Consider the following 57,671-nt stretch of genomic DNA (forward strand, 5'->3'; position numbering starts at 1 on the left):
GACTTTCCCGACGATACGTTGCGCAGCTGGATGACCGGATCCGGTGTGCGCCTGGTGATTACCGAGTCCGAGCAGCAGAAACGACTTTCCGGGCTCGCCGGGGTCGAGGCTGTGGTTGTCGAGGGGGCGGAGCCGGAACCGCCCCGCACGGGCGCGGCGCGGTTGCAGGGCCCCGTTCATGCTCGGAGCCTGGCGTACGTGATGTTCACGTCGGGTTCCACAGGGACGCCGAAAGGTGTTGCCGTGGAACATCGAAGCCTTGCCGCCTACCACGCCGCGCTACCGTCGTACGTCTCGCTCGCAGCGGGTGACGCGGTGCTGCAGGTGGCGGCGTTCACCTTCGATCCCTGGCTGCGCGATGCCCTGATGCCACTCGCCGCGGGGGCGAGGGTGGTCCTCACCTCGAAGTCCGTGCGCCGCAACCCGGAGCAACTGCTGGCCGCTGCGCGGGCGCACGGTGTGACCCATTTGCTCAGTGCCACACCGGCTTTGCTCACGAGCCTGATCACATCCCCGATATTCCCCGCCGAACCACCTCGGCTGGAGACCACACTGGTCAGCGGTGAGAGTTTCCTGCCGCTGCGTGCGCACGCGGCGGCCTTGGCCCGATTCGGACGGGTAGTCAATCATTTCGGGCTCACCGAGACCACACTCATCGCCACCCGGCACGCGAACACTTCGGTGGCGGTCGGCGCTGCCGATGTGATCGGCACCCCACTGCCAGGAGTCTCGGTGCACCTGCTCGACAGTGCGTTGCAGCCGGTCGGCCAGGGGGAAATCGGCGAAATCCATATCGGCGGAACAGGAGTGAGCAGAGGATATCTGGGAGCGGCCGGCCGCACGGCAGCGCGGTTCATCGCGGATCCGTTCACGTCGGCATCCGAGGGCGGCGGAGCGCGGCTCTATCGCACCGGCGATCTGGGACGCCTGCTCGTGGACGGGACGCTGGAGTACCTCGGTCGGCGCGACCGGCAGGTCAACCTGCGGGGCCACCGCGTCGAGCCCGCGGAGGTCGAGTTGGCGCTGACCCGGCACCCGGCCGTCCGTGCCGCGGTAGTCGTCGGTCATCGCCGCCCGACGCACGGGATTGTCCTGGTCGGCTATATCGTCGGTGAAAAGGACACGGCGGGTGTGGTTCTCGACAGCGACGGGCTGCGGGCACACCTGGCCACGCTGCTTCCGGCCCACATGATTCCGGCGGCGTACGTATTCCTGGAAAGGCTGCCACTGGGAGCCACCGGGAAAGTGGACCGATCCGCGCTACCGGAGCCCACGTTCGGCGGGCGCCGGTCCAACGCGGAGGACGAGGATCTCGCCCCGGCCACAGCGGTGCAACGAGCCATTGCCGCGGTCTGGTCGGACGTGCTCGATGTGCCGGGGATCGGCCGCGACGACAACTTCTTCGATCTCGGCGGGCATTCACTGCTCGCGGCGCGAATCGCGAACCGCCTGGCCGCCGATCTGGGCCGTGATGTCACCACCGAGCGCGTCCTGGCCAACCCCACGGTCGCTCTGCTCGCCGCGAATATGCCGGAGCGGGCGGTCGCCGCACGGCCGATGGATGGGTTGGTACGCCGGACCGGAACCCGGTATCCGCTGTCCGCGGTGCAGCGGGGTCTGTGGAAGCTGGCGTCACCCGAAGCGCCACCGGTGGTGGCGCGCGCATTCCGGCTGAACACCCGGCCGGACCGAGATCGGCTCGCCGGTGCGGTGGCGGCGATACTGCGCACACATGCGGTGCTGCGCTGCGCATTCGATGCGCCGTCGGGACCGCCGGGTCAGACCGTGCGGCACCGGGCCGGCATCGCGGTGCGGACCGTGACGGCACCCGCCGACACGATGGCCGCGGAGCTGGCGCTGGCGTGTGCCAGCGGCATGGACGTAACGCGTGGGCAGGTCATCGATGTGACCCTGTACGAACACCCGACGCAAGCGGCGTGCACATTGCTGGTGCGCTGTCACCGTCTCGTCGCCGATGAGCCTTCGCTCGATATCCTGGTCCGTGAGGTCGGTGAGCTGTACTCGGGAGTGCGCAGCACAGCGAGCCGCGTGGAGCCCGCGGCCGACTATCCGGAGTACGCCCGTACGCAGGACCCGATAGGGGACGCTGGTAAAGCGTTGCGGTACTGGCAGTCCCGGCTGGGTGCGGTGGATCCGCCCGCGGATGCGGCGGGCGCGGTGTCCTCGGCAGGGCTGTCGCTGCCACCGGCCGTGGTTCGCCCGTTGCGGGCCGAGGCCCGGTCACTCGGCATCGACCTGCCCGCTGTATTGCGCACCGCCTTCGCCGTCGCGCTCGCGGCCGAAGAACCCGATCGGGACCGAATTGCGTTGTGTACCACGGTATTGCGTCGCCCTGCGCCGGAGTGGGAACCGGTGATCGGACCCTTCGCCCGATCCGAGCCCGCGGTGGTCGATATCGGCGCCGGGCATTCGCTGCGGCAGCTGCTGGCGATGGCGGCCGACCAACTCGGCGAGGCCGCCGCGTTCGCGGAGATTCCGGTCGAGCTTCTGTGCGGAGAGCTGGGTTTGTCCGCGTCGATGTTGGCCAGTCGCGTCCTCGTGCATCCGGCCGCCGCGGAACCGCTGCTGCTCGACGGGGTCGAGGCGACTCCGGTCGAACTGCCGATCCTCGAGCGTCACACCATGCGGCTGCTGGAGGTGACCGAAGAGGCGGGTGGTGTGACCGGCCGGGTGCAGATGCGCGGCGACGATCCGGATGCGGCTGATCGCATTGCGGCGCGTGTGCGAGAGCAACTGACCGAACTCGTCGAGGGCAGGAACGTGTGATGACCGACAAGCGCAACGGTGTGCGAACCTTCGCGACGATCGGCATGGTCGGGGCGGGAAATATGGCACGTGCCTTGGCAACCGGGTGGAGCGCGCCGATCCTGTGCACCGACAACGGCTCTGGACGCGCGACCGAACTGGCCGCGGAGACGGGCGGCGTCGCCGTGGCGAGCAATGCCGAACTCGGCGCCCGCGCGGACGTGATCGTGTTGTGCCACAAGCCGGGACAGCTGGCCGAGGTGGGCCGGGAACTCGACGGGACGCGGGCCGTGGTGGTCTCGGTGCTGTCCGGCGTGACATCCACGCAGCTGAACGCGGTGTACCGCCGCTCGCGCGTGGTACGGGTAACGGTCAATCTCCCGGTCCGGGTCCGCGCGGGGGTCGTGTCGCTGCCGATCGGCCAGCGCGTTGACGCGGAGGTGGAGTCCGCCGTGGCGGAACTGTTCGGCAGGGTGGGTGCGGTCGTCCGAATCCCGGAACATCAAGTCGACGCGCTGATTCCATTGGCCGGTGTGGGGCCCGCACTGGTCGCGATGTTCGCGCAAGCGCAAGCGGATGCGGCCGTCCAGGCCGGACTTCCGGCCGATCTGGCGCTGTCGCTGGCTACCGAAACACTGCGCGGTACGGCCGCCCTCTTGGCCGACTTCGAACACGACACACTCGCCCTGCGTCGAGCGGTCGCCTCGCCCGGCGGGCCGACCGAACGAGCTCTGGCGGCGGCGCGAGCTCAGGGACTACCGCGTGCGGTGCTCGCCGCTGCTCAGGCAGCATTGCCCGCACGGTGACCAACTGGATTGCGGCGCAATACCTTTTGAGTTTTCCACTGTCGGGAATTCCCCCGGCGCCGTGGCGGTTCGCGTCGATATCCTTTCCGGGAGGCTGCATTACAGCGTTGTCGCCCGCATTGGAGAACCGATGGTGATCGAACAGACCGCACTTCCGGTGGATATCGACGGCGACAGTGTGCTGGTCCGCTATTACGCGGACCTACGCACCGCGGCCCGGCTCTACCGGTCCGAGAACGGAACTCCGAATACACCGGGGCTGCCCATCGATCCGGAGCTTCCCGAGCTGACCGAGCCGCTGGCGCGGTTACTGGGGACCGCTCGCATGCGGATGGTCGGGCTGGGTTCACACGCCGGCCGGGAGCTGCGGCTGCTGGATTTGCGCTGCACCGCGTCCACGCGGACCACGAAAACATTCGCCTCGGTGCTCATCGTGGCCAGGGCGGTGGCCCATATCCAGCGAACCGGCGAACGGGTGATGATCGTGACGCCGACATCGGCGAACAAGGGCACCGCATTGCGCGATGCGGTGCTGCGGGCGATCCGCCTCGGTCTGGTATCGGCCGCGCAGTTGAGCATCGCCGTGGTCGTGCCCGCGGGGTCGCTACCCAAGTTGTGGGCCTCTGAACTATCCGATGATTCGGAGTTGTTGCGGCGCAACCCGATTCTGCTCTACGACGGTGAACGGTCGGACGGAGTCAAGGCGTTGGCCGCCGACTTCGTGCGCGCGGCTGCGGACTCCTTCGAGCGGGATCGGGGCGTCCGACTCTGGTACACAATGGATTTGGCCAATTACATTGTCGCCGACACCGCGCGGGCCTTCTTCGAAGCGGACGTGTCGGGCGCGGCACCAGCGCAGGGGCGACTGCACGCGCATGCCGTATCGAGTGCGTTCGGGCTGCTCGGATACCACCTCGGCAGGCGGGTGCGTCACCCCGAGACCGATCCGGACCATCCGCAATTCCTACTCGTGCAACATTTGCGCACGCCCGATATGGTGACGAGCCTGCTTCGGGCGCGGTCCGACGGCGATATCCCGCCACGCTATGTTCGGGACGAATCCGCGAAAGCGTATGTGCAGCACGATGATCCGCACTTCCCGGCGGTAACCGACAGTCCCACCGAGGATTTGGACAGCACCTTCTACACGCGACGGCCGGCGACGTCGCCGACCATGAACGCGATCATCGAACGGCACGGTGGGGACGGCATCGTGGTGTCGCGGCGGGAATGCCTGGCCCGGTACGACGAGTTGCGGGCCCGCTTGGCCGCAGTGGATATCGCGCTGCCCGCCGCCACCGCCGCACTGCGGGAATGGTCGCTGGTGATGGCCTTGACCGGTGTCATGAACGCCGTCGATCGCGATTTGGTGCCCGCGGGGGCGGAGGTGGTCGTGCACGGCTCGGGCAGCTATTCCACCGACGACTATGTGCCGCTGTCGCAGGCGTGCACCACGCGGGTGCGCACGGCCGCCGATCTCGAGGTGCCGCTCACCAAGGCAGCACTGTGACAACGGAATCCGCGGCGTCGGAGCCGGACGCTCCGCTGGCGGACGAGGCCAGGTACCGCCCGGTGTACGCCGCGGGGGACTGGAGCCCGACGCTCACCGCGATCTGGCAGGAGTGCTACGGCGCGGACCTCCCGGACGGGCTGGAACCGCTGGGCTTCAGTTCCGCGGGGGAACTGGGGTCGTTGAGGCGCTGGCTGGACGTGGGTCCGGGCGATCGCATCGTCGATGTGGGGTGTGGACGCGGCGGACCGGGCCTGTGGATCGCCCGGCACGCCGGGGTCGATCTGGTTGGCGTGGATTTGCTCCCGGAAGCGGTCGCCGCGGCCCAAAAGCGCGCTCCGACACTCTATCCGGGCGGGACCGCGAGTTTCGTCGTCGGGGATTTCCTCGACACCGGGCTGCCGGCGGGCTCGTTCCAGGGCGCCGTGAGCATTGATTCGCTGTGGATGGTCCTCGACAAAGCCGCCGCCATGCGGGAGGTAGCGCGATTGCTCGAGCCGGGGGCGCGCTGGGTGATGTCGACGTGGGAGCCGAGCTATCTGTCCTATACGACGCTGCTGACGGCGGCGGGGTGGGAGGTGCTCACCTGCCGGGAACCCGCGGGCTGGTGTGAGCGCCAGAGCGCGGTGTACGACCGGATTATCGACGCCGAACCGGATTTGGTCGCGGAACTGGGGGCCCAGGCCGCGCAAGTATTGGTTTCGGAGGCACAGACCATGACGCCGACCTTGCGCGACTACCGCAGATTGCTTATCGCGGCACGGCGATAGCTCCGAAGTCCGGAATACCACCCCGCGATCGCGGCACCCGCCACCAGCATTCCCGCACCGAGAAATACGAACCGAGGATCGCCGCCGAGCGCGAGCGTGAGACTACCCGCGACCAACACACCGATCGGATCAACCGCCAGGAACAGCAGTTTCACGGTGCTGGTCACCCGCCCGAGCATATCGTCACGCACCATCAGCTGCCGCTGGGTGCGATTCACCAGGCTCGCGGTGACCAATGCCCAGAGGTAGACTGCGTTCGCCGCCGCCAGCACCGGCCACGTATGCGCCAGACTCATAGCGGCCGTGGCGATTCCGGCGAGCAGAACACCACCGGCGAACACCCGCAGATGTCCGAGCCGATATCCGAACCATGGCGCCGTCAGCGCGCCGACAAGTCCGCCGACACCACCGGCGGCCACCACCACACTCACCAGCGAGGTGGCCAGTCCGAGTGTGTCCTTGGCGTAGAAGAAGAGCAGCTTCTCCACGGCCAGGCCGAAATTCACGACCATCTGCATGGCGGTCAACACCACGAGAATCCGGATCGACAGCAGGTACCGCAATCCGGCACGGAATTCGCGCCGGATATCACCGATTCGCAACGGGGACACCGGTAGCCGCACCGGAGACCGCAGCGACCACACGGCGAGCAGGCTCGCCAGCGAGACCAGGAAGGTAATGGCATCGGCGAGCAACGCCGCATCCAGACCGACCGTGGCCGCCAGCGCACCGACGGTGACCGGCCCGAGTACCAGGGCCAGCTGGCTGCTCACCTCGAGCACCGAGTTGGCCCGGAGCAGATCGCGATCGGCGTAGAGGTCCTTCACCGCCACCGTGATCGCGGTTTCGAAGAACACGTGGCTCGCACCGGCCAGCAGACCCAGCGTGAGCAGCACAGGCACCGTCAGCAGATCGGTTACGGCCAGTGCGTAGAGCGCGGTGAACAGTACGGCACGCAGCGCGTCCATCGCGACGAGCACCCGCCACGGACCGAACCGGTCGACGACGACGCCCGCGGGCACGCCGACACAGAGGTAGCCGATGGTCACCGAGGCCGCCGATATACCGGAAACCACCGGACTGCTGCTCAGCTCGAGCGCCAGCAGCGGCACCACCAACAGGGCGAGCCCGTCGCCCAGCAGTGACACCGCCTGACCACCGAGAAAGAGCCGCAGGTGGCCGGTCGATGCGCGCGCGGGTGGGCGCGTCGTCATACCCGGGGCACGGTCCGCAGCGCCATCGTTTCGGCGATGCGTTCCACACCGGCGACTATGGTGCCACGGTCGAGGCCGAAGTCCACCAGGCAGGCGATCTCGTCGACGCCCATATCCGCCAGTCGTTGTGCCCTGGCCCGGAAGGTATCCGCACCGCCGAGCAGCGCGCTCGATCCCCAGTACCGCGCGAAAGCGAAGTCCATCAGGGTGTCGCGGTCGGCGGCCGTGAGCTGATCCAGATCGAGGTCGCCGAGCACCGCCTTGGCCGCGGATTTGATGATTTCCGAATTCGCCCAGAGGTAGTCGCGGAAGGGTCGCTCCACCACCGCGCGTACCGCGTCGTCGTCACCGGCGCCCAGGTAGGCGTGCACCATGACGGTGACAATGCCCGCGGCCGGGTCGAGGCCGCTCTCCGCGCGTCCGGCGCGATAGGCGACGATCCGCTCTTCCAGTTCGGTCACGTCCAGGTTGATCAGCGCGGTGAGTACGTTGTAGCCCGACCGTCCTGCCGCGGCGAAGGTCGCCGGGTTGGTGGCCGCGGTAAGCCACACCGGTAGTTCCGGCTGGACCGGCCGGGGGAAGGTGCGCAGACGCACCCGCTCACCCAAACCGTCGACGTCATCGATCGATTCGCCGCGCCACAGCTTGCGCACCTTTTCGACACGGTCCAGCAGGATCTGCTGCCTGCGCTCGTAGGCGGCCTGGCTGAAGACGAAGTCCAGCGGCAGGAAGCCCGGCGCGAATCCGAGTCCGACCCGGCCGCCCGAGAGGTTGTCCACGATCGCCCACTCCTCGGCGACCCGTGCCGGATGATGCAGTGGCGCAACAACACTGCCCGCACGTAGGTGAATCCTGTTGGTGCGGGTCGCGATTCCCGCCGCCAGCACCGAGGGGTTCGGAAACAAGTCGCCGAATTGGTGGAAGTGGCGTTCCGGTGTCCAGATCGCGGTGTAGCCGAGTTCGTCGGCGCGCTGCGCGCAGTCGAGGATCAGCCCATAGCGGTCGCCCTCGACGGAGTCGGCGGAGAAGAAGAAGACGCTGAACTGCGGGCCCGACCGCGGTCCGGGCGCGGCGCAGGCCCCCTCGCGCACCGATACCGTCGGTGTCACCGCACATGTCTGGGCCGAAAGTTCGGTGGCAGGTGTCCTCACGGCTGGCCGAGAGGTGGAGACGGCGGTTGCGCGGTCGGCCAGCAGGGTTGTCAGCTGCTCGATACTGGGGTTGTCGACGAATTCGCGCAATGACAGCTCCCGGCCCAGTTCGGCGCGCAACGCCAGTACTGCCTGCACTGCCACCAGCGAATCTCCGCCCGCGTCGAAGAAGTTCGCGGTGTCGTCGAGCGGACGTCCGATCGTATCCGCGTAGGTGGAGCGAACCGCCGCGAGCAGTTCTGCGGTGTCCGAGCGGGACGGTTGGGGGTCGGTCTGTGGTTCTGTAGACACCGGAGTCGCTGCGGCGCGGGATTGCGCGGGTGCTTCGGAGGGCCAATGACGGGTGCGCTGGAACGGGTAGGCAGGCAGGTCGACCGCGACCGACGGCACGTCACTTTCCCACAGCGCCGACCAGTCGACCGGCGCGCCCGCGGTCCATGCCGTTGCCAATGCCGTTGACAGGCAATGGGATTCGGATTCCTGGTCAAGGGGTGCGGGCAGGGCCGCGAGGACCTGCACGCCTTCCGGCCGCGCCGGATCGCGCTGTGCCAGTTTGCTCAACGCCCGGCCGGGCCCTAATTCCACCACCATATTCGGACCCGAGGCGAATACGGTGGCCAAACCTTCGGCGAACCGGACAGTGCGCCGTGTCTGTTCGACCCAGTAGTCCGGACTCGTCGCCTGCTCGTCGGTGATCCAGGTGCCGGTGACATTGGACGCGAAGGGAATGTCGGGTGGCCGCAAGGAGATTCGGGCGAACTGCGCACGCAGGCCGTCGAGGCAGCTGTCGGTCATCCGGCTGTGGAAGGCCCGCGACACCGCCAGGCGTCGGAAGGGGATGCCCGCGTCGGTCAGATCCTCGGCGATCGTGTCGACGACCTCGGCGGACCCGGAAAGCACACAGGATTTCGCGGCGTTGACGGCCGCCAGATCCGCCCCCGCGGCAACGAACCGGGCGGCGTCTTCGGCACTGATGGCGGCGGCGAGCATGGCCCCCGGCGCGAGTTCCTGCATCAGCTCGGCACGGGCGAGCACCAGCCGCGCCGCATCCTCGACGGTCAGCACGCCCGCGATCACCGCCGCGACATATTCGCCGAGGCTGTGGCCGATCATGCTCGCCGGACGCACACCGAGGTGCAGCCAGGTGCGGGCGAGCGCGTATTCGACCGCGAACAGTGCGGGCTGGGCGACCAGCGTGTCGTGCACACGATCCGCTTCGGACAGTTCTGTTTTCAGTGGTCGATCGGAGGCGGCGGCGAGCAGGTCGAGACAATCCCGGTGCGCATCGCGGAAGAATTCGAAGTCGGGCCACAGCCCAGCGCCGAGGCCGGGGTACTGGCCGCCATGACCGGGAAACAGGAACGCCACCTTCGCCTTCGACGCCGCGCGCGTGCCGACGGCCGGGGTGTCGGCGAGTGCCGCCACCAATTCGGAGCGGTTGTGTGCGATCACGAAACGACGGTGCGGCAGTGCACTGCGGCCCACCTGGGTGGTGCGGGCGATATCGCCCGGATCGGTGTCGGGGTTGGTCTCGAGATATGTGCGCAGGTCCTTGGTCCGGGCCGTCAGGGCGGCAGCGGAGTGCGCCGAGAACGTCACGACATGAGACGAACGTTCGGTGCGCGGGCGTGCGGTTTCGGCCCAACCCGCCAGCACCACATGGGCATTGGTGCCGCCGATACCGAGACTGCTTACCCCGCAACGACGCTGCGCGCGCGATCGCGGCCACTCCACCACCGATGCGTTGACCGCGAACGGGGAGCGATCCCATTCGAAGTTCGGGTTGGGCTCCCGGAAATGTACTGTGCCCGGGATGATTCCGTGTTCCAGCGCGTGTACCGCTTTGATGAGGCCGGTCACGCCCGCGGTGGCGTCCAGATGCCCGATATTCGACTTGACCGAACCGAGCAGACAGTCACCGGGTGTCGCCGCACCGTCGCGGTGCCGCCCGAACGCTTCGGCCAACGCCGATACCTCGAGCGGATCACCGATCGGGGTGCCGGTGCCGTGGGCTTCCACGTATCCGATATCGGTACTCGCGACACCCGCACGCTCGAGCGCGCGGGATACGGTCCGCACCTGGCCTTCCCAGCCGGGTGCGGCGTAGCCGACCTTGCGCCGCCCGTCGTTCTCGACCGCGGAACCGAGGATCACCGCGCGAATCGGATTGCCATCGCGGACGGCGTCGGCGACGCGGCGCAGTACCACCGCGGCCACCCCGTTGCCGCCGACCGCACCGGTGGCCGCGGCGTCGAACGGACGGCAGTGCCCATCGGCGGAGATAATGGCGCCGTCCACATGCTCCTGCAGGGTCACCTGCGGAAGGAATACGGTGGCCCCGCCCACCACCGCGACCCCGCAGTCGCCCGCGGCCAGCGCGCGGGCCGCGAGATGCACCGCGACCAGCGACGACGAGCATGCCGTCTGCACGCCGATGCTCGGCCCCTGCAGGTCGAGCTTGTAGGAGGTACGGGTGGCGAGGTAGTCCTTGTCGGTGGCCAACAGGATGCGGTGCTGCTCGGTGGGACTCGCGTGCTGGAATCGGGTGAGCAGGGTCCGCAGCAGATATGTGCTCGGGCTGGCGGAGGCGAAGACTCCGGTCTGCGCGCCATAGCGGTCCGGCGGGCAGCCCGCGTGCTCCAAGGCATGCCATGCGCATTCGAGGAACAGCCGGTGCTGCGGATCGAGGAGTTCGGCCTCGGCCGGTGCGAACTTGAAGAACTCGGCATCGAACAGGTCGATGTCGGCCAGGACACCGTAAGCGTCTGCTGGCGTGCCCGCTGTCGCGGGGACCAGAGACTCCTTGCCCGCCACCAGGTTCTGCCAGAACTCGGCCACGTCGGCGGCACCGGGAAAACGGCCCGCCATACCCACCACCGCGATCGCGTCGTCCACCGTCATCGTGTCCTCCCGTAGAGGTAGTCGGCGAGCTCCGCCACCGTGGGATGACGGAAGAAGCTCATCAGCTCGGTGGTGATGCCCAACTCGGTATCGAGGCGGTCTTTCACCATGAGCAGTTGGAACGACGTTCCGCCCAGGTCGAAGAAGTTGTCATCCGGGCCGACCGCATCGAGATCGAGGATCGCGCACCACATCCGGGTGAGATATGCGGTGATGCCCGCGCAGGTCATATCGGTCAGCGGTTCCACTCGGCGAGCTCCTCCAGCAGGCGGTCGATGAACGAGGCGACGGTCACCGGGTCGAACAGGTCGGTGCTGAACTCCACCACGCCGTCCAAAGCCGGTGTGGTGTCGTGGATCTCCACCGTGAGATCGGTGCGGGCGGTGTGCTGCAGCACCGGATGCGATTCGATATGCGTTGTGCCGAGACGCAATTCGGCGCAGGGGTCGGTCGCGAAAGTCAGTACGGCTTGGAAGAGCGGAGTGCGGCCGAGGTCGCGGGGTGGGCGTACGGCCGCGACGATGCGCTCCAGGGGAAGATCCTGATTCGCGTAGGCGCGCAGCAGGTTTCGCCGGACCCGGTCGAAAAGCTCGGGCCGGTCGGGGGCGCCCGAACAGTCCGCCTTGACCGGAATGGTGTTGACGAAGAATCCGACGACATTGTCGACTGCGGCGGCGCCACGTCCGGATACCGCGGTGCCGACCACGAAACGATCCTGTCCGCCGAGTTCGGCGAGCACCGCCTGGAACGCGGCCATCAGCACCATGTGCACTGTGCCGCCGTACCGCTGGGCCGCCGCACGTATACCCGCTGCGGTGGCCGCGGGGATCACGAAATACTGGGATTGTCCGTGTGCGGTGCGGACGGCCGGTCGCGGTCGATCGGTTGGCAGGTCCAGTGTCAGCGGCCAGTCGGCCAGTTCGGTGCGCCAGAACGACGACTGCCCATCCCACCTTCGCGCCTCGATCATGGCGCGCTGCCATTCCGCGAAATCGCCGTAGCGGATCGCAACCTCCGGCAGTGTGGGCGTCGTATTCGCCTGAAAAGCGTTGTAACAGAGCGACAATTCGCGCAACAGCAGGTCGATGGACCAGCCGTCGGTGATGGCATGGTGCATCGTGACAACCAGTAGATGATCGGTGTCGCCGAATCTCGCGACGGCGATGCGCAGCAACGGGAGCGTTGTCAGGTCGAATGGGGTGGCGGCGACCTGGTCGACGAAATCCGCGGCGGCCGCCTCGGTTATATCGTCGACCCGGATCGATATCCCGAAGTCGGCTTCGATGATCTGTTCCGGAATGCTCCCGGTGTCGGCGAAGCGCGTGCGAAGGACATCGTGCCTTGCCACGATCACCTCGACGGCCCGTTGCAGCGCCGCGAGATCCAATGCACCCCGCACTCTGGCGGCCACCGGCACGGTGTAGGTGGTGCTTTCGGGTTCCAGTCGCTGCATGAACCAGAGACGGTGCTGGCCGTATGAAACGCGGGCGGGAATGCGTGCGGATGGGCCGATCGGTACTGAATCTGGTGCGGCCGCAGTAGGATTCGTGGCCAGCAGCGCGGCGAGTCCGGCGACGGTCGGCGTGCGGAGGAAATCGGCCAGTCCGATACTGCGCCCGGTCCCGGATTCGACCCGGCTCAGCAGCCGAATGGCCTGCAGCGAGTCACCACCGCAGGCGAAAAGGTCGTCGTGCACGCCGACGTAGTCCAGCCCGAGCAACCGCGCCCAGATGTCGGCGACATACCGCTGCAGGTCGGTTCGCGGACCGTCGGCGGCCACCGCGTCGGCGGGAGCGGTTTGCGGTGCTGGGATCGTCGGCGTCGGACGGGCGTTCGTGCAGAGCGCACGATTCAGGCCGGCCCCGATATCGGCCAGCAGTTCGAGCAGTTCGGCCACCCATTGGCAAGCACGTTCATGGTCGATGATGGTGGCGGGTCGAATCAGATAGCCCTGCAAGTGCTTTCCATCGTCGTAGACGATGAGGTCGAGGTCGGAATGGCAGCCGCCGGATGGGGCGATGGCGACGTACTCCAGCTCGACGTCGGGCAGGCGGAGTTCGGCGAGTGGGTGCGGGCCGTAGGTGAGGATGGTCTGGAACAGCGGAGTGCGCGCCGGATCCCGCGGTGGGCGCACGGCGTCCACGATGCGCTCCAGTGGGAGCTCTTGATTGGCGTAGGCGCGCAGCAGCCGTTCCCGGACCCGGCCGAACAGCTCCGAAAATGTCGGCCGACCCGAACAATCCGCCGTGACGGGAACGGTGTTGACGAAGAATCCGATCAGGTTCTCCACCGCCGCCGGGCTGCGGCCGGACACCGCCGTGCCGACGACGAACCGGTCCTGACTGGCGATGTCGGCGAGCAGCGCCTGGAACGCGGCCATCAGGGCCATATGCACTGTGCCGCCGAGTCGGCGCGCCGCCTCCCGAATGCCCGCGGCGGTCGGCGCGGGCACCAGGAACGGAATCGCTTCGCCCGCCGATGACCGCACCGATGGCCGTGGCTGGTCGGTCGGCAAATCCAACACGAGCGGCACGTCCGCGAGTTCGGCGCGCCAGAAGTCGGCCTGATCCGCCCACCGGCCCGCCGCGACCGTATCCTGCTGCCATTCGGCGTAATCGCCGTACTGCACTGTCAGTTCGGGCGGATTCGGGATCACACCCGCGCGAATCGCGACATAGCTGTCGGAAAGTTCGCGCAGCAGCACGCCGTACGACCAGCCGTCGGTAATGGCATGGTGCATGGTGATCACCAGCAGGTGATCACGATCGGCGAAACGGGCGATGGCCATGCGCAGCAGCGGCGCGACCGTCGGATCGAACGGGGTGGTCGCGACCCGGTCCAGGAAGTGCGGGGCAGCCGATTCGGGGATCGCTTCGACCTCGACGCGTACCCGGCAGGTGTCGAGGACCACCTGTTCCAGCGCCCCGCCGCGAGCGGCGAGACAGGTACGCAGCGTGTCGTGCCGCCCCACCACCACATCGACTGCCTGCTGCCACGCAGCGGGATCGAAGGTCCCGCGCAGGCGTATCGCCAAGGGCACGTTGGCGATCGGGCTCGCGGGCTCCAGGCACTCGGCGTACCACAGCCGACGCTGGCCGAAAGACGCCGCATAGACTGCCACGCCCTGTTCGGTGATGTCGCCGCTCATGTCATGGCCACCAGCACGCGCCGCGCGCCGCGATACGGCATGCGGCCGTGCGCGGCCACCATATTGTCGACCACCATCAGATCGCCGCGCTGCCACGGGATGGTGAGGGCACATTCCCGGTAGATCTGGTCGATGTGTTCGAGATCGTCTGCGGCCAGTGGACTGCCGTCGCCGTGATAGGCGTTGCGGGGGAGATCACCGTCGGGATAGCTCAGCAGCAGTGCCTCACGGATCTCCTCGTCCAGCGCCGACACGTGGAACAAGTGGGCCTGGTTGAACCACACCGTGCTGCCGGAAGCCGCCTCGGTACGCCAGGTCGGCCGGTGGAATCGGGTTCGCAGTACCGGGCCGTCCCATTCGCATTGCTGGCCGTGGCGGGCGCAATACTCCTCGACTTCGGACCGCGAATCGGTCTGGAACGCCTCCTGCCAGCCCAGTCCCAATTCGTCACGGTAGGTGCGGGTGTAGACGATGCCGTCGGCGAACCGCGTGCGGACATCGGTGTCTATCCGGTCGAATACCACGCGACTGTCGGCGACCGGCGTCGCACCGCCGTGCTGTGCGGGTGCGGCGCAGAAGAAGAACAGCAGCGCGGGCCAGACGTCGGCGTAGGAGTTCTCGTTGTGCAGCGGAATCCGTTGGTCCGCAGGATATTCCGTGGATGTGTAGATGTTGCCGTCGACGTGGGACCGGGGCGTGGACCGGTCGCGGTAGGGCAGCGGATCCCCGCCGACGGCCGCGACGATCTGCCCGAAGAGCTCGAGGTCCACGGTGATGTTGCGCAGCAGCACCACTCCGAATCGGGCCAGCTCGTGCCGGATCTGCGCGCGGTGGCGCCGGGCCCACTCGGGGATGTCGAGCAGGTCGTCCGGGAGCGGATAGATCGCTGCCGAGGTGCGCCCGTTGGTTTCCACGGTGCCCGCAACGGGACCGAGGTGGGCTGGTTCGGTGGGCAGCGTCCATGCCATGTCGTCTCCTCAGTGCCGGGCCGGGCGGAAGGGGCGATCGAGCAATCTGCGCGCTGTCCGGTGGCTCAGCACGTCGGTGAGGGTGAAGTCCACCCCGCTGCGGCGGGCTCGGGTCACCAGGCGCGCGGCGGCCAGGCTGGTGCCGCCGAGGGCGAAGAAATCGTCGTCGACACCGACCTCTTCGAGTTCGAGCAGCTCCGCCATGAGCTCACACACGAGCTGTTCGGTGGGCGTCTGCGGTGCTGTCGACGAATCCGTTTGCCGCCCAGCGTTTTCCGATGGTTCTGGAAGTGCGGCGTAGTCGATCTTGCCGTTCGGGGTGAGAGGAAACGCCTCGAGCAGCACGATGGTCGTCGGGACCAGGTGTCCCGGAAGCCGATCGGCCAGGTAATCCCGCAGCGCGGCAGCGGTCGGGATAGCGCCCGGTGCCGGTGTCGCGTACGCGATGAGCGCTGTGCCCGCGGATCCGTCCTCGCGGGCTACCACCGCGGCTCGAGCCACGTCGGGGGCGCGGGTGAGCATATCGGCGATTTCGCCCGGCTCGACCCGAAAACCGTTGATGGCCAACTGGTCATCGATCCGTCCCGCGAACTCGAGCAGCTCATCGTCTCGGCGGCGGATACGGTCGCCGCTGCGGTACATCCGAGTGCCGGGCGGCCCGAACGGGTCGGCCACGAAGGCGGCGGCCGTGAGTCCGGGCCTGCGCAGATAGCCGCGCGCGAGTTGCGGCCCGGCGATATACAACTCACCCTCGCCGACCGGATCGAGTCGGGAATCGAGCACGTACAGCCGGGTGCCCTGGGTGGCCAGGCCGATGGGGACCGGCCCAGGTTCGAGTGCATCGCCGGGCGCCACCCGATGAACACAACAACCCACCGCGGCCTCGGTCGGCCCGTACTCGTTGACGACGGCAGCGGTGGGATTCTCCCGTCGCCAGTCGGCGAGCATCGCACCGGTGAGCGCTTCACCGCCGACTATCAGGTCCGCGGTGGGCGCACAGTGCGGGAATGCGGAGCGCAACAGCGGCAGGTGCGCGGGAGTCACCTTGAGGAAGGACGGTATGGCGTGGACTTCGCCGCGGTCGTCGAGGGATGCGATATCCAGCGTTCCCCCCGCGACCAGCGGACCGAACAGACTTGTCACCGCCATATCGAACGCCGGCGAGGAGTGCACCCGCACCACACCGGCGAGGCCCGGATACGACGTCACCGCCCACTGCAAATACGTTGCCAGGGCACCGTGTTCGATGACAACGCCCTTGGGTTCGCCTGTGGAACCGGACGTGTGGATGACGTACGCGGCATCCTGTGGCGCTGGGTCGAGCAGCGGATTGTCGGGCAGCTCCTCGTCGGCGGACGCCACGCCCACCGGGACCGCGGAAGCTCGTTCGGCCAGCGACGGCGGGCTGTGTCGATCGACCAGAACGAGTTTCGGGTCCGCTGCCCGCAGCAGCGTCTCGGTACGCAGCGGCGGATCGGTCACGGCCAGCGGCAGAAAGCTCGCCCCGCTCTTGACGATCGCGAGCAACGCGATGACCAGATCGACGGAATTGTCGAGATACACCCCGACGAGGTGGCCACGGCGCACTCCGTGGCGGTGCAGCGCCCGGGCCTGGCGGGTGGAGATGTCGTCGAGCTGGCGGTAGCTGAGTCGGCCGTGGGGGTGGACGACAGCCGTGGCGTCGCCGATCAGGTGTACCCGCTCGCGGAACAGTTCTGCGACAGTGGATGTGCCGGTCGCCATGTCATCCCCTACCTTCCGGCCGCATCGCGTTCAGGACCAGGCGTGCGACCTCGGGTGTGCGCAACAGATCGCGGCGGCCGATCGCGGTGGGGATGCGATGCGCGGTGAAACCCGGTTCCCCGTCGTCTTCCACCGAGAGCACGGCGGTCGCCGACGACCACTGCGGCTGCGGCGCCATGGTCGACGCCGCCCGCAGATACGCGGTGTACGAGGCGAACACATCGATCAGCTCGGCGCCGACATCCGGTGCGATTCCGACACGTTCGAAGGCATCGTGCGCGGCGTCGCGATAGAGCGCCAGTAGCCGATCGAGGATGTCGGGAATATCGCGCGGCCACTCCCGCAGCAGGCTATTCGCCTCGCCGATGAGGTCGTCTCGTTCAGCGGCCGACAGCGGGGACAGCGCAGTCAGGGTGGTGCTCATGTCACGGAACACCGAATCCTTGGTGGGCCGACCGGGATTGAACAACACGGTGGCGGGTCGAGGGCCCTGCTGGCGCGCCACCTCATCGGCCAGCGCGGAGGCGAATACGCTGCCCGCGCAATAACCGAGCACCGCATCGATCTCCGCTCCGGCGCCGGCGAGGCGGTCCCACCACCACGCGGTGTAGGCCGCACCCGAGGCCGTGTCGGCGACGCTCGCGGGCGGCTGGGCGGTCAGCCAGACCGTCACCGGTTCGGGCAGCTGCGCCGCGAGTTCACGAAACCCGGCTTCACCGCGGCTGCTGAGGTCGAAATCCACTGCCACCACAAGGAATTCGCCGGTACCCGGTCCGAGGTCGATGAAACCCGGTGGGAGGATGCCACTGTGTCGGGCGGTTGCCGATGAATCTGACCCCACGTAGACGCTCCGTTGCAGCGAGGGCTGGGTCCCGCAAGTAAACCCGATCGCATGGGTCGCCGGCGTCTGTCCGGTATTCCCGATCATGGGGACATGTCGAATATCGCTGGCACGCAGGGCATTCGGCTGCCAACGGACAGCTAGAACGTGAATGCGTATGCGCCGCTGGTGATTCCCTACGACCTGGAGGTGCACACGATGCTCGGCTTCTGTACCTCGTGAGCTGATCCCGACACGAACTCCTGCGGAAACTGGTCGATCGAGGACGCCGAAAAGAAGTTCCGATCGAGCCCGGCCCGCGGATTCGTCCGCGCGCGGGATCGGTTGCCGTAGCGTCGATCACGGCGCGCCGGTCCGCGAAACCGAACGGTATCGATCGAGATATTCGGAAGTTGTTATGCGCGAACAGGTTTCGTGCCGAGTCCGGTCTGCCGAATGAGATCTCGGCCTTGCTCTGGACCAGCGGCGTTGCGACTGCCGGCATTTCGAGTGCGGTCATCGCGCGGATGACCCGGCTGCAGCAGCAGGGTCAGCGGTGCATGTATCCCAGCGTGAACGATGCGTCGTCGAGTCGTGGGGCGATCGACTCCCCGCCGAGCGCCTGCCGCAATATCGCTTGTTCGTCCTGAATGACGTGCATTACGGCGTTGATCAGCGCGAGGTGGGTGAACGCCTGGGGGAAATTGCCCCAGTGCCGACCGGTCCGGGGGTCGATCTCCTCGGCGTAGAGGCCCAGGGGGCTGGCGTAGGCGAGCAGTTTCTCGCACAGCTGTTTGGCTCGTGTCTTCTCACCGATTTCCGACAGCGCCGAGACCAGCCAGAACGAGCAGATCGTGAAGGCACCTTCTTCCCCCGCGCAGCCATCGTCGGTTTCACCGACGCGGTAGCGCAATACGAGGCCGTCCTCGGTCAGTTCGTCGGCGATGGCCAACACCGTGTTGCGCACCCGGTCGTCGTCTGGTGGCAGGAAGCGAACCAGCGGGATGAGCAGCGTCGAGGCATCCAGCGCCGTGCTGCCGTAGTACTGGGTGAACACCTGCCGGGAATCGAGGGCGTGCGTGCATATGTCGGCGTGGATTTCGTCTGCGGCCTTTTGCCAGCGATGCGCGCGTTCGAAGTCCTGGTGGATGCGCGCCAGCCGGGCGCCACGATCGGCGGCAACCCAGCACATCACCTTGCTGGAGGTGAAATGCTGGGGCTGCCCGCGTACTTCCCAGATGCCATGGTCGGGCTCGCGCCAGTAGGTGAGAGCGCTTTTGACCGCCCGGCTCAGCACCAACCAGGCTCGCGCGTCGATTCGGTCCTGGTTGCGCGCGTAGAGATAGACCGCGTCCAGCGCGGCACCCCACACATCGTGCTGGCGTTGCCGGTACGCGCCGTTGCCGATGCGCACGGGGCGGGCATTTTCGTAGCCGCGCAGGTGGGTGAGGGTCTGCTCGGTGAGGTCGCTTTCGCCGCCGATGCCGTAGACGATCTGCATATCCCGGACGTCTTCGGTCAAACCGATGATGTAGGAGAAGAAGTCGTTGGCCTCCCAGCTGAAACCCAGCGTGTACAGGCCCCACAGCGCAAAGGCGGAGTCGCGTATCCACGAGTAGCGATAGTCCCAATTACGTTGTCCGCCTGGTGTTTCGGGTAATGACGTGGTGGCGGCGGCGCTGATGGCGCCGGTGGGCGCGAAGGTCAGACCCTTGAGGGTCAGCGCGCTGCGGGTGAGCTGGGCAGCCCAGGGATGGTCCGGAAACCGCCCACCGGCCAGCCAGTGCCGCCAATGATGGATGGTCCGCAGCAGCCGCGCGTCGGCCTCGTCGACGGCGCGCGGCGCGTCACGACTACCCCAGGAGAGCGCGCAAAAGCGTGTGTCGCCCGCCTTCAGCAGGGTGCGGGCCAGCGCATGGGTCCCTTCCAGCCCCAAGCGCATGTCGGTGCTCAGCGTCAGCTGCAGATCGATCCCGTCGGCGCCGGCCTGCGCGGTGTAGTAACTGTCGAGGTACTCCCAATGCGCGCGATGCCTGCCGTAGTCGAAGGACGGCTGGCAATCGAGCACGAACTGGATTTGCCCGGTCTCACAGTGCACCGTCCGCAGCAGGATGTGCTCGGCGTCGTAGTCGGTGGGGGTTCGACAATGGGCGCTACGGCCGGGTACCTGGTGTCGCCAGGGTCCGACCAGCAGCACATCGCGGACCGTCGCCCACCCCTCGCCGCTGCGCCAACTGGTCTCCATGACCATCGTGCCGGGGACGTAACGGCGATCGGTGGGCACCATGTAGTCGGCGGGGGCGAACCGGAACGAACCAGCGGAACGATCGAGCATGGCCGCGAAGACACTGGGGGAGTCCATGCGGGGTAGACACATCCATTCGACGGCTCCGCTGGGCGCGATGAGCGCGGTGACCTCGCAGTCGGAGATGAAACCGTAGTCGTCGATGCGTGGGAACGCCGTCGGCCGCGGCATGGGTTCGCTGTCGTCGTCCATGTGTCGCTCCATCGTCGTCTCGGCGCTGAACTCTGAAAGCGATACGGGCTGAGTATGCACCGAAACGACTGTGCTCGGCGACGTTATGTCAATGCCGGCCCTCTGGCCACCAGCGGCGGCGGGATCAGTTTCGTCCAGAATTCGCGGCGGACCGCATCCCACAGCCTCGTCAGTTCCGGAAGCAGTTCTCGCGCACGCGCGAGATCCGGGTAGCTGCTGGGGCAGAAGGATGCCACTGGCGAAGCGTCGGATGCTTTGTGCACGGCGACGATCGCGATCACATGATGCTGAACCATGCGCCACGTCACACACAGTCCGTCGACTTCCGTATGGCAGGTCGGGCTCTCGGACATGGGGAATTCCTGTTTCGATCGTGACGTCGGCGCGTCGCGGTGTATCCGGGTGGGGCAGTTCACGTTGCTCTTAACCTAAGACATTAGATTTCATAGTTCAAGAGGTGTACATAAAACTTTATAGTTCATATTTCAATTGTTAAATGAGTAGAATCGTGTCAGGTCCCGTCACTCCAGGAGTCGCGTTGTCCCAGCAGAAGAGGGCCGGATTGACCGCGCTCGGCGCCGTGCTCTCACCGCTCGAGGGCGGTGGGCCCAAAACCGAGGCCGTAGTGCAGCGGCTGTCTGCTGCGATCAGCCTCGGTGTGATGGCCGACGGCCAGCAGTTGCCGAGTGAAACCGATCTGGCCAACCAGTTGGGTGTCTCCACGATGACCCTGCGGGAGGCGCTGGTCGTCCTTCGGCAGCAGGGCATCGTGCACACCAAGCGCGGGCGCGGAGGTGGCAGCTTCATCAGCGCTTCGGCGGAGGTCTTCGAGAGCACCTCGCTGGCGCGGTTGCAAAAGATGAGCGTGCAGGAGCTGCGCGATCTAGGCGATGAGCACTTCGCCGTCACCGGGGCGGTTGCCGTGTTCGCCGCGCGGCGCAGCTTGCGGGCCGATATATCCGGACTCCGCGCCCTGGCCGACCGACTCGAGGACAGCTGCGACCTCGTCTCGGCCCGCCAGGCCGACAGCCGCTTCCACATCGAGATGGCGGTGTGCGCGCAGTCCACCCGGCTGACCCGCGCCGAGGTCGGTCTGCAGGCAGAGCTGTCGGCCTTGCTCTGGCTGCCGGGGCTGAAGCTGGACCCCACGGTCGAGGCGACCGCCCATCGTGACGTGGTGGACGCGATCGAACAAGAAGACGATGCCCGGGCCAGAGAACTGGCAGAATCGCATACGGAATCACGCATCCGCCGCCTTGTTGCCTTGCGCTTGGAGCTCAGTGAGGGACACCGATAACTTTCCGGCCCCCGCGACCATCGAGTCGCTCGCTGATTCCGTCACAAAACTGGCTGACGAGGTCTACACATCGCTGGCAACCATCGGGACCGCGCTGACAACCCTGTGGGATGAGCTCACCGAGAAGCTGCGCTCGGCTCCCCGGGCAAAGGATCTGGCACCGCTGCGCGAGACCATCCTCGGCGAACTCGAGTCGCGCGGAAAATTGTTCAACGGCGCAGGCGTAGTGATGGCCGACCGCGTTCTGGCCGATCACCCCCGGCACCTCGAGTGGTGGCTTCCCGCCGCGCAACGCCTGGTGCTGGAATTGAATCCCGGGAGTGAATACTTCTACGACTACACCAAAATGGACTGGTTCACGGTTCCGCGCGAGCAGGGTCGGCGATGGGTACAGGGGCCGCACCTCGATTACGCGTGCACCGACGAGTATGTCTGCACATTCTCGATACCGGTCACGACCACATCGGGAACATTCCTCGGAATCGCCGGCGCCGATGTGCCGGTCGCCGCGATCGAGGAGGTCTTGCTCGCGCGATTCCAAGCATTCGGTCAGCGGGTGGTGCTGGTCAACAGTGAAGGCCGCGTCATCATGGGGACCGATCCGGAATTCACGACCGGATCCAAGACGAGCCGGCTGGACAGATCTGCCGCGACAGTTCCGATCGAGGCGATGCCTTGGTCGTTGCGTCCGCTCGGATCCACGCCATCCCACTGACCCCGCGTCAACTCCACAGCGTCACATGCACTTTCGGACGGAACCGGGTGACACCGACACCGGACCCGCGGATCATCGCCTGCGTGCATCGCGGGGTGGTGATGAACCGCAGCAGTTCCGACACCGCGGGCTGGCGCGTGTCCGGTGGCAAGGTGGTCGCGCACCACTCATCGGATACCTGAAGGCCCGGTCCCTTGATGTGGCGCAACCGGCCGGCTGCGAGGTCGGAGGACACGGCGAAGCCGATCGTCAGGGTGATGCCTCCGGCACAGCGAACCTCTTCGAGGGCGGCGGCGTCGCTCTGGAAGATCCGCTGGTGTGATTCAGGAATGGCCAACTCGCGCAGCATTGTCGCGATGTGCCCGTCGACACTGCCCGCACCGGGGCCCAGCATCCACTGCTGTTCCCGCAGCAGCGCTGGATGCGGTGCGATCTCGGCCAGTGGGCTGTCGGGGCGCGCGACCGAAATGATCTGATACTTCAGGAACGGCCGGGCGGTGATGGTCGAGTCGGTGCCCTGGTGCCCGGGTCCCAGCGCGATATCCACCGCACGGGTCTCGATCAGGCTGCGGAACCGACTGGTGGGATGCACACTCAGCTCCACCGACAGATCCTTGGCCCGCGCCGCGAACAGGTCGATGAGGCCGGGCGCGGCATGTTCGGCGAACGCAGTCGATGCCGCGATACGCAGCAGCCGTCGGCCGTGCGCGGCCTCGCTGACCTCGATGGCGGTCTGGCGCTGCAGTCCGAGAATCTCGATCGCGCGGCTGGCCAAGCGCAACCCGCCGGGGGTGAAGGCCAGACCCGATGCCGCGCGGGTGAACAGCGGGTCGTCGAGCTCCTTGCGCAGCTGGGCGATGTGCGTCGAGACACCGGCATCCGACATCCCCAGCTCGCCGGCCGCCGCATGGACGGAGCCGAGCCGCACCACGGTCGAGTAGGCCCGAAGCTGGGCGGGCGTCACAATCCGAGTCTACTTTGGAGGTGAACGCAGCGCCGACGGCTGCATCGCGTCTGGAGGACGCATTATGCAGGACGTGCTCACGGATCTGATGACAACATGGAACGCCGGGGGCACAGCTGGGGTCGCGACGGTCGTGCGGACCTTCCGTTCGTCGCCGCGACCGCCAGGAGCGGCGATGGTCGTGGCCCCGGACGGAACGGTCGGCGGTTCGGTTTCCGGTGGCTGTGTCGAGGGCGCGGTCTACGAACTGGCCACCGACGTCATCCGGACCGGTTCTGCGGTGCTGCAGCGGTACGGCTTCTCCGACGAGGACGCATTCGCTGTTGGTCTCACCTGCGGCGGCATCATCGACGTCTTCGTCGAAGCGGTCTCGCGGGAGACGTTTCCAGAACTCGGCGAGGTCGCCGCGGATATCGCCGAACATCGGCCGGTCGCGGTTGCGACCGTCATCGAGCACCCCGACACCGCCCGGGTAGGGCGTCGGCTGCTGATCCGGCCGAACGATGCGCACGGCGCGCTGGGGTCGGCGCGCGCCGATGATGCGGTCATCGATGACGCACGCGGGCTGCTCGCGGCGGGCCGCACCGAAGTGCTGTCCTATGGTCCGGAGGGGCAGCGCCGCGGCGAGGGCATGAGTGTTTTCGTCGCCAGTTACGCACGGCAGCCGCGGATGCTGGTGTTCGGGGCGATCGATTTCGCCGCCGCCGTCGCCCAGCAGGGATCGTTCCTCGGCTACCGGGTGACGGTGTGCGACGCGCGGCCGGTCTTCGCCACCTCCGCCCGGTTCCCGACCGCCGACGAGGTCGTCGTCGACTGGCCGCACCGCTACCTCGCCGCGCAGATCGCGGCCGGCGCGGTCGATTCGCAAACCGTCGTCTGCGTGCTGACCCACGATCCCAAGTTCGACGTTCCGCTGCTCGAGGTGGCACTGCGCGCACCGCAGATCGGCTATGTCGGTGCCATGGGCTCGCGCCGCACGCACGACCAGCGGCTGGGCCGGTTGCGACAGGCAGGCCTCACCGACGAACAACTCAGCCGCCTCGCCAGCCCGATCGGGCTGGATCTGGGCGGGCGGACACCGGAAGAGACGGCGGTGTCCATCGCGGCCGAGATCATCGCGCGACGCTGGGGCGGACACGGCGGCGCACTGAGCAGAACCGGCGGCCGGATCCACCACACGACCAGCGCGAACAGCGAATTAAGTGATTCCTTAAATCGGTCTTGACGGTGGCATCAGCGAGGCCGAGGCTTGGCTCATTCCGCTGATGTGAGGTCGATCACATGCAAGTTCCTGGGCCATTCGAATACGAGCGCGCAACGGGCGTGGATCACGCCGTCGGACTACTGGACCGGCTCGGGGAGGAGGCGCGCATCGTCGCGGGCGGGCACAGCCTGCTGCCGATGATGAAGCTGCGTCTGGCCAATCCGGAATATCTCATCGACATCAACGACCTGGCCGCCGAACTGGGCTACATCGTCACAGATCCGACCCTGGTGCGCATCGGCGCGATGGTCCGGCATCGGCATGTACTGGAATCCGACGACCTCGCCACGGTGTGCCCGATCTTCCGTGACGCCGAGCGCGTGATCGCCGACCCGATCGTACGCAACCGCGGCACGATCGGTGGCTCACTGTGTCAGGCCGATCCCGCCGAAGATCTGTGCACTGTCTGCACGGTCCTCGGTGCCACCTGCCTGGTGCGCGGACCGTCCGGCGACCGGGAGATCGCGATGGACGACTTCCTGGTCGGCCCGTATGAACCCGCCATGTCGCACAACGAACTTCTGATCGAGATCCGAATCCCGGTGCGGCATCGGACATCGAGCGCCTACGCGAAGGTGGCGCGTCGCGTCGGCGACTGGGCGATCGCGGCGGCCGGCGCGACGGTGACCCTGCGCGGCGAGGCGATAGCGGCCGCACGGATCGGCCTGACCGCGGTCGACCCAGATCCGGCGGCGCTGGCCTCCTCGGTGGACGTGCTCATCGGTGAGCCGCCCACCGAGGAGGTCTTCGCGGAGGCGGGCCGCCGGGCGAGCGCGGCGTGCTCACCTGTCTCCGATGCGCGCGGCAGCGCGGATTACAAACGCCACCTCGCGTCCGAACTGACGATTCGCGTGCTGCGCACCGCGGTCGAGCGCGTACTGAATCACCCTGCGCCGGAAGGGAATCAGCCATGCAGGTAACCATGACCGTCAACGGCGAGCCGGTGACCGCGCAAGTCGAGCCACGCACCCTGCTCGTGCATTTCCTGCGAGATCAGTTGCGGCTCACCGGAACCCACTGGGGCTGTGACACCAGCAACTGCGGCGCCTGTGTCGTGGAGGTCGACGGCGAACCGGTGAAGTCGTGCACCATGCTGGCCGTCATGGCCGGCGGTCGTGCAGTGCGCACCGTCGAAGGGCTCGAGGTGGACGGCCGACTCGATCCCGTGCAAGAGGGTTTCATGCAGTGCCACGGGTTGCAGTGCGGATTCTGCACGCCCGCCATGATGATCACCGCCCGCGCCCTCCTCGACCGCAACCCGAATCCCGACGAGCAGACCATCCGCGAGGCGATCTCGGGCCAGATCTGCCGCTGCACCGGATACACCACCATCGTGCGGTCGATCCAGTGGGCCGCGGCGAAACAACGCGGCGAAGCGGTCCAGCCCGAACCCGCCGCCCCGCCTACACCGGTAGGGACCACGTCATGACCGCCGTCGAATCCCGCCCCGAAGACCGTGTCGACAACGACCACAAGCCGTGCGGTCACGGCAGGATGCTGCGCAAAGAGGATCCGCGGTTCATTCGCGGACACGGCAATTACGTCGACGACGTATCGCTGCCCGGCATGCTGCATTTGGCGATCCTGCGGTCCCCGTTCGCGCACGCCCGGATCGTCAGCGTCGATACCTCCGCGGCACAGGCACATCCGAAGGTCAGGGCGGTCGTCACGGGTGCGGATCTGGCGGCGAAGGGACTGGCCTGGATGCCAACGCTGTCCGACGATGTGCAAGCGGTGCTGGCCACCGACAAGGTGCGGTTCCAGGGCCAGGAGGTGGCCTTCGTCGTCGCCGAGGACCGCTATTCCGCCCGGGATGCGTTGGAGCTCATCAACGTCGACTACGAGATGCTCGATCCGGTGATCGACGCCCGGACCGCGCTGGCGCCCGGGACGCCGGTGATCCGCGACGATCTCGAGGGCAAGCGCGACAACCACTGCTTCGACTGGGACACCGGCGACGCCGCCGCGACCGATGCGGTGTTCGCGCGCGCCGACGTCGTCGTGAAACAGGAGATCGTCTATCCGCGAGTGCATCCCGCCCCGATGGAGACCTGCGGTGCCGTCGCCGATCTCGATCCCGTGACGGGCAAGCTCACCCTGTGGTCGACGAGCCAGGCACCGCATGCCCACCGCACCCTCTACGCGTTGGTCGCCGGGCTGCCCGAGCACAAGATCCGGGTGATCTCACCCGATATCGGCGGCGGGTTCGGCAACAAGGTGCCCATCTATCCGGGATACGTCTGCGCCATCGTCGGGTCACTGTTGCTGGGCAAACCGGTGAAGTGGATGGAGGATCGCAGCGAGAACCTCACCAGCACCGGATTCGCCCGCGACTACATCATGGTCGGCGAAATCGCCGCCACCGCCGAAGGCAAGATCCTGGCCATCCGGTCGACCGTGCTCGCCGATCACGGCGCCTTCAACGGCACCGCCGCGCCGTTGAAGTATCCGGCCGGCTTCTTCGGCGTCTTCACCGGCAGCTACGACATCGAGGCCGCCTACTGCAAGATGACCGCGGTCTACACGAACAAGGCCCCCGGCGGCGTCGCCTACGCGTGCTCGTTCCGGATCACCGAGGCCGTCTACTTCGTCGAGCGGTTGGTCGATTGCCTCGCCTACGAACTGAAGATGGACCCGGCCGAGCTGCGGCTGCGCAATCTCCTTCGCCCCGAGCAGTTCCCGTACACCACCAAGACCGGCTGGGTCTATGACTCCGGCGACTACGAGAAGACCATGCGCCTGGCGATGGACATGATCGGCTACGACGCCTTGCGAAAGGAGCAGCAGGACAAGCGCGCCCGCGGCGAGCTGATGGGCATCGGGATGTCCTTCTTCACCGAGGCCGTCGGTGCGGGTCCACGCAAGGATATGGACATCCTCGGACTCGGGATGGCCGACGGGTGCGAGCTGCGCATCCATCCAACCGGCAAAGCCGTTGTGCGCATCGCGGTGCAGACCCAGGGGCAGGGGCACGAGACGACCTTCGCCCAGATCGTCGCCGAAGAACTCGGCATCCCACCCGAGGATATCGACGTGGTGCACGGCGATACCGATCAGACTCCGTTCGGCCTGGGCACCTACGGCAGCCGCTCGACACCGGTCTCGGGCGCCGCCGCCGCACTGGTGGCGCGCAAGGTGCGCGACAAGGCACGGATCATCGCCTCCGGCATGCTCGAGGTCTCCATCGCCGACCTCGAGTGGGAGAAGGGCTCGTTCCACGTCAAGGGCGATCCTTCCGCGGCCGTCACGATCCAGCAGATCGCGATGCGCGCACACGGCGCCGGAGATCTACCCGAAGGCATCGAGGGCGGACTCGACGCGCAGATCTGCTACAACCCGGAGAATCTCACCTACCCCTATGGTGCGTATTTCTGCGTCGTCGACATCGACCCGGGGACAGCCGTAGTGCAGGTGCGGCGCTTCCTCGCCGTCGACGACTGCGGCACCCGGATCAATCCGATGATCATCGAGGGCCAGGTGCACGGCGGCATCACCGACGGCATCGGCATGGCGCTGATGCAGATCATGGCCTTCGACGAGGACGGCAACTGCCTGAGCGGATCCCTGATGGACTACCTCATCCCGACCGCACTCGAAGTTCCGCATTTGGAGACCGGCTACACGGTCACCCCTTCGCCGCACCACCCGATCGGCGCGAAAGGCATCGGCGAATCGGCCACGGTCGGATCGCCGGCAGCGGTGGTCAACGCCGTGGTAGATGCGTTGGCGCCGTTCGGAGTTCGCCACGCCGACATGCCGCTGACGCCGTCGCGGGTGTGGGAAGCGATGCAGGGGCGGGCAACACCGCCGATCTGAGTGGGTGCGGCGATGGGATCACCGATGAAGATGAGCGAGCGCGCACAGCAGTTGGTTCGCACCAGGACTCCGTTCGTGCACGCGACCGTCGTGCGCGCGCAGCAACCGACCTCCGCGCACGCCGGGGACGAAGCGATCCTGTTGCAGGACGGGACGATCGAAGGGTTCGTCGGCGGCCAGTGCGCCCAGAACTCGGTCCGCAAGGCGGCGCTGGGTGCCCTGCAGTCACACGAGAGTGTGCTGCTGCGCGTACTGCCCGACGGTGACCTGCAGTTTCCCGAAGCACCCGGCGCGGCGGTCGTGGTGAATCCGTGTCTGTCCGGCGGAGCGTTGGAGATATTCCTCGAGCCGCAGATCCCGGCGCCGTTGGTGCGCATCTGCGGCGCGACACCCATCGCCGACGCCTTGGCCGACATGTGCGAACTGGTCGGATTCGGAGTGCAGCGCAGTGTCGCCGGAACCGACCCACCGGATTCGCTGGCCGATACGACGGCGATGGTGATCGCCAGCCACGGCGGCCCCGAAGCCGAGCTGATCCGGGCCGCGCTCGATGCGGGTCTGGGCTATATCGGGTTGGTGGCCAGCAAGATTCGGGGGGCGTCGATTCTCGACGAACTCGAATTGACCGACGCCGAGCGTGCGCGCGTGCGCACCCCGGTGGGTTTGCCGATCGGCGCCAAAACCTCCGCCGAGATCGCCGTCTCGATTGTCGCGCAAGTGATCCAGGCGATCCGCAAAGACGGTTTGGCCGTGACACCCCGCACGGTGGATGTCGCGGTCGAGGTGCTCGATCCGGTGTGCGGCATGATCGTGACGGTCGGGCCGGACACACCGCATCTCACCATCGGCGATGTCGACCACTGGTTCTGCAGCTCCAGCTGCCGCACCTGCTTCGCGAAGACGAGCTCATGACAATCGGATTCGTCACCGCAGTCGTACTCGCCGCAGGAGCTTCACAGCGCCTCGGCACTGCGAAACAGCTACTGCCGTACCGGAATACGACGGTTCTCGGCGCCACCCTCGACGCGGTGCGTTCCTGCGCTTTCGACCAGATCATCGTCACCCTCGGCGGCGCGGCCACAGCGATCCGGCAGCAGGTCGATCTCGCCGGGCTGGAGGTGGTCACAGCCGACGACTTCGGTTCGGGCTGTTCGTCGTCGTTGCGTTCGGCCCTGCCCGCGGTGCACCCCCGTGCCGCCGGAATTGTGCTGATGCTCGGGGATCAACCGGGTCTGTCGGCGGCAACGGTCGAGCGACTGATCGCCGAGGGAACGTCCACGGCGATCACGGTCTGCCGCTACCACGACGGTGTCGGACATCCATTCTGGCTGAGTCGCAGCGTATTCGGCGAGTTGGCCCGATTGCGCGGCGACAAAGCCGTGTGGAAGATCATCGAGTCCGGCCACGTCCCGGTGTCTCGACTCGACGTCGACGCACCGATGCCTTTGGATGTGGACACCTGGGACGACTACGAGCGCCTGCGCGCCGCCACGTCGCCATGATGTCACCGTTCGACGATATCGAGGACGTGGTCCGACGATTCGACGCCGACGACTACCTGCTCGATACCGGGACCGCCGCCGCTTTCTATCTGGCCACCACGTTGGGTCGGCCGCTGCTGCTGGAAGGCGAACCGGGAGTGGGCAAGACAACGGCAGCCAAAACCCTGGCCACCGTGCTCGATGCACCACTGATCCGCCTGCAGTGCTACGAGGGACTCACCGTGAGCGAAGCGCTGTACGACTGGAACTACCAGCGTCAACTGCTCAGCATCCGGCTCGCCGAGGCGCGCGGCGCCGACCTCACCGAAGCCGAGCTGTTCACCGAGGCATTCCTGGTCGACCGCCCGATCCTGCGCTGTGCCCGATATCGCGGTCCGACACCCCCGGTGCTGCTGATCGATGAAATCGACCGTGCCGACGACGAATTCGAAGCGCTGCTGCTCGAATTCCTCGGTGAGGCCACGGTGACCGTACCCGAACTCGGGACTTTCGTCGCCGAACACCCGCCGCTGGCGGTGCTGACCTCCAACCGCAGTCGCGACCTGCACGACGCGCTGCGGCGGCGCTGCCTCTACCACTGGATCGACTACCCGGAGCCGACCCGTGCGGTCGCGATCGTGCGACGCACCGTGCCCGGGGCAACCGACGCGCTGATCGAACACGCCACCCGATTCGTCGGCCGCGCCCGCGATCTCGACCTCGACAAGCCGCCCGGCGTCGCCGAAACCATCGACTGGATCGCCGCGCTGGCAACACTCGAGGTCGCCGATCTCACCGCACCGGAGGCGCTCGCGGCGCTCAGCGCACTGGCGAAGACACCCGACGACCGAGCCACCGTGCACACGGCATTCGTCGAATACACCCGAAGCCTGGCCACCGGATGAGAGGGACACTCCGATGAAGATCGCCAACGAATTCACCGTCAACGCACCCGTCGAGCAGGCATGGCAGGTGCTGACCGACCTCGAACAGGTGGTCCCGCTCATGCCCGGCGCACAGATGGTCGGCTGGCAGGGACAGGACTTCCTCGGCAAACTGAAGGTCAAAGTCGGCCCGGTGACCACCGAATTCACCGGGAAAGCCAATTTCGTCGAGCGCGACGAACACGACCATCGCGCCGTCATCAACGGCACCGGCCACGATTCCCGCGGATCCGGAAACGCGGCGGCGACCATCACCACGCAGCTGCGCGAAGACGGCGGCAAGACCCGCGTCACCGTGCACACCGACCTCAAGATCGTCGGCAAGCTCGCCCAACTCGGCAGCGGAGTGCTGCAGCAGGTGTCCGAGAAACTCCTCGGCCAATTCGTGACGTCCCTCGAAGCGAAACTCGCGGCGAGCGATTCGGCCGCCGCGGTAGTTGAGCCCGACAGCCGAGAGATGCGCCCGCAGCCGGTCACACAAACCGAACCGGCACCACTGGACCTCGTCGATCTCGTCGGACCCGCGATGATCAAGAAGTATGCGCCCGCGATCGCGCTCGCACTGGCGTCCGTGCTCGCAATCATCCTGGTACGCAGACGGATGCGCGAGAAGCGATGACCCGCGCGGTAATACTACGCGGGGTCGATCTGGCCGCATTCGCTGTCGCGGTGGTCGCACGGCTGCGCCGTAGTGGCGTCGCGGTCGCACCGAGCGGACCCGCGCTGTTCGTACAAGCCTTGCGCCGCATACCACCGCGGTCGCGCACCGAACTCTACTGGGCCGCGCGACTCACACTCGTCGATCGCATGCAGGATCTCGCCGCCTTCGACGCGGTCTTCGCCACGGTGTTCGCCGATGCGGTGCTGGGTGTGGACCCGCCGAGCCGAACGCGCGGATTGCCGACCGAACACCTGTCGGTCCCGGGTACGGGCGGTCGCGGGCAAAGTCGGCAAGGCGGTGCGGTCCCTTGGGCGACACTGCAATCAGCGACCGGCACCGACCGATCGACCGACAAGGGTGTGACGGTGCCGGACATACTGCCGAGCAGATTCGCGGCACGAGCACAGGAACCGTTCGACCACTTCGATCCCGACGATCTGCGCACGGTCGGTGCCTGGCTCGAGCAGGCATCGGCGCACTGGCCGCAACGCCGCAGCAGGCGGTATGAAAACCATCCACACGGCAAACGGATCGACTTCCGGGCCACGATGCACAACTCCCGCCGCACCGGCTGGGAGTCGGCGGTCCTGGTCCGCACCCGTCCCCGTGGCCGCCCGCGCCGAATCGTCATGATCTGTGACGTCAGCCGCTCCATGCGACCGTATTCGACGATCTACCTACACCTGATGCGAGCCGCGATGCAGCGCCGCAACCCCGATCGACCCGAGGTATTCGCCTTCTCCACCTCGCTGACCAGGCTGACCCCGGTGCTGGCGCACCGTTCCCCGGATGTCGCGGTGGCCAGGGCCAACGACAAAGTGGTCGACCGCTACGGCGGCACGCATATCGGACGGTGCCTCGGCACACTGCTCGCGACTGCGTCCGGTAACGCGGTACGCGGCGCCGTCGTCGTCATCGCCTCGGACGGCTGGGACAGCGACACCCCCGATGTCCTCGCCCGAGCGATGGCCCGGATCCGACGCCGGGCTTGGCGCGTGATCTGGCTCAATCCCCGCGCGGGCGACACCCGATTCCAGCCGACCACCGGCGCGATGGCGGCGGCCCTGCCGTACTGCGACATCATGATGCCCGCACACACGCTGGCGGGCATGCACGAGTTCCTGCAAGCCCTGGCATCGGCGAATGTCACCTGACGGCAACCCCGGTCGGGTTCATGCGCCAACCCGAACCCAAAGGGGTCAGACCGGAGTAATCGGCAACCGGAGCGCGCCCGGCGCCGACTCCGGCACCACCGGATTCTTCGGCGCGATCGCATCGATCCGCCGATACGGCGCACCCAGCCGCGGACGCTGATCCTGTTCACCTTTGTTCGGCCACAACGACATCGCGCGCTCGGCCTGCGCGGTGATGGTCAGCGACGGGTTCACCCCGAGATTCGCCGAGATCGTCGAACCGTCCACAATGTGCAGCCCCTCGTAACCGTAGAGCCGCTGATACGGGTCGACCACGCCGGTATCGGGAGAGTCGCCGATCGCACAGCCACCGATGAAGTGGCCGGTGATCGGGATATTGGCCATCTCGGTCCAGGAGCCCTGCGGAATGCCGTTGATCTTCTCGGCGACCCGCCGGGTGACCTCGTTGCCCTCCGGAATCCACGCCGGAGGCGCTTGTCCCGCACCGGGTTTAGTGGTCATCCGCTTACCGAACAGACCGCGCTTGTTATAGGTGATGATCGAATTGTCGACGTTCTGCATGACCAGCAGCCCGATCATCCGTTCGGACCAGTGCGCCGGATTGTGCATGCGCAGCAGATCCCGCCGATACCGCACCATCTCCCGTATACCGAGCACCCAGCGACGCCTACCCTCCTGCCCGTCGACCAGCACCGTCGTCAACAGACCCATGAAATTGCTGCCCTTGCCGTAACGCACCGGCTCCACATGGGTGTAGGCGTTGGGATGGATCGAAGAGGTGATAGCGACACCCTTGGTGAAATCCGAATCCCTGTCTCGTGTTCGCGCCGCCAGCACCGCCTCGGAATTCGTGCGCGCCAGATGACCCAGGCGCGGCGAAATATTCGGCAGCACACCACGATCCCGCAGATTGTGCAGCAGCTGCTGGGTGCCGAGCGCGGCCGCGGAGAACACCACCTGATCGGCGGTCAAGGTCTGCTTCGCCTTGCGAACCCAGCGCCCGGTGCGCACGGCATCGACCGCATACCCGCCACCGGACAGTGGCCGCACCGACACCGCGGTCGTCAACGGATGCACGGTCGCGCCCGCCTGCTCCGCCAGATACAGATAGTTCTTCACCAGGGTGTTCTTCGCGCCGTGCCGACACCCGGTCATGCACTCACCACAGTGCGTACACGAGCGCCGCTCGGGTCCGATACCACCGAAGAACGGATCCGCGACCGCAGCCCCGGGCCGAGTCTCCTTATCCGCGAACAACACTGCGACCGGTGTGCGCCGGTAGGTATCGCCGATACCCATATCCTCGGCGACCTCCCGCAGCACCCGATCCGACGGCGTCGTCGCCGGATTGGTCGTCACCCCCAGCATGCGCTTGGCCTGGTCGTAATGCGGCGCCAGCTCGGACTTCCAATCGGTGATATGCGCCCACTGCTTATCGCCGTAGAAGGTATCCGGCGCCTCGTACAGCGTGTTCGCGTAAACCAGCGAACCGCCACCGACACCCGACCCGCTCATGATGAAGGTGTCGTTCAGCAGCGTCATCCGCTGAATACCGAAGCAGCCCAATTTCGGCGCCCACAGATACTCGCGCAGATGCCAAGAGTTCTCAGCGAATTCGTCATCGGCGAAGCGCCGCCCCGTCTCCAGGACACCGACCCGATAGCCCTTCTCGGTCAACCGCAGCGCGCTGACACTGCCACCGAAACCGGAACCGATCACCAGCACGTCATAGTGCGTCATGGGATCACCTTCCGGTCCGAACCAGCTCGTAGTCGCGGACATCGAAATGCGTGCGCTTGTCGTATTCACTCATCCGGCCCGGCCAGTTCGCCGTCACCCGACCGCTGGCCTCCCGGTACCAACTGGTGCACTTGGTCCACACCGTATGTTCGAGCCGCCCCTGGATCTCCTCGTCGAACCGCGCCTCCACCTCCGGCCGCACCGACAGATAACCACCGACCTCGCGCAGATGCTCCACCGCTTGACGCAGATAGCGCGCCTGCCGCTCGTGCATGTAGATGATCGAACCCGCACCGAGGTTGGTATTCGGCCCGTACATGATGAACATATTCGGGAAATGCGGCACGGTGAGGCCCTTGTAGGCCCGCGCACCGCCCGACCACACCTCGCGCAGCTCCTTACCACCGATCCCGCGAATCGTCATGGGCGCCAAGAACTCCGTGGCCTTGAATCCGGTGCAGTACACGATCACATCGACCTCGTACAGCGTGCCGTCCTCGGTGCGCACACCGGTCGGCGTGATCTCGGCGATATGCGAGGTCTCCACAAACACATTCGGCTGCGCCACCGCCGGGTAATAATTGCTCGCCATCAGCCCGCGCTTACAGCCCGCCGGGTAATCCGGCGTCATCTTCGCCAGCAGTTCGGGATCAGAGATCTGCGAGGCCCGATGCCGGTCCGCCCACCCCGAGATCACATCGGCGATGCGGCCGTTGCCCTCCAGTCCCGAAGTCACCAACTCGTAGAACGAATACCAGCCCAAGCGCTCCGCGCGCTGGATCAGCGCGAACTTCGTCACGATCGACAGCTTGTCCAGCGTATTGAGTTTCGGTGGCGCGTAATAGCTTTCGATCTTCGGAATGATCCACGGCGCCGACCGCTGGAACACCGTCAACTGCCCGACCCTCGGCTGAATCGCCGGAATGATCTGAATCGCACTCGCACCGGTGCCGATGATCGCGACCCGCTTACCGGACAGCTCGACCTCGTGATCCCAGCGCGCCGAATGGAACGCCTCCCCGGTGAACGAATCCATGCCCGCAATATTCGGCCACACCGGACGCGACAGCTGACCCACCGCAGGCACGAAGACATCCGCCTCGAGCAGCTCACCCGCGGTGGTGCGCACCTGCCAGACGCCACGGTCGGCATCGAAGTCCGCCGAGTCGACCTCGACACCGAAACGCATGTGCTTGTCGAGGCCGTAGCGGCGGGCGACATCATGCATGTAGGCGAGGATGTCGGGCTGCTCGGCGAAACGCTTCGGCCAGTGCGCATTGGGGGCGAAGGAGAACGAGTACAGATCCGATGGTGCGTCACAGGCGGCACCGGGATACGTATTGTCCCGCCAGACTCCGCCGAGCCCGGCGGCCTTGTCGATAATGGTGAAAGCGTCGTAGCCGCGGCGCTTGAGCTCCAGCGCAGCCGCGAGGCCGCCGAATCCGGCGCCGACGATGAGCACGGACGGAGTGCTAGTCATGTCGACAACTGTATGAATGGTGGGGTGGTTGCCGAGAGAGCACTGCGGCCAGGAAATCAATATTTTCGGCCATCGCGTGTGCCGAGGACATCCGCGATGACCGAACAGCTGCAACCAAGCTCGCATGCTCTCATCACTGCCCGTGCAGCTACGACAAGGCGGGCGCGCGCCGTCCCACTATCTGTCACAGTGACGATTTACGGCGGGGTAGCGGGGGACGAGACGAAGGGGAGGGGCACCGAAACTTTTTGCAACCCAGGATAATTCGGACGTCTACAGACTTCGGCGCACGCCTCACCGGTTCGACCGGCCACCATCAAGACGCCACCGGGACAGCATCGGGCTCGGACTTATGATCCGCATGGAATCCCGGCAGATACCGGTTGGCGAGCGGAATCATCACTTGAATCAGCGGACCGATGCCGAAGGCGTACACCACGGTGCCCACGCCGACGCTGCCGCCGAGTAACCAGCCGGTCGTCAGCACGGTCACTTCGATCCCGGTACGCACCAATCGCACCGACCATCCGGTCCGGCGCACCAGTCCAGTCATCAGTCCATCCCGCGGCCCTGGACCCATACCCGCCCCGATATACAGCACGGTTGCCACCGCATTCAAAACCACTGCGGCACCCATCGCGCCGAGCTGCACCGGCAGAACATCCCAGTCCGGCAACATCCACAGCCCGACATCGACCGACACACCGATCACCACGACATTGCTCACCGTGCCGAGACCCGGCCACTGCCGCAACGGAATCCACGCCGACAACACCGCGACTCCGGTCAGCGCCGTCACCGCGCCGAAACTGATCGGCACATGCGTGGCCACCCCTTGATGAAACACATCCCACGGATCCAACCCGAGCCCGGCCCGAATCATCACCGCCATCGAAAACCCGTACAACCACAACCCGACATAAAGCGCCACCAGCCGCCGAACCAACATCACCCCAGCCTGCCGCCAACTGGACCCGCAAAACAGATCCAATCATCAAGTAGTGGCCTCATAAGCAGAAGCCAATCCAACTCGCCACACGTTCGCAGAGAACCCCTTAATCGTCACGTGACGATTAAGGGGTTCTGTTCGGGATGTAGAGGGGAGTCGGGCTCGAACGGCCGGGATCCGAGGGTCCCAGCGAATCCAATGTTCTTCCATCAAAACCCAGGATCAGCAGAAATATTTACATCAACAGAATCGGGCAACAAGGGGACACCGCGCATTCGGAGCACGCGTTCCGTGCGCAGGGTCGCCGACAACCCCGGCAGACAGAAATCCTGAAATCCCATACATGCCAACGTCATACAACACGAACCGCCCACTCCCAGCCCCGCCCTTGTAACGCCGATAATCAACACTATGTCAAGTAAGCGCCGTGACGATCGCCGCTCACAGTTCATCCGCCGATCCTCTCCCAATAACCACAACCTCGGACCGGCAGCCGATCGTGGATTCGTCAGATGCGACAGATCCGGAGACCAGCGGATTGTGGGATCGTCTCGAGATTTCGGAAAACCCTCCCTGTGGAGACTTGAATGAGTCATACTCTTGAACGTGTCCACGAATCCGGAATTCGAGCGTATGTTGCGCGGGGTGTCGCTGCGCGTGACGGCGCCGCGGATTGCCGTGCTGACTGCCGTGCACGAGCATCCGCACTCCGATACGGACTCGATCCTCGGTCATGTGCGCGCGACGGTCGGTGCGGTATCCCATCAGGCGGTATACGACGTGTTGCGCGCGCTGACGGCCGCCGGTCTGCTGCGGCGCATCCAACCAATGGGATCCCTCGCGCGCTATGAAACGCGAGTCGGCGATAACCATCACCATGTGGTGTGCCGCTCCTGCGGCGTCATCGCCGATGTCGATTGCGCCGTCGGCGAGGCGCCCTGCCTGACCGCATCACACGACAACGGATTCGTACTCGATGAGGCCGAGGTCATCTATTGGGGCCTGTGCCCCGACTGCTCGGCAGCGCAAATGTCCGGATCACACCAGTGATCACAGCCCGATTCACTCACTCCCCCGAAAGGAATTGCCGTGCCTGAGGAACATCCGCCCATCGGAGAGGCCAATACGGAACCCACCGCCGGTGGTTGCCCCGTCACCGGTCGCCTCAAGTCCCCAGCCGAAGGCGGAAGCAACCGTGACTGGTGGCCGAACCAGCTCAACCTCAAGATCTTGCAGAAGAACCCGGCCGTAGCCAACCCGATGGACGCGGATTTCGACTACGCCGCGGAATTCAAAACCCTCGATCTGGCTGCCGTGAAGCAGGACATCGTGGAGGTCATGACCACCTCCCAGGACTGGTGGCCCGCCGACTTCGGTCACTACGGACCGTTCTTCATCCGGATGGCCTGGCATGCCGCGGGTACCTACCGGATCAGCGACGGCCGCGGCGGAGCCGGTGCCGGCATGCAGCGCTTCGCCCCGCTCAACAGCTGGCCCGACAATGGAAACCTCGACAAGGCCCGGCGCCTGCTGTGGCCGGTCAAGAAGAAGTACGGCAAGAAGCTGTCCTGGGCCGACCTCATGGTCTACGCGGGCAATGTGGCACTCGAAGACATGGGCTTTCCGACCTTCGGTTTCGGTGGCGGCCGCGTCGACCAGTGGGAGCCCGAGGAGGACGTGTACTGGGGTCCCGAGCAGACCTGGCTCGGCGACGAACGCTACACCGGCACCCGCGACCTCGAAAACCCCTTGGCCGCAGTCCAAATGGGTCTGATCTACGTCAACCCTGAAGGCCCCAACGGCAATCCGGACCCGCTCGCCGCGGCCGTCGACATCCGCGAGACGTTCCGCCGCATGGCCATGAACGATATCGAGACGGCGGCCCTGATCGTGGGTGGCCACACCTTCGGCAAGACCCACGGCGCCGGCGATGCCGGACTCGTCGGTCCCGAGCCCGAGGCCGCCCCGCTCGAAGAGCAGGGCCTGGGCTGGACGAGTGCCTTCGGCAGCGGTGTCGGCAAGGACGCGATCACCTCCGGCCTGGAGGGCACCTGGACGCCCACCCCGACCAAGTGGGACAACAGCTTCCTCGAGACCCTGTACGGCTACGAGTGGGAGCTGACCAAGAGCCCCGCCGGTGCGAACCAGTGGATCCCCAAGGACGGCGCGGGCGCCGGCACCGTGGTCGATGCCCACGACCCGTCGAAGTCCCACACTCCGGTCATGCTGACGACGGACCTCTCGCTCCGGATCGACCCGATCTACGAGCAGATCACCCGTCGCTGGCTCGAGCACCCCGAAGAGCTCACCGCGGAGTTCGGCAAGGCTTGGTACAAGCTGACCCACCGCGATATGGGACCGAAGGTCCTTTACCTCGGGCCGGAGGTGCCGGAGGAGACGCTGCTGTGGCAGGACCCGGTCCCGGCCGCTGACTACGACCTCATCGGGGCCGCCGATATCGCCGCGCTCAAGAGCCAGATCCTGGCCTCGGGTCTGACTGTCGCACAGCTTGTTTCGACCACATGGGCGGCAGCAGCGTCGTTCCGCGGCAGTGACAAGCGCGGTGGCGCCAACGGCGGACGCATCCGCCTGCAGCCGCAGGCCGGCTGGGAGGTCAACGAGCCCGACGAACTCGCCCAGGTGGTGCGCGTGCTCGAGGGCATCCAGGAGTCCTTCAACTCCGCCCAGACCGGCAACACCCGGGTGTCCTTCGCCGACCTCGTCGTGCTCGGCGGCGCCGCGGCCGTCGAGCAGGCAGCCAAAGCCGCCGGCTACGACGTCGAAGTGCCGTTCACCCCGGGTCGCACGGACGCCACCCAGGAGCAGACCGATGTGGAGTCCTTCTCCGCGCTCGAGCCCAGCGCGGACGGTTTCCGCAACTACCTCGGGAAGGGTAACCGGCTCCCGGCCGAGTACCTGCTGATCGACCGGGCGAACCTGCTCACCCTCAGCGCCCCCGAGTTGACCGTCCTCGTCGGTGGTCTGCGTGTCCTCGGCGCGAACCACAAGCAGTCGCCGCTGGGCGTCTTCACCGAGAACCCGGGATCGTTGACCAACGACTTCTTCGTGAACCTGCTCGACATGGGCACGAAGTGGGAGCCGTCGGCCGCCGATGACGGAACCTACGAGGGCACCGATCGCGCCACCGGTGCGGTCAAGTGGACCGGCAGCCGCGCCGACCTGGTCTTCGGGTCGAACTCGCAGCTGCGCGCCCTCGCGGAGGTCTACGCGACCGACGACTCGAAGGAGAAGTTCGTCAACGACTTCATCGCCGCGTGGGTCAAGGTGTCGAACCTGGACCGGTTCGACCTGGTGTGATGAAGGAGGAATGACCGACCGCCAAGGACGGTCGTCCTCGTCCGGCACCCCCGCGAACTCCATAGTTCGCGGGGGTGCCTTCATCCGAAGGTCACCTCCTTCGCCGCGACGACGGCCGCCGTGCGCGACGGCGCCGTCTGATACCGCCAGTACAGATTCGTGTGGTCGATCACCTGCTCCGGCGATGGCGCACCCCATCGGCTCTTGTCGAATGTCGTATGCCCGTCACTGACCAGCGTCACGTCGTAGCCGCGCACGAAAGCACCATGGATGGTGGATCGGATGCAGGCATCGGTCTCCGCACCGGTCACAACGAGATGTCCCACCCTGGCCTTCGCCAGTATCTCCGCCAGCTCGGTGTCCTCGAACGAATCACCGAACTCCTTGTGCACCAACGGTTCCGACTCCGCACGCACCAACTCTGGAACGTATTCCCACGCCACGGTCCCCGGCACGAGCTCCTCACTCGAGTGCTGCACCCAGACGATCGGAACACCGTCGTCGCGGGCCTTCTCGACGAGCGTGCCGATAGTCGCCACGACGGCGTCTCGCTGAAATGCCTCGGCCACAACACCGTTCTGCACGTCTATCACCATCAAGGCGGTGTTGGGTCGATCCGACAGCGTGGTCATGTCTCCTCCTGCTGGTCGAGCTACGCGTACCCCCACTCAACTACGAACCCGCCGACCCGGCCAGCCCCACAGGTAGCGAAGATCAGCAGCCGACGACGATAATCGAATATTCTCGGTTCTGTCCGGGACACCAACTTTGATCGAGTGAGCCGACGATGAACTTCCAGCTCGGCGCGGTACCACCGGAGCACGGTGGGGATCGCGCGATGGCTGCTCAGGCCGTATTGGCCAGGGCGGTCGCCGATTTCGCGGGTGAGTGGGAGGCCGCGGGCGAACCACCCGAGCTGACCCCACATCTGCCCACCGAAACCGCACTGCGGCGCTCGGCGCTCATCGAGTTGATCAAGGTGGATCTGCATCACCGGTCGATCCGCAAAAAAGCCGAAAAGCGCCTGGACGAGTACCTGACCGAATTTCCCGAACTCCACACCGCCCCACTGCCTCCGGATCTGATCTACGAGGAGATCACCGCACGCCGCCAGTTCGATCGGGATCTGGATCTCACCGAATACGAGCAGCGGTATTCGCAGCAGATGGCGCGAATCGCCGATCGCCTCGACGGTGATCACTTCCGCACCACCGTGCTCACCGATCCGGCCGCGCTCGCGACGCTCGACTCCATCAAACCCGGTGCGGCCGTTGACGATTTCGATATGTTGATCCTGCTCGGCCAGGGCGCGTTCGGCCGGGTCTTCCTGGCGCGGCAGCGCTCGATGCAGCGACTCGTCGCCGTCAAGATCTCCCATGACCGCGGCAGTGAGGGCCAGACGCTGGCTCGGCTCGATCACGAGAACATCGTGCGGGTCTTCGACCAACGCCAGATCGCCGATCAGCACTTGAAATTGATGTACATGCAGTACGTGCCGGGCGGCACCCTGCTCGGTGTACTGCGGCTGCTGCGCCGCACCGGCGTCGAAGGCAAGACCGGTCGACTACTGCTCGACGCCGTCGACCAGGCGGCCGCCAGCGGCGGGGTGCTGGAACCGCAACCATCCGCCACCCGCACCGAGGTCGCACGGCTGAGCTGGCCGGAAACCGTTGCGTGGCTGGGCAGTCGACTCGCCGCCGCATTGGACTACGCAAACCACGCCGGGGTGCTGCACCGCGATATCAAACCCGCCAACGTACTGCTCACGGTCGACGGGCAGCCCAAACTCGCCGACTTCAATATCAGCTTCAGCCGCCACATCCCCGGCGCCAGCCCCGCCGCCTACTTCGGCGGCTCACTCGCCTACATGTCCCCCGAGCAGCTCGAGGCCTGCCATCCGACCATGTCCACCACTGCCGCCGACCTCGACACGCGCAGCGACCTGTACGCACTCGCGGTCGTGCTGTGGGAACTGCTCACCGGTCGACTCCCCTTCGACGACGAACGCAGTGCAGGCGAATCGGATACCTCACTGGAACGAATGATCGAACTGCGTCGCCAGCCGGTCCCCGACCGCTTCGCCGCCGATATCCCGCCGGACTGCCCGCCGGTGCTGCAGCATGCCCTGCTCACCTGCCTGTCCCCCGATCCCGCAGACCGCTTCGCCACCGGCGCCGAGCTCGCCAGCCAGCTCGATCTCACCCTGGACCGCACCGCCCGCGATCTCGTCGACCCCCCGGCGCGCAGTATCCGCGCCAAACTGCGGATGCGGCCGATGCCGGTGGTGACGCTGGCCAGCATGCTCGGGCAATTCCTCGGCGTGCTCTATCTTTCCGCGCACAACACGCGCCTGCTCGACGCCCAACTCACCGCCGACGCCAGCGCCCAACTGCAACACCTCGCAACACTACTCGGCGCGATCGGCTACCCGGTCGGCATTCTCGCGCTGCTGTATTGGTGCCGTCTGGTCTTCCTGGTTCCCGACGGACTGCGACGCGGTAAGCATTTCGACGAGCAGACCCTCGCGCGAGCGCGCGCCGATACGCTCGCATGCGGCGACCGCATCGCCGTGGTCGGCTTTGCCGGATGGGTGTTATCGCTGGTGATCTTCCTGACCCAGCTGCATTACACCGCGGACCTGTCCACCGGATTCACCATCAACCTCATCGCATCCCATCTGGTCGCGGCCGCGGTCGCGGTGGTGTACTCCTACTTCCCGATCACCTTCTTCGTACTGCGCTGGTACTACCCGGGGTTGCTCGGCGCCGCACAGACCTCCCCCGATGACACCATCAGATTGCGGCGGCTCGCCCGACGCAGCCGGATCTACCTCGGCATCGCTGCCTCCGTACCGCTCATCGGAGTGGCGGGCGGTCTGGTCTACCTGGACGCGGCACAGCAGCAGACAGTAATCGGTGCCATCGTGATCCTGTGCGTGGTCAGCCTTTTCGCATTCGTCGGCGCGCTGCGTGTGTTCTACGCACTGGAATCGGATCTGCACGCTCTCGATCGCATTGTGAATCCGCGTTCGCGGCGCTCCGCATAGCTATTTCAAAGGTTTCCCAAAGGACCTCAGCAGATTTCGTGACTACTCTCGAAGCTGTTTGGAATCGCCACTGTCCTCGGGGGCGCCGTGAAAGAGCAGCGTACACAGGTCTATGGATCGGTCGTGGAGTTCGTCGAGAACTACCTGGCCCAGGTCTATCGGCGCAAAGTGGCCGACAACGGTCTGGCCTGGTGCCCGGAATGGTGGCGGCACACCGAGGCGGTGGCGCGGCTGGAGGCGCTCTGGCAATCCTGGGAACTCTATCGGCTCAACGCCGAATTGGGCCTGTCGCTATGGTTTCTCGACCACGCCGACAGTCATATGAACGTACTGTTCGACCCCAACGGACCGTTCGCCGGCTGTTCCATGCACAATGGGCACACCGATCGCGTCTGGCCGCTTTCGGTGAAATCCCCTCCTCCCGATACATTTTCATCGGCTGGTTAGTCTCGTTTGTTTGAAATGGGTTGTGGTCAACTAACCTTCATGTAGTGCTAGGACATTCACATGCGACCAGTGGCGCTTTCGCCTGGTCGGTAGCAGCGGCTACGCTGCCCATCTCGGCGTTGGTCTATCCGGTATTGCCAACTGGCGACGCGCATCTCGGTGCCGTCGAGGTATTGCTCGGTACCTTCCTGACGGCTGGGGCCGCGCTGCTGCCCGATGCGGACCATCCGAACGGCACCATCGCGCATGTGCTCGGCCCCATCTCCTATCACCTGTGCCGCTTGATTTCCTGGATCTCCGGTGGACATCGGCACGCCACACACTCGTTCGCCTTCGTCATCGCCGTCGCCTACGGGACCTGGGCGGGTGAGCATTGGCTCGGTAGATATTTCACACTCGGTTTGGTGTTCTTCCTGCTCGCGCTGGCGGTGCGGGCACTGCATCTGTGCCCTTCCGGCGAGGGCATCGAGGCATGGGGGACGGTCACAATCCTCGCCGCGGCAGGGACGTTCGCGATGGATCACTGGATTGCCGATAAACCGGCGTGGTTACCGTTCGCTGTCGGACTCGGGGCACTGGCCCACCTCGCCGGTGATTGCCTCACCGATAAGGGGTGCCGACTGTTCTGGCCGTTCCCGCTGCGTACCTGCGTGCCGGTGATCGAACGGACCGGGAACAAGGTCGAAACCTGGATTCTGTCACCGCTTTTCACCCTGGCCACGCTCGCTGTGCTCTGGCACGTCTTCTCGGTCAGTCCCTAGGACCAGTCGCTGCGCCCGCCGTTGATGCTTCGGCGGGCGCAGCGACCAGAGTGCTCCCCTAGTCGTCTGTGCGGTTTTTCGAGTTGGTTGGAATTTGGTGAGGTCGGTAATTGGAGAGTGACATAGATCAATACGCATATCTACATAGTCGTATGCTTATTCAGTACTCGAAGATCGCAGTACACCGAATACGTTCCTCGTGAACCGATCCCGGCCCCCGGTCGCGACGTAGTTCGCAGCGCTGCTCCAGGTTCTCTGAGCGCTCCCCTATTCGCGGTCCCGGCCCGAGTGATCCTGGGCCGGGACCGCGAACGAATCAGCTCGCCACGCTCTCGAACGTGCCTGGCACATACGAGCCGCCCTTGGTCTGGGTAATCACCAGGAGCCGGTTGGAGGCGTTGATCATGGCGACCAGGTACACCAGCGCGGCGACCTGGTCGTCGTCGTAGTGCTTACGCACTCGAGCCCAGGTCTCGTCGGACACACCGCGATTCGCGTCGGCGAGTCGGGTGCCCTCCTCCGCGAACGCCAGCGCGGCCTGCTCGGCCTCACTGAACACGGTGGACTCGCGCCATGCCGCGACCAGGTTGATCCGAACTGCGGGTTCGCCGGCGGCCGCCAGCTCTTTGGTGTGGGCGTCGACGCAGTAACCGCAGCCGTTGATCTGGCTGGCGCGCAACTCCACCAGCTCCACAGTGGACTTCGGCAGCGATGACTGCATGATCGCCAGGCTGGTATTGGCGAACCGCTTGCCGATCTTGGCGCCGAGCTCGTTGTCGTTCAGGTTGAAACGGGATTCCATGGCTGAGGTCCTCACTCGTGGTGTTGATTCGAACGACCATGAGACGGCGGCACCCCGATTCACATAACAGCACTTCGATGTGACGCACACCACCACTGCCCCGCTGTTATGAAACGGCAGGATCGGACGTCTGATGGGCGACACATTCGAGAGTGAACAGGAGCCGCCCATGCCCGGCACGTCGCAGACCATGCCCGCCGACCACAGCGGCGACCGTCCGGACCCCGCGACGAAAGCATTCGTCGCGCACCGCAACCTGCTCTTCACCGTCGCCTACGAAATGCTCGGCTCGGCCGCCGACGCCGAAGACGTCCTCCAGGAAACCTGGCTGCGCTGGGCAGGCGTCGACCTCGACACCGTGCAGGATCAACGCGCGTACCTGGTTCGAATCACCACCCGTCAGTCGCTCGACCGGCTACGCACGCTCGGACGCCGCAAGGAGTTCTACGTCGGTCCCTGGCTGCCCGAACCGCTGCTGACCACACCTGACGTCGCCGAGGACATCGAGCTGGCCGACAGCGTCTCGATGGCGATGCTCTTGGTGTTGGAGACCCTCACACCCGTCGAGCGGGCGGTGTTCGTGCTGCGCGAAGTATTCGATCTGGAGTACGACGAGATCGCCGAAGCGGTCGACAAGAGCCTGGCCGCGGTGCGCCAGCTCGCGTACCGGGCCCGAGCACACGTCGCCGCGCGGCGACCACGCGAGGTGGTCTCCGCGGCCGAAACCCGAGACGCGCTCGCGGCATTCCAGCGAGCCGTGGAAACCGGCGAATTGCAGAGTCTGCTCGACATTCTCGCACCGGATGTCGTCTTCCTCGGCGACGGCGGCGGACTCGCCCAGGCCGCGCTGGTGCCCATCGTCGGGGCCGATGCGGTAGCCGGCTTGCTTTCCGCCGCGCTCGGTAACCTCACCGCGAGGTCGGCGCAGCCCGCCCTGGTCAACGGCCACCCGGCCCTGATCCTGCGACTCGACGGCGAGATCGACGCCGTAATAGCGGCGCGCATCGACGACGGCCTCATTACCGGGATCTACTCGGTGCGCAATCCCCAGAAACTGTCGCGTTTGCAGCACGAGACCGCCCTGCACCGCTGACGCGCCCGGGAAGCATCTACTCCCGAAACCACGGTGTCGAGCCCAGCTCTCCCTACTCCCCCATACATGCGCCACCATTCGGTATCGGTGAGCCCTTCTCGTCTGCTCCGACTAGCCGATTCGAGAGGAGCCCACCCGTGTCCTTCCGTGTCCTTCCGTGCTGCGTTCGGCGAAGCCGGACGGTGTTGTTGCCGCTCTTATTCGAAGGTTGAGCACACATATTCAGATGCGCATATCTACGTATGTCAATGTTGTGCCTGGGTCGGTTCTCGGCAACTGGTCGGTCGGCACCGGGATAAAGTGAGCCATGGTCGCCGGATCGACAATGCAGCCGCAGCGCTGGACACCACCGCCCGCCCCACTCCGGGCTCGCGAAACGCATAGCGCCACACCACTTCCCCAGCTCGAGCGATTCGAGCTGCCCGGTGCGGCACCCGAGGATGTGGTGCGCACCGCCGAGGGGCGAATCATTGCGGGAGTCGATGACGGTTCGGTCTACAGCATCGAACCCGCGGACGGCACGGTGAGCCTGCTGGCGAATACCGGCGGCCGTCCGCTCGGTATGCATGCCGACGCCGACGGGTCGCTGCTGATCTGCGATTTCCATCGCGGCCTGCTGCGGCTGGACAGCGCGGGCGAGATCGAGGTACTCGTGGACGAGGTCGACGGCGAACCACTCCCCTTCGCCAGCAATGTGGTTCGCGCCGCGGACGGCACCATCTACTTTTCCTCGTCGTCGCGTCGCTATCCGCTCGACGAGTGGATGGGCGACCTGCTGGAGCATTCCGGCACTGGCCGCCTGTTCCGCCTCGATCCGTCCGGCAAGCTCGAAACCCTCATCGACGGCCTGCAATTCGCCAATGGCGTAGTGCTCTCCCCCGACGGCTCCACCGTGCTCGTCGCGGAGACCGGCGCCTACCGGGTGACTCGCTACTGGCTCACCGGGCCGAATGCGGGCACCTACGACCGCCTGATCGAGAACCTGCCCGGCTTCCCGGACAATATGGCTCTCGGCAGCGATGGCCTGGTGTGGATCACCCTGCCGTCACCACGAAATCCATTGCTGGACCGTCTACTTCCCCTGCCCGGCATTCTGCGTCGGATCATCTGGGCGCTACCGGAATGGGTGCAGCCCAAACCGCCGCGCACCGCCTGGGTGATGGCCGTCGACTTCGACGGCACGGTCGTGCACGACCTGCAGGCCGAGGGCACCGACTACGCGATGGTCACCGGAGTTGTCGAACACGACGGCATCCTCTACCTCGGGAGCCTCACCGAAACAGCGGTCGGAGTCAGCCGAATACCGTCCTAGGCCGCCGCTTCGACAGGAAAACTCAGTGAACAGTTGTACACTGAATGAATGAGTGAGCCGGAACGGCAACGACAGGCGGAGATGCAGGCGCTCGCCCGGTTGGCGGGCGATGAACTGGGTGGTGCGATCGAGGGGATCGCCGCGGTGCATCGAGCCATTTCGGACCGGGTGTTCGCGGCGGTGCGACTGGGTGTCGGACCGGCTGCACAGCCGGTCAAGGTGGTGCACGATGCGATTACCGATGGGGTGTATCAGCTGGTCGGCGGCACCGCAGCAGCTGCGGGAGCGCTGGCCGAGCGCACCGTGGACGTACCCGGTGCACCGGTGCCCTCACGCACGGTCTACGGGTCCGGGTTCCTGGCGGCATTGCAGGGTTTGATCGGCGACAGTCTCGAGGATGAGCTGCCGATTCTGGCCGGGCCGATGACATTTCGAATCAATGGGGAACCGGTCGCGCCGGGGTGGGTCGGCGATGTGGTGTCGAATCCGCGCCCGCGCATCGTGGTTTTTCTGCACGGTCTGGTGGAGACCGAACACGCTTGGCAGCTCGGCGGGCGGCCCAGCTATGCCGAGCGGCTCGAAGCCGATCTCGACTGCACGGCGCTGATGGTTCGATACAACAGCGGGCTGCACATCTCGGAGAACGCCCGTCTGCTGAACGGGATGCTGCAGCGGCTGGTCGAGAACTGGCCGGTGCAGGTCGAGCAGATCGCACTCGTCGGACATTCGATGGGCGGCCTGATCGCGCGGGGCGCCTGCTACGAGGCCGATCAGGCCGACCTGCGGTGGGTGCGCCGGGTGCGGCAGATCGTCTGTCTCGGATCACCGCATTTGGGTGCACCGTTGGAGCAGTTCGTTCACTATGCCTCCGCCGCATTGGTGAAAATACCCGAGACCCGGCCCTTCGGTCGGCTGCTGCGCCGCCGCAGCGCGGGCATTCGCGACCTGCGCCAGGGTTCGCTCGTCGATGAGGATTGGCATGACATGGACGTGGACGCATTGCGCCGCAGAGTCATTCGCGAGATACCGCTACTCGATTGCGCCGGCCACTACTTCGTCACCGCCTCGGTAACCCGCAGCCCGCGCCATCCGCTCGGCCGGATCATCGGCGACGGGTTGGTCCTGCCGGCCAGCGGCTCCGGCCGGAATCGGGCCCGCCGCATAGGTTTCGATGATGCCAACGGCCTGCATCTGCCCGGAGCCAACCATTTCACCCTGCTCAACCACGACGCCGTTTACGACGCGCTGCTCCGCTGGCTGAGCGCCGATGCGCGTCAGATGTCTGTGCGCTGTGGTTGATCAGCGGTGCCGGGTCAGAACAGTTGGTCGGAGTGGGTGTCGGCTTCCCCTCTGACGTCGGCGGCGAACTGGGCTTCGACTTCCGCGTCGTCGCCCGCGGTGTGGGCCGAGTAGAGCAGTAGGCAGCCGCGGATGCCGTCGAGGAGATCTTCGAGGAGATCGAGGGCCGGGCGGGTTGGGTCGAGGCGGCTGATCCGGAACTCATCGAGGAGGGCGGCGCGGGAGGCGCTGTCGAGATCGAATTTGCGTGCCTGCTCTTCGATTTCGGCGACGCGGGCCACCACCGCCCATGGTGCGGGCACGTGTCCTTCGGAGACGGCCATGGCCTCGGCGATGAGGTCGACGACGATCTCGGTCGGTGTCTCACCGCTGGTCAGACGCTCCAGTACCAGGGTCGGGGTTTCGACCTGCAGTGCCTCGATATCGTCGGCTTCGACGACCACATCGCCAGTCGGCACGCCCGCGAGTTCGCCCGCGACTTCGGCGGCGGCGTAGAGCCAGTGTGCGGCCGCGACGGAGGCGGAGGCGGGGTCGAGTTCGGTGAACAGTTCCACGGTGCCGAGGGGGTCGGCGCGCAGCAGGTCGTCGGCGGCCTGGACCTGGGCCGGTGAGACGTCCGGGCGTGAGAGTTCGACCGCTTGGCGTGCGCGTCCGGACAGATCGCCGAGTTCGGCGGATTCGATGGCGGCCTGTTCGGTGCGGACCTCGCCGGCGATGGTGTCGCGCAGGGCGGAGTCGTCGATGGCGTGCAGGGTGCGCCCGACGCGGTGCGCGGATTCGACCACGCCGCTGTAGGAAACGACGAGGCCGTGGTCGGTCGGCAGGTTCGGGGTGCGGATTCCGGCCTCGACCTCCTTGAAGTTGCGGCGTTCTTCCGCGCGCCGCCAGGCCTCGCTATTGGGAACGTCGGGATCGCCTGCGGCGCTTGCCGGATGCGTATAGGTGCGCCACTGGAACCGGGACAGGGTGGTCAGATTCGACGCCAAACTCGTTGCCTGGTCATGGTTTATCGGTGGCAGCTGGGCCACCGTGGTCGAGAGATCGCCGCGTCCGGTCGCCCAGATGGCGACAAGGGCGTTGCGGTCGGCGTCGAATGCGTATCGGGTCACGCACGCCAGTCTTGCCGATCCGCGGCCGTTGCGCGCGCGATCGCCCCGTTCGAGATGCGGTCTTCGCCGTTTCAGTGTGCGATGTCGGCGCTGCCGAGGCCCCTGCGAGGATGGACGGTATGACTCTCGATCACGGTGATCCCGGCGACGCGCCTTCGATTCCACAGCCGACCGCGCCCGTGGTGAATTCCGCTCGCCCCTCGGCGGCCGAGGAGGCCAGAACCGTTGCGGCGGCGACGAATATCGCGACCTTGGCGAGTTTGAGCGAGGACGGCGGCCCGTGGGCGTCGTTCGTCACGTACGGGCTGCTGGATAGTCAGCCGGTGCTGTGCGTCTCGCGGATGGCCGAGCACGGGCGCAATCTCGCGGCGGATCCGCGGGCCAGCCTGTCGGTGGTGTCGCCCGATGTGCCTGCCGATCCGCTGGCCGGTTCCCGGATCACGCTGGCCGGTGTGGTGGAGCGGCCGGTCGGTGCCGAGGCCGCGGCGGCGCGTGCGGCGCATCTGGCGGCGGTGCCTGCGGCGAAGTACTACGTCGATTACGGCGATTTCTCGTTGTGGGTGTTGCGGGTGCAGCGAGTTCGATGGGTCGGTGGGTACGGGCGGATGGATTCCGCAACCGCCGAACAGTATGTGGCGGCCGCGCCGGATCCGGTGGTTGCGGTGGCGGGGCGGGCGATCACACATCTCAATGACGATCACGCGGACGCGCTGTTGTCGATGGCGCAGGTATTGGGCGGATACCCGGATGCGACCGAGGCGAGTTGCGAACGCGCCGACCGGTACGGGCTGGATCTGCGAGTGGTGACGCCACGCGGAGTGGCGCGGACCCGGGTCGGCTACGCGACCCCGATCGATTCCGCAGGCGAATTGCGTGCGGCGACAGTCGAATTGACACGGCGCTCGCGCGAGGGCTGACGATGACCGCGACCATGATTCACATGGCCGCTGTGTGGGCAGGGTGGTGGAAGATTCCGTCCGCGAACCGCCATTGGAGGTGGATTGCGGTGAGGTTGACGGCGGAGGCGACGAGCGCGAGCAAATAGAGGTAAAGCATCGGGTTGCTCGCGTCCGGATTCGTTGCGATCTCGGTGACCAGCAGCGCCGACCAGAGCGCGGTGAGTGCGATAAATGGGCCACGCAGCCGCATCGGACGCACCGGGGCGTAAACGAGATTCGGCATCCGGTGCTGTGGCCCGTCAGGTAGAGCAGTCAGGCTGTGACTTCGCTTCGGAATCACCAACCGGCGCACGAGCCCGGCGATGACTGCGGTCAGCACAATGACGGCGATGAGATGCACAGGACGCGTGTCCTCCCTGGTGTGAGATTTTGTCGGCTTGCGTAAATAGATTCGGTCACGGGTGCAGTTCGCCGATAGCCACCCATGGGGTGGACATCGCCCACCCCCACGGGTTTCTCCGAACCGGATATCCGCGTGGTCATCGGGGCAGCGGTGGCGATCAACACCGCGATCATGCAGGTGAAATCCACCACCGTGCTGGACCTGATCCCTTAGTCCGAACTGGTCGCCACGGGTGTGGAGGTGAGGGCGAATCGAGCGATGAACCCCTCGACGAATTCGCGCAGTTGGTCGTGGCCTTGCACCATGCCCACCGCTCCTTCGTTGCAGATGATGCGCGCCGCTCCGGTGAGCAGGATTGCCATCACCACCGGCGGATACACCGACAGGTCGACGCCGTGTGAGCGCAGAACCATCGTGACGGCCGCGGTCTCGATGTCGCGCACCCGTTCGGCATAGGTCTTCAGTTCGGCGCCGATCACCTTGCGGTGGTTGGCCAGCGCCATCCACTCGGTACTGAGCCGTGTGTAGCCGGTATCGGTGTTGATCAGCCACAACACCCGCAGTGGGTCGTCGTCGGTGAGGGCTTGGCGCATCCGCTCCAGCGCCTGATCGCCGGAGTCGCTCAGCACCGCGAGGAACAGGTCGTCCATCGTGGGGAAGTAGTAGTAGACGAGCGCCGACTTCACTCCGGCTCGCTCGGCTACCCGCCGCGAGGTCGCTGCGGCATAGCCGTCCTCCCGCATGATTTCCTCGGTTGCCGCCATCAACCGCTGTCGGGTGCCGATGTCGGCCGTTTTCGTGGTGCGCCCCGCCATTACCCGCGCCCTCGCGTCGCGCCGCCGAACCCTGACTGTTCTCGCCGTATCGCGCTGCGCATAAGGGCACTCTAACATTTGATCGATCGATAAATTCCGGGGGCAGACCGGATCGGTCCAGGTGAGGCCCCCTCTTTTGCCGGATCCGTCGGCCCGCGCCCGACGGACCCGGCGTGCGAGCGCCCTACTTCAGCGTGCTCCCCGCATCGACGGTCATGGGAAGACCGGTGATGTAGCGGGCTTCGTCGGAGGCAAGGAACAACACCGCGTTGCTGATGTCCACCGGCTCGACCCAACCCACCGGCAGTACATGCATGAACTGCGCTACCGGCCTGAAGTCTTCAACCCCCGGATTCTCCAGATCCGGACGGAACATCTTCATCGTGCCCTCGTTCATGAACATCGGCGTGTTGACATTGGTCGGGTGCACCGAGTTGACCCGGATCGAGTGCTGTCCCAATTCGACCGCGAACGTGCGCATCAGGCCGACCACGCCGTGCTTGGCGGCGATGTAGTGCCCGGTGTTCGGGTAGGCCTTGAGTCCGCCCACCGAACTCGTCAGGATGATCGATCCGCCGTTTCCTCCGGAAAGCAGATGCGGCACAGCGGCTTTCACGGTCTTCCAGACGCCGGAAAGGTTGATGTCGATCATCACTGTCCAGTCCTGCTCGCTGGTCTGGTCCAGCGTCGCACCACCGTTGCCGATCCCCGCGTTGGCCACGATGATGTCCAGGCGCCCCAACTGCTCCACGCCGCTGTCCACGGCGGCCTTCAGCGCCTCGAAATCCCGGACATCGACCTCGGCGGTGACAATGCGTCTGCCCACCCCCTTCACCAGTTCCGCGGTTTCGGCCAGATCATCCGGGGTCGACGGCGCGATCTGATCGCTACCGCTGACGGGCTTACATGCGTCGATGGCGATGATGTCGGCACCCTCTTGCGCCAAGCGCACCGCATGACTGCGCCCCTGCCCGCGCGCCGCGCCCGTGATGAAGGCGACCTTGCCTTCGACCCGTCCAACCATGAAACACCTCGTTCGTTCGCGGATCGAATCCGATCCCATATCAGCAATTTCTGATCGATCGATCAAATTGGACACCTGCGACGTCGTGATGTCAATGGTTGACCGGCAACCCTGGATACGGACGACGGGATGCCGCGCATCTCGCCGACAACGCACGACCATCACCAGGCTGGAAAGATCCACGGAAAACGCCGGTTACAGGCCTGTTCGGCGACATCCGACGCTCGCGATTCCGCACGGATCGGCTTTCGCCGATGCCCGGCAGCGCTCACCACTCTTGACCGTCCAGCGCGGCGCGTGCTACTAATTCCCTAATCTAATCTGATCGATCGATCAAACAATGTATTCTTGACCTGAAGAGGGTGGGAGTAATGGCCGACTTGGCTTCCGTCGACTACTTTTCCGATGAATCGGTCGCCCAGAATCCGTACGAATATCTGGCCTACCTGCGAAGTCGGAACCCGGTATTCCGCGAACCCCACTACGGAGTCATGGTGGTCACCGGCTATCAGGAAGCCAACGAGGTGTTCCGCAACGCCGATGCCTTCTCGGCCTGCGTCGCTATCGGCGGTCCTTTCCCGCCGTTGCCCTTTGTTCCGGTCGGTGACGACATCAGCGCGCAGATCGATGCGCACCGGCACCAGTTCCCGATCTTCGAGCACATGGTGACCATGGACCCACCGCAGCACACGCGCACCCGCACTCTGCTGAGCCGATTGCTGACTCCCAAACGGCTCACCGAGAACCGTGACTACATGTCGCGGCTTGCCGATCGCCAGTTCGACGAGATCGTCACCGGGGGCCGGTGCGAATTCCTCGGCGACTACGCCAAACCCTTCGCCACGCTGGCCATCGCCGACCTGCTCGGCGTGCCCGACAGCGACCGCGACGAATTCCGAGCCAGACTGGGCGGCTACGAAGAGCCGGGTAGTCGAGTGGGAGCGCTCGACCACGAACCGGTGGGCACGAACCCGCTGCAATGGCTGGAGGAGACCTTCGGCGAATACATCAGCGACCGCAGAACCACGCCCCGCGACGACATCCTCGGCATCCTTGCGTCCACGACCTACCCCGACGGAGAACTACCCGATCTCATCGATATCGTGCGACCGGCGACCTTCCTGTTCGCGGCGGGGCAGGAAACGGTCACCAAACTGCTGAGCTCGGCGGTACGGGTGCTCGCCGAACGCCCGCAGTTCCAGCAGCTGCTACGGGAAAACCGCGGCCTGATCGCTGCTTTCATCGAAGAATCGCTGCGCACCGACAGTCCGACCAAGGTCGACTTCCGGCTGACCCGCAAGACCACACGAGTCGGCGATGTCGAGATCCCCGCGGGCACGGTGGTCATGCTCTGCATCGGCGCGGCAAACCGGGATCCACGCAAATTCGAGGATCCCGACGAGTTCCGGCTCGATCGCCACAACTCCCGCGAGCACATCGCATTCGGCCGCGGCATCCACACCTGCGCCGGCGCACCGCTGGCCCGGACCGAAGGACAGCTCACCCTGAACCGGATGCTCGACCGCCTCCAGGACATCGAAATCGACGAGAGCGCCCACGGCCCCGCGCAGCACCGCACCTATCGATACGAACCTACCTTCCTCCTACGCGGATTGCGCGAGTTGCACATCACCTTCGCCGAGGTGGACCGGTGATGCGCGGCAGCCTTGTCCGGACTTCCGGTGATCCCCGATGAAGGCCGCCGTCGATGCCGACCGTTGTCGCGGGCACGGCGTATGTGTTGCGCTGTGCCCGGCCGTCTTTCGGCTCACCGACAGCGGCTATGCCGTAACCGGAGATCCGTCGGTTCCTACCCGGTACCAGGAGGCCGTCGCCGACGCGGCGAGCGCCTGTCCCGAACACGCCATCGTGACGCGATGATCGTTCCCCCCGCGGAAGGTTCTCTGCGCTAACGATTTTCGCGAAGCCCGCTGTATCGAGGGGGTCTCTTCGGCAATACGCCGTATTGTGGCCTGCAGGTTCGATACGGTTCATCCTCAGTTTGGTTGCCGCGCAGGGGCGTCGGTGTCACCCTCACTACTGTGTCTACGCCCGAGCGGACGAACCGGGCCGGCTACGCCGAGATCACCCCGGCGTACCGACTCCTCGACATAGTGCACGGCACGGCGCTCGCCCGTGCCGAGCGGCGGCTGCACCGCGAGTTCACGATCTTGTTCGACGCCAACACGATTCACCATTTCCTGCACGACTCCTACTCGCAGATCACGGCACGCGCGCCGGTGAAGCTCTACGTGCCGCTGCTCGCCGAGCGCTTCGCCCGGCAGCAGCTGCACGCGCGGGCCAAGGTGGAGGGCCGCGTCGAGCACGCGATCCCGGTGGTGCTGTTCCTGTGCACATTCAATGCCGGACGTTCGCAGATGGCGCTGGGCTTCTTCGAGCACTACGCACAGGGTCGGGTACTCGCCTGGTCCGGTGGGTCCGAGCCGAGCGGCGCACTCAACGCCGCAGCGGTCGCGGCCATGGCGGAGGTGGGCATCGACATCTCCCACGAGTTCCCCAAGACCTGGACCGACGAGATCATCCTGGCCGCTGACGTCATCGTCACCATGGGGTGCGGCGACATGTGCCCACTGGTGCCCGGCATCCGATACGAAGATTGGGGCGTGGACGATCCGGCCGGGCTACCGGTGGCCGACGTGCGGCCGATCCGCGACGATATCCAGCAGCGTGTGATCGATCTGCTGGCCAGCCTCGACCTCCCGATCATCTCCTGACCTAACCCCCCGATGTCGCTTCGCGCACCGGCACGGTGAGCATCGCGACGATCATGTCGATGATCTCGGCGGTGTCGCTGTCAGGGGCAGACGTGCGCACGCCCGCTTCCAGCGCGCGTTCGTAGTCGGCGATCAGTGCGAACATGACGGTCGCCATGGTTTCCAGTCGCTGGCGGCGTCGGCGGGGTGGCAGTTCCGGCAGGGCCGCATCCAGGCGGGTGGCGATGATGCGCACGGCGGCGCGGTCGGCGCCGGCGAGGCGGCGGGCATCGGCGATCACGGGGTGAGCCCGCACGACTTCGAGGAAGCGGCCGTAGTGGGTGACCTGTGCCGTGTAGATGAGTTCGAGGATGGGGGCGGCGAGCATCGCGACCAGCGTGCGGATCTCGTGTGCGGCGCCCTCGGCCTCGTATTGGGCGAGCAGTCCCATTCGGCGATCTTCGAGCCAGTTCATGCGACGGTCGACGATGGCCTCGAGCAGACCGCTGCGGGAGTCGAAGTAGTAGTGCACCGCGGAGTTGTTGCGCTGGCCCGCGGCCGCGGCGATATCGCGGAGCGGGACCTCCACGCCGCGTTCGGCGATGAGTCGTTCGCCCGCGTCGAGCAGTGCGGCACGCGGATCCTCGGTGGCCATGTCAGCACTGTACTAAACCCGAGTGTTGACTACCTTAAGCGTTAGTGCTTAATTTGGCGATACCAAGCAGTCTTTGTGCAGCAGAGTCGAGGTGATCCGATGACCATCGCGCGGGGCCCGATTTTCCAGCTGTGCTGGGTGGTGCGCGATATCGAGGCGGCCCAGCGCGAGTTCACCGAGCGATTCGGCGTCGCGAAGTGGTTCACCGTCGCGGATGTGCACTTCGGGCCGCAGTCGTGCGAATTGCGTGGCGCGCCCGCCGATTACACGATCACGGTGGCGTTGGGGTATGCGGGCGGGCAGCAGTTGGAGTTGATCGAGCCCAAGTCCGGAACCAGTTTGTATTCCGAACATCTGGACAGAGTCGGGCCCGGATTGCATCACGTCGCGTGGGTGCCCGAGGACTATGACGCGGCGCTGGCCGAGGCGAAGGCGAGCGGAGCCGAGATCCTCGCGCGCGGTGCGTTCGAGGGCGTAGGGATGGAGTTCACCTATCTCGACGGCGGCGCACTCGGTTCCGCCGTGGAGCTCATGCGCCTGTCGGCGGATATGCAAGCGATGTTCGATTATCTGATTCCGGAGGGGTTTTCGAACCCATGGGCGTAGGAACCGAACTCCCCCAGCTCATTACCGAAATAGTCGAGTGGGATGTGACCGCGCAGGTGATCGTGGTCGGATTCGGTATCGCCGGAGCGTGCGCGGCGATCAGCGCGGCCGAGGCGGGGCGCGGGTGCACATGCGGCGGGACTATCCGCCGCATCGAATAGGGCGCACAGCGCCGAAAGTATGGAAGGCGATTGAGATGCGATTCACCTATGCCGAGACGATGACGGACCCGACCTTCTATGTGCCGCTGGCACAGGCCGCGGAGGCGGCCGGGTACACGTCGATGACGATCGCCGACAGCGTGGCCTATCCGAAGGAATCCGACGCCACCTACCCCTACACCCCCGACGGCAATCGGGAGTTCCTGGAAGACAAACCGTTCATCGAGGCCTTCGTATTGTCGGCGGCCATCGCGGCGGCCACGACGACGCTACGGCTGACGCCCTTCGTGGTGAAACTGCCCATCCGCCCACCGGTTCTCGTGGCCAAGCAGGCCGCCTCGATCGCGGCACTGAGCGGGAACCGGTTCGGGTTCGGTGTCGGCATCAGCCCGTGGCCGGATGATTTCGAAATCATGGGTGTCCCGTTCGAACACCGCGGCGCGCGCAT

The 57,671-nt window shown here is 66.0% G+C and carries 51 protein-coding genes (2 of these 51 only partly in view); 31 read left to right on the forward strand and 20 right to left on the reverse strand.

Translation table 11 applies throughout. The features are described from left to right. From ACQPYR_RS23345 to ACQPYR_RS23360, 4 genes are all read left to right on the forward strand, one after another. Positions 1 to 2,787, forward strand: the 3' portion of a protein-coding gene (locus ACQPYR_RS23345; protein WP_433621081.1) for an amino acid adenylation domain-containing protein. The gene continues 252 nt to the left of window position 1, outside the view; the window shows 2,787 of its 3,039 coding nt (coding positions 253–3,039); its start codon lies beyond the left edge, outside the window; the stop codon is at positions 2,785 to 2,787. After that, positions 2,787 to 3,572 carry a pyrroline-5-carboxylate reductase family protein gene (locus tag ACQPYR_RS23350; RefSeq protein ID WP_433621082.1) on the forward strand — a complete coding sequence of 262 codons (786 nt, stop codon included), beginning with the start codon at positions 2,787 to 2,789 and terminating at the stop codon, positions 3,570 to 3,572. Before ACQPYR_RS23345 ends, ACQPYR_RS23350 begins: the two co-directional genes overlap by 1 nt. Positions 3,573 to 3,702: 130 nt before the next feature. Beyond that, complete coding sequence (locus ACQPYR_RS23355; protein ID WP_433621083.1) at positions 3,703 to 5,082, forward strand: DUF6002 family protein; 1,380 nt, start codon at positions 3,703 to 3,705, stop codon at positions 5,080 to 5,082. Beyond that, entirely contained in the window at positions 5,079 to 5,852 is a 774-nt protein-coding gene (locus ACQPYR_RS23360) for a class I SAM-dependent methyltransferase (protein ID WP_433621084.1), read from the forward strand. The genes ACQPYR_RS23355 and ACQPYR_RS23360 overlap by 4 nt, the downstream gene beginning before the upstream one ends. Here ACQPYR_RS23360 and ACQPYR_RS23365 read toward each other — a convergent pair. From ACQPYR_RS23365 to ACQPYR_RS23405, 9 genes are all read right to left on the reverse strand, one after another. Continuing rightward, positions 5,819 to 7,066, reverse strand: coding sequence for an MFS transporter (locus ACQPYR_RS23365; RefSeq protein ID WP_433621085.1), 1,248 nt, complete (start codon positions 7,064 to 7,066; stop codon positions 5,819 to 5,821). The genes ACQPYR_RS23360 and ACQPYR_RS23365 overlap by 34 nt on opposite strands. Next, positions 7,063 to 11,118: a type I polyketide synthase gene (locus tag ACQPYR_RS23370; protein ID WP_433621086.1), complete on the reverse strand. Its 4,056-nt coding sequence runs from the start codon at positions 11,116 to 11,118 to the stop codon at positions 7,063 to 7,065. Before ACQPYR_RS23370 ends, ACQPYR_RS23365 begins: the two co-directional genes overlap by 4 nt. Continuing rightward, positions 11,115 to 11,366 (reverse strand): acyl carrier protein, encoded by a 252-nt coding sequence (locus ACQPYR_RS23375; protein WP_433621088.1) that lies wholly within the window; start codon positions 11,364 to 11,366, stop codon positions 11,115 to 11,117. The genes ACQPYR_RS23370 and ACQPYR_RS23375 overlap by 4 nt, the downstream gene beginning before the upstream one ends. Then, positions 11,354 to 14,266: a condensation domain-containing protein gene (locus ACQPYR_RS23380; RefSeq protein ID WP_433621089.1), complete on the reverse strand. Its 2,913-nt coding sequence runs from the start codon at positions 14,264 to 14,266 to the stop codon at positions 11,354 to 11,356. The genes ACQPYR_RS23375 and ACQPYR_RS23380 overlap by 13 nt, the downstream gene beginning before the upstream one ends. After that, positions 14,263 to 15,234 (reverse strand): TauD/TfdA family dioxygenase, encoded by a 972-nt coding sequence (locus ACQPYR_RS23385; protein ID WP_433621090.1) that lies wholly within the window; start codon positions 15,232 to 15,234, stop codon positions 14,263 to 14,265. The genes ACQPYR_RS23380 and ACQPYR_RS23385 overlap by 4 nt, the downstream gene beginning before the upstream one ends. Positions 15,235 to 15,243: 9 nt before the next feature. Continuing rightward, positions 15,244 to 16,977, reverse strand: a complete 1,734-nt coding sequence (locus ACQPYR_RS23390; RefSeq protein WP_433621091.1) for a non-ribosomal peptide synthetase — start codon at positions 16,975 to 16,977, stop codon at positions 15,244 to 15,246. A gap of 1 nt (position 16,978) precedes the next feature. Then, the gene (locus ACQPYR_RS23395; protein ID WP_433621092.1) at positions 16,979 to 17,818 is read right to left on the reverse strand and encodes a hypothetical protein; all 840 of its coding nucleotides are present in this window, start codon (positions 17,816 to 17,818) and stop codon (positions 16,979 to 16,981) included. Positions 17,819 to 18,347: 529 nt separating this feature from the next. Beyond that, a complete protein-coding gene (locus tag ACQPYR_RS23400) occupies positions 18,348 to 20,294 on the reverse strand; it encodes a glycoside hydrolase family 15 protein (RefSeq protein WP_433621093.1) in 1,947 nt (648 codons plus the stop codon). An 83-nt stretch (positions 20,295 to 20,377) separates the two neighbouring features. Further along, complete coding sequence (locus ACQPYR_RS23405; RefSeq protein ID WP_433621094.1) at positions 20,378 to 20,647, reverse strand: hypothetical protein; 270 nt, start codon at positions 20,645 to 20,647, stop codon at positions 20,378 to 20,380. A 185-nt stretch (positions 20,648 to 20,832) separates the two neighbouring features. On the opposite strand from ACQPYR_RS23405, the gene ACQPYR_RS23410 reads away from it, so the two are divergent. Together ACQPYR_RS23410 and ACQPYR_RS23415 are read left to right on the forward strand one after the other, a co-directional pair. After that, positions 20,833 to 21,591 carry a FadR/GntR family transcriptional regulator gene (locus ACQPYR_RS23410; protein ID WP_433621095.1) on the forward strand — a complete coding sequence of 253 codons (759 nt, stop codon included), beginning with the start codon at positions 20,833 to 20,835 and terminating at the stop codon, positions 21,589 to 21,591. After that, positions 21,575 to 22,306 (forward strand): cache domain-containing protein, encoded by a 732-nt coding sequence (locus tag ACQPYR_RS23415; protein WP_433621096.1) that lies wholly within the window; start codon positions 21,575 to 21,577, stop codon positions 22,304 to 22,306. The genes ACQPYR_RS23410 and ACQPYR_RS23415 overlap by 17 nt, the downstream gene beginning before the upstream one ends. 7 nt (positions 22,307 to 22,313) lie before the next feature. Here ACQPYR_RS23415 and ACQPYR_RS23420 read toward each other — a convergent pair whose 3' ends face one another. Then, the gene (locus ACQPYR_RS23420; RefSeq protein ID WP_433621097.1) at positions 22,314 to 23,270 is read right to left on the reverse strand and encodes a LysR family transcriptional regulator; all 957 of its coding nucleotides are present in this window, start codon (positions 23,268 to 23,270) and stop codon (positions 22,314 to 22,316) included. 64 nt (positions 23,271 to 23,334) lie between these two features. On the opposite strand from ACQPYR_RS23420, the gene ACQPYR_RS23425 reads away from it, so the two are divergent. From ACQPYR_RS23425 to ACQPYR_RS23465, 9 genes are read left to right on the forward strand one after another with little or no spacing between them, the layout of a single operon-like run. Then, a complete protein-coding gene (locus ACQPYR_RS23425) occupies positions 23,335 to 24,495 on the forward strand; it encodes an XdhC family protein (RefSeq protein WP_433621098.1) in 1,161 nt (386 codons plus the stop codon). Positions 24,496 to 24,551: 56 nt separating this feature from the next. Further along, positions 24,552 to 25,454 (forward strand): FAD binding domain-containing protein, encoded by a 903-nt coding sequence (locus tag ACQPYR_RS23430; RefSeq protein ID WP_433621099.1) that lies wholly within the window; start codon positions 24,552 to 24,554, stop codon positions 25,452 to 25,454. Beyond that, positions 25,445 to 25,963 (forward strand): (2Fe-2S)-binding protein, encoded by a 519-nt coding sequence (locus ACQPYR_RS23435; RefSeq protein ID WP_433621100.1) that lies wholly within the window; start codon positions 25,445 to 25,447, stop codon positions 25,961 to 25,963. The genes ACQPYR_RS23430 and ACQPYR_RS23435 overlap by 10 nt, the downstream gene beginning before the upstream one ends. Continuing rightward, positions 25,960 to 28,350: an aerobic carbon-monoxide dehydrogenase large subunit gene (locus ACQPYR_RS23440; protein ID WP_433621101.1), complete on the forward strand. Its 2,391-nt coding sequence runs from the start codon at positions 25,960 to 25,962 to the stop codon at positions 28,348 to 28,350. The genes ACQPYR_RS23435 and ACQPYR_RS23440 overlap by 4 nt, the downstream gene beginning before the upstream one ends. Positions 28,351 to 28,374: 24 nt before the next feature. After that, the gene (locus ACQPYR_RS23445; RefSeq protein WP_433621102.1) at positions 28,375 to 29,262 is read left to right on the forward strand and encodes an XdhC family protein; all 888 of its coding nucleotides are present in this window, start codon (positions 28,375 to 28,377) and stop codon (positions 29,260 to 29,262) included. Continuing rightward, the gene (locus ACQPYR_RS23450; protein ID WP_433621103.1) at positions 29,259 to 29,852 is read left to right on the forward strand and encodes a nucleotidyltransferase family protein; all 594 of its coding nucleotides are present in this window, start codon (positions 29,259 to 29,261) and stop codon (positions 29,850 to 29,852) included. The genes ACQPYR_RS23445 and ACQPYR_RS23450 overlap by 4 nt, the downstream gene beginning before the upstream one ends. Further along, positions 29,849 to 30,736: an AAA family ATPase gene (locus ACQPYR_RS23455; RefSeq protein ID WP_433621104.1), complete on the forward strand. Its 888-nt coding sequence runs from the start codon at positions 29,849 to 29,851 to the stop codon at positions 30,734 to 30,736. Before ACQPYR_RS23450 ends, ACQPYR_RS23455 begins: the two co-directional genes overlap by 4 nt. Positions 30,737 to 30,749: 13 nt before the next feature. Next, the gene (locus ACQPYR_RS23460; RefSeq protein ID WP_433621105.1) at positions 30,750 to 31,394 is read left to right on the forward strand and encodes an SRPBCC family protein; all 645 of its coding nucleotides are present in this window, start codon (positions 30,750 to 30,752) and stop codon (positions 31,392 to 31,394) included. After that, complete coding sequence (locus tag ACQPYR_RS23465; RefSeq protein ID WP_433621107.1) at positions 31,391 to 32,590, forward strand: vWA domain-containing protein; 1,200 nt, start codon at positions 31,391 to 31,393, stop codon at positions 32,588 to 32,590. Before ACQPYR_RS23460 ends, ACQPYR_RS23465 begins: the two co-directional genes overlap by 4 nt. Positions 32,591 to 32,635: 45 nt before the next feature. On the opposite strand, the gene ACQPYR_RS23470 is transcribed toward ACQPYR_RS23465, so the two are convergent. The 3 genes from ACQPYR_RS23470 to ACQPYR_RS23480 all read right to left on the reverse strand — a co-directional run bounded on the left by ACQPYR_RS23470 (position 32,636) and on the right by ACQPYR_RS23480 (position 36,759). Beyond that, positions 32,636 to 34,330, reverse strand: coding sequence for a GMC oxidoreductase (locus tag ACQPYR_RS23470; RefSeq protein ID WP_433621108.1), 1,695 nt, complete (start codon positions 34,328 to 34,330; stop codon positions 32,636 to 32,638). 4 nt (positions 34,331 to 34,334) lie between these two features. Further along, on the reverse strand, positions 34,335 to 35,810 hold the full coding sequence (locus ACQPYR_RS23475) for a flavin-containing monooxygenase (RefSeq protein WP_433621109.1): 1,476 nt from the start codon (positions 35,808 to 35,810) through the stop codon (positions 34,335 to 34,337). Positions 35,811 to 36,126: 316 nt separating this feature from the next. Then, on the reverse strand, positions 36,127 to 36,759 hold the full coding sequence (locus ACQPYR_RS23480; RefSeq protein WP_433621110.1) for a YczE/YyaS/YitT family protein: 633 nt from the start codon (positions 36,757 to 36,759) through the stop codon (positions 36,127 to 36,129). 606 nt (positions 36,760 to 37,365) lie between these two features. Between ACQPYR_RS23480 and ACQPYR_RS23485 the strand changes: the two genes are divergently transcribed. Together ACQPYR_RS23485 and katG are read left to right on the forward strand one after the other, a co-directional pair. Next, positions 37,366 to 37,809, forward strand: coding sequence for a Fur family transcriptional regulator (locus tag ACQPYR_RS23485; protein WP_433621111.1), 444 nt, complete (start codon positions 37,366 to 37,368; stop codon positions 37,807 to 37,809). A 39-nt stretch (positions 37,810 to 37,848) separates the two neighbouring features. Beyond that, on the forward strand, positions 37,849 to 40,077 hold the full coding sequence (gene katG / locus ACQPYR_RS23490) for a catalase/peroxidase HPI (protein WP_433621113.1): 2,229 nt from the start codon (positions 37,849 to 37,851) through the stop codon (positions 40,075 to 40,077). A gap of 80 nt (positions 40,078 to 40,157) precedes the next feature. Here katG and ACQPYR_RS23495 read toward each other — a convergent pair whose 3' ends face one another. Next, positions 40,158 to 40,709, reverse strand: a complete 552-nt coding sequence (locus tag ACQPYR_RS23495) for an isochorismatase family protein (protein WP_433621114.1) — start codon at positions 40,707 to 40,709, stop codon at positions 40,158 to 40,160. A 155-nt stretch (positions 40,710 to 40,864) separates the two neighbouring features. Here ACQPYR_RS23495 and ACQPYR_RS23500 point away from each other — a divergent pair, with 155 nt between their 5' ends. From ACQPYR_RS23500 to ACQPYR_RS23510, 3 genes are all read left to right on the forward strand, one after another. Beyond that, entirely contained in the window at positions 40,865 to 43,123 is a 2,259-nt protein-coding gene (locus ACQPYR_RS23500; RefSeq protein WP_433621115.1) for a serine/threonine-protein kinase, read from the forward strand. A gap of 123 nt (positions 43,124 to 43,246) precedes the next feature. Then, complete coding sequence (locus ACQPYR_RS23505) at positions 43,247 to 43,570, forward strand: DUF4913 domain-containing protein (protein WP_433621116.1); 324 nt, start codon at positions 43,247 to 43,249, stop codon at positions 43,568 to 43,570. Positions 43,571 to 43,614: 44 nt separating this feature from the next. After that, positions 43,615 to 44,331, forward strand: coding sequence for a metal-dependent hydrolase (locus ACQPYR_RS23510; protein WP_433621117.1), 717 nt, complete (start codon positions 43,615 to 43,617; stop codon positions 44,329 to 44,331). Between the two features lie 316 nt (positions 44,332 to 44,647). Here the strand turns inward: ACQPYR_RS23510 and ACQPYR_RS23515 are convergent, their stop codons facing one another. Next, positions 44,648 to 45,133, reverse strand: coding sequence for a carboxymuconolactone decarboxylase family protein (locus ACQPYR_RS23515; protein WP_433621118.1), 486 nt, complete (start codon positions 45,131 to 45,133; stop codon positions 44,648 to 44,650). A gap of 169 nt (positions 45,134 to 45,302) precedes the next feature. On the opposite strand from ACQPYR_RS23515, the gene ACQPYR_RS23520 reads away from it, so the two are divergent. The 3 genes from ACQPYR_RS23520 (at position 45,303) to ACQPYR_RS23530 (ending at position 48,837) form a co-directional block, all read left to right on the forward strand. Beyond that, the gene (locus ACQPYR_RS23520) at positions 45,303 to 46,226 is read left to right on the forward strand and encodes an RNA polymerase sigma-70 factor (protein WP_433621119.1); all 924 of its coding nucleotides are present in this window, start codon (positions 45,303 to 45,305) and stop codon (positions 46,224 to 46,226) included. A gap of 307 nt (positions 46,227 to 46,533) precedes the next feature. After that, on the forward strand, positions 46,534 to 47,538 hold the full coding sequence (locus ACQPYR_RS23525; RefSeq protein WP_433621120.1) for an SMP-30/gluconolactonase/LRE family protein: 1,005 nt from the start codon (positions 46,534 to 46,536) through the stop codon (positions 47,536 to 47,538). Positions 47,539 to 47,586: 48 nt separating this feature from the next. Beyond that, the gene (locus ACQPYR_RS23530) at positions 47,587 to 48,837 is read left to right on the forward strand and encodes a lipase family alpha/beta hydrolase (RefSeq protein ID WP_433621122.1); all 1,251 of its coding nucleotides are present in this window, start codon (positions 47,587 to 47,589) and stop codon (positions 48,835 to 48,837) included. Positions 48,838 to 48,851: 14 nt separating this feature from the next. Here ACQPYR_RS23530 and ACQPYR_RS23535 read toward each other — a convergent pair whose 3' ends face one another. Continuing rightward, positions 48,852 to 49,946, reverse strand: a complete 1,095-nt coding sequence (locus ACQPYR_RS23535; RefSeq protein WP_433621123.1) for a hypothetical protein — start codon at positions 49,944 to 49,946, stop codon at positions 48,852 to 48,854. Between the two features lie 119 nt (positions 49,947 to 50,065). Here ACQPYR_RS23535 and ACQPYR_RS23540 point away from each other — a divergent pair, with 119 nt between their 5' ends. Further along, complete coding sequence (locus ACQPYR_RS23540; RefSeq protein WP_433621124.1) at positions 50,066 to 50,863, forward strand: HugZ family protein; 798 nt, start codon at positions 50,066 to 50,068, stop codon at positions 50,861 to 50,863. A gap of 19 nt (positions 50,864 to 50,882) precedes the next feature. Here the strand turns inward: ACQPYR_RS23540 and ACQPYR_RS23545 are convergent, their stop codons facing one another. Beyond that, the gene (locus ACQPYR_RS23545; protein WP_433621125.1) at positions 50,883 to 51,245 is read right to left on the reverse strand and encodes a hypothetical protein; all 363 of its coding nucleotides are present in this window, start codon (positions 51,243 to 51,245) and stop codon (positions 50,883 to 50,885) included. Between the two features lie 84 nt (positions 51,246 to 51,329). On the opposite strand from ACQPYR_RS23545, the gene ACQPYR_RS23550 reads away from it, so the two are divergent. Continuing rightward, positions 51,330 to 51,461 (forward strand): hypothetical protein, encoded by a 132-nt coding sequence (locus ACQPYR_RS23550; RefSeq protein WP_433621126.1) that lies wholly within the window; start codon positions 51,330 to 51,332, stop codon positions 51,459 to 51,461. Here ACQPYR_RS23550 and ACQPYR_RS23555 read toward each other — a convergent pair. After that, the gene (locus ACQPYR_RS23555) at positions 51,458 to 52,063 is read right to left on the reverse strand and encodes a TetR/AcrR family transcriptional regulator (protein ID WP_433621127.1); all 606 of its coding nucleotides are present in this window, start codon (positions 52,061 to 52,063) and stop codon (positions 51,458 to 51,460) included. The genes ACQPYR_RS23550 and ACQPYR_RS23555 overlap by 4 nt on opposite strands. Positions 52,064 to 52,247: 184 nt before the next feature. Further along, a complete protein-coding gene (locus ACQPYR_RS23560; RefSeq protein WP_433635221.1) occupies positions 52,248 to 53,087 on the reverse strand; it encodes a mycofactocin-coupled SDR family oxidoreductase in 840 nt (279 codons plus the stop codon). 371 nt (positions 53,088 to 53,458) lie between these two features. On the opposite strand from ACQPYR_RS23560, the gene ACQPYR_RS23565 reads away from it, so the two are divergent. From ACQPYR_RS23565 to ACQPYR_RS23575, 3 genes are all read left to right on the forward strand, one after another. Beyond that, positions 53,459 to 54,742, forward strand: coding sequence for a cytochrome P450 (locus tag ACQPYR_RS23565; protein WP_433621128.1), 1,284 nt, complete (start codon positions 53,459 to 53,461; stop codon positions 54,740 to 54,742). Positions 54,743 to 54,779: 37 nt separating this feature from the next. Further along, positions 54,780 to 54,968 (forward strand): ferredoxin, encoded by a 189-nt coding sequence (locus tag ACQPYR_RS23570; RefSeq protein WP_433621129.1) that lies wholly within the window; start codon positions 54,780 to 54,782, stop codon positions 54,966 to 54,968. 203 nt (positions 54,969 to 55,171) lie between these two features. After that, a complete protein-coding gene (locus tag ACQPYR_RS23575; RefSeq protein ID WP_433635222.1) occupies positions 55,172 to 55,822 on the forward strand; it encodes a three-helix bundle dimerization domain-containing protein in 651 nt (216 codons plus the stop codon). 1 nt (position 55,823) lies between these two features. Here the strand turns inward: ACQPYR_RS23575 and ACQPYR_RS23580 are convergent, their stop codons facing one another. Next, positions 55,824 to 56,456, reverse strand: coding sequence for a TetR family transcriptional regulator (locus ACQPYR_RS23580; RefSeq protein WP_433621130.1), 633 nt, complete (start codon positions 56,454 to 56,456; stop codon positions 55,824 to 55,826). Between the two features lie 99 nt (positions 56,457 to 56,555). Between ACQPYR_RS23580 and ACQPYR_RS23585 the strand changes: the two genes are divergently transcribed. The 3 genes in view from ACQPYR_RS23585 to ACQPYR_RS23595 are tightly spaced (at most 35 nt apart) and all read left to right on the forward strand, a layout consistent with a single transcriptional unit that may run on beyond the window. Beyond that, positions 56,556 to 57,062 (forward strand): VOC family protein, encoded by a 507-nt coding sequence (locus tag ACQPYR_RS23585; protein WP_433621131.1) that lies wholly within the window; start codon positions 56,556 to 56,558, stop codon positions 57,060 to 57,062. Next, positions 57,053 to 57,223 carry a hypothetical protein gene (locus ACQPYR_RS23590; RefSeq protein WP_433621132.1) on the forward strand — a complete coding sequence of 57 codons (171 nt, stop codon included), beginning with the start codon at positions 57,053 to 57,055 and terminating at the stop codon, positions 57,221 to 57,223. Before ACQPYR_RS23585 ends, ACQPYR_RS23590 begins: the two co-directional genes overlap by 10 nt. 35 nt (positions 57,224 to 57,258) lie before the next feature. Then, on the forward strand, positions 57,259 to 57,671 hold the start of the coding sequence (locus ACQPYR_RS23595; RefSeq protein ID WP_387293619.1) for a TIGR03619 family F420-dependent LLM class oxidoreductase. The gene runs 460 nt beyond the window's last position; the window shows 413 of its 873 coding nt (coding positions 1–413); its start codon is at positions 57,259 to 57,261; the stop codon falls past the right edge of the window.

The organism is Nocardia sp. CA-120079, assembly GCF_050955745.1.
GTDB lineage: Bacteria > Actinomycetota > Actinomycetes > Mycobacteriales > Mycobacteriaceae > Nocardia.

Bases quoted from the DNA above. Each gene is read 5' to 3' on its own strand.
- ACQPYR_RS23350 (WP_433621082.1), top strand. From the start codon at position 2,787: ATGACCGACAAGCGCAACGGTGTGCGAACCTTCGCGACGATCGGCATG.
- ACQPYR_RS23355 (WP_433621083.1), top strand. From the start codon at position 3,703: ATGGTGATCGAACAGACCGCACTTCCGGTGGATATCGACGGCGACAGT.
- ACQPYR_RS23365 (WP_433621085.1), bottom strand. From the start codon at position 7,066: ATGACGACGCGCCCACCCGCGCGCGCATCGACCGGCCACCTGCGGCTC.
- ACQPYR_RS23370 (WP_433621086.1), bottom strand. From the start codon at position 11,118: ATGACGGTGGACGACGCGATCGCGGTGGTGGGTATGGCGGGCCGTTTT.
- ACQPYR_RS23380 (WP_433621089.1), bottom strand. From the start codon at position 14,266: ATGAGCGGCGACATCACCGAACAGGGCGTGGCAGTCTATGCGGCGTCT.
- ACQPYR_RS23385 (WP_433621090.1), bottom strand. From the start codon at position 15,234: ATGGCATGGACGCTGCCCACCGAACCAGCCCACCTCGGTCCCGTTGCG.
- ACQPYR_RS23390 (WP_433621091.1), bottom strand. From the start codon at position 16,977: ATGGCGACCGGCACATCCACTGTCGCAGAACTGTTCCGCGAGCGGGTA.
- ACQPYR_RS23400 (WP_433621093.1), bottom strand. From the start codon at position 20,294: ATGGACGACGACAGCGAACCCATGCCGCGGCCGACGGCGTTCCCACGC.
- ACQPYR_RS23405 (WP_433621094.1), bottom strand. From the start codon at position 20,647: ATGTCCGAGAGCCCGACCTGCCATACGGAAGTCGACGGACTGTGTGTG.
- ACQPYR_RS23425 (WP_433621098.1), top strand. From the start codon at position 23,335: ATGCAGGACGTGCTCACGGATCTGATGACAACATGGAACGCCGGGGGC.
- ACQPYR_RS23430 (WP_433621099.1), top strand. From the start codon at position 24,552: ATGCAAGTTCCTGGGCCATTCGAATACGAGCGCGCAACGGGCGTGGAT.
- ACQPYR_RS23435 (WP_433621100.1), top strand. From the start codon at position 25,445: ATGCAGGTAACCATGACCGTCAACGGCGAGCCGGTGACCGCGCAAGTC.
- ACQPYR_RS23440 (WP_433621101.1), top strand. From the start codon at position 25,960: ATGACCGCCGTCGAATCCCGCCCCGAAGACCGTGTCGACAACGACCAC.
- ACQPYR_RS23445 (WP_433621102.1), top strand. From the start codon at position 28,375: ATGAAGATGAGCGAGCGCGCACAGCAGTTGGTTCGCACCAGGACTCCG.
- ACQPYR_RS23450 (WP_433621103.1), top strand. From the start codon at position 29,259: ATGACAATCGGATTCGTCACCGCAGTCGTACTCGCCGCAGGAGCTTCA.
- ACQPYR_RS23455 (WP_433621104.1), top strand. From the start codon at position 29,849: ATGATGTCACCGTTCGACGATATCGAGGACGTGGTCCGACGATTCGAC.
- ACQPYR_RS23460 (WP_433621105.1), top strand. From the start codon at position 30,750: ATGAAGATCGCCAACGAATTCACCGTCAACGCACCCGTCGAGCAGGCA.
- ACQPYR_RS23465 (WP_433621107.1), top strand. From the start codon at position 31,391: ATGACCCGCGCGGTAATACTACGCGGGGTCGATCTGGCCGCATTCGCT.
- ACQPYR_RS23470 (WP_433621108.1), bottom strand. From the start codon at position 34,330: ATGACGCACTATGACGTGCTGGTGATCGGTTCCGGTTTCGGTGGCAGT.
- ACQPYR_RS23475 (WP_433621109.1), bottom strand. From the start codon at position 35,810: ATGACTAGCACTCCGTCCGTGCTCATCGTCGGCGCCGGATTCGGCGGC.
- ACQPYR_RS23480 (WP_433621110.1), bottom strand. From the start codon at position 36,759: ATGTTGGTTCGGCGGCTGGTGGCGCTTTATGTCGGGTTGTGGTTGTAC.
- ACQPYR_RS23495 (WP_433621114.1), bottom strand. From the start codon at position 40,709: ATGACCACGCTGTCGGATCGACCCAACACCGCCTTGATGGTGATAGAC.
- ACQPYR_RS23500 (WP_433621115.1), top strand. From the start codon at position 40,865: ATGAACTTCCAGCTCGGCGCGGTACCACCGGAGCACGGTGGGGATCGC.
- ACQPYR_RS23515 (WP_433621118.1), bottom strand. From the start codon at position 45,133: ATGGAATCCCGTTTCAACCTGAACGACAACGAGCTCGGCGCCAAGATC.
- ACQPYR_RS23520 (WP_433621119.1), top strand. From the start codon at position 45,303: ATGCCCGGCACGTCGCAGACCATGCCCGCCGACCACAGCGGCGACCGT.
- ACQPYR_RS23525 (WP_433621120.1), top strand. From the start codon at position 46,534: ATGGTCGCCGGATCGACAATGCAGCCGCAGCGCTGGACACCACCGCCC.
- ACQPYR_RS23530 (WP_433621122.1), top strand. From the start codon at position 47,587: ATGAGTGAGCCGGAACGGCAACGACAGGCGGAGATGCAGGCGCTCGCC.
- ACQPYR_RS23540 (WP_433621124.1), top strand. From the start codon at position 50,066: ATGACTCTCGATCACGGTGATCCCGGCGACGCGCCTTCGATTCCACAG.
- ACQPYR_RS23550 (WP_433621126.1), top strand. From the start codon at position 51,330: ATGGGGTGGACATCGCCCACCCCCACGGGTTTCTCCGAACCGGATATC.
- ACQPYR_RS23555 (WP_433621127.1), bottom strand. From the start codon at position 52,063: ATGGCGGGGCGCACCACGAAAACGGCCGACATCGGCACCCGACAGCGG.
- ACQPYR_RS23560 (WP_433635221.1), bottom strand. From the start codon at position 53,087: ATGGTTGGACGGGTCGAAGGCAAGGTCGCCTTCATCACGGGCGCGGCG.
- ACQPYR_RS23565 (WP_433621128.1), top strand. From the start codon at position 53,459: ATGGCCGACTTGGCTTCCGTCGACTACTTTTCCGATGAATCGGTCGCC.
- ACQPYR_RS23570 (WP_433621129.1), top strand. From the start codon at position 54,780: ATGAAGGCCGCCGTCGATGCCGACCGTTGTCGCGGGCACGGCGTATGT.
- ACQPYR_RS23580 (WP_433621130.1), bottom strand. From the start codon at position 56,456: ATGGCCACCGAGGATCCGCGTGCCGCACTGCTCGACGCGGGCGAACGA.
- ACQPYR_RS23585 (WP_433621131.1), top strand. From the start codon at position 56,556: ATGACCATCGCGCGGGGCCCGATTTTCCAGCTGTGCTGGGTGGTGCGC.
- ACQPYR_RS23590 (WP_433621132.1), top strand. From the start codon at position 57,053: ATGGGCGTAGGAACCGAACTCCCCCAGCTCATTACCGAAATAGTCGAG.